The following is a 57157-nucleotide window of genomic DNA, read 5'->3' as shown; positions in this document are numbered from 1 at the left end:
GTGCGAGGTCCGCGCCGAGGTACGGCGCGAGCGTGGTGGCGAAGGTCGCGGTCAGGTGGGTCGGGTCACGGTGGACGAGCACGCCCCCGACCACGGCCGGGCAGCTCGTCGCGGTGCAGTACCAGTCGGTCAGGTCGACGAAGCGCGCGCGGTCGCCGAGTTCCCGGACCGCCTGCTCGGAACCGTCGAAGGAGGCCAGTGCCTCGCTGCGCGGGACGTCGCACGTCGTCGTCGTCGGGCCGGACATCCGACCGAGGCAGGTCATCACGTCGTCGCGGGCGACCGGGTTGTCCCGGATCGCGATCACCGGCACACCGACGTCGGTGGCCGACCGCCAGGCGCCGACGAGTCCGTCGACGGTGGCCTGCTCGGTGGTCGTCCCGGCCGGCGCGACGACCGGGGACTTCGTCGTCGCGTGGGTGACGACGACGGCGTCCAGGTCCGGGTGCGCCGCGATCCACGTCGTCGCCGAGTGCTTCCACGCGTTGCAGGAGTCGGTGTACGCCTGCGACGGGGCCTCCTGCACGGCGGTCGTCAGGTAGCAGCCGATGTGCCCGGCGACGTCGATGCGCCAGTTCCGTTGCTCCGCGATCGCCGCGTAGGCGCTCAGCAGTGCGTTGTTGTGCGAGTCGCCGATCGCCGCGATGTGCTTCTTCCACCCGGTCCGCGGTCCGACCGTGCAGACGTTGAAGGCGGCGGTCGTGTTCGACCAGCACGCGTCCCGGTTGACGTCGTCCTCCGCCGCGGCGGCCGGTGTCGGCACCCGGACGTCGGCGAGCCGCGGATCCGTGCACGGGTCTGCCGAGCCGATGCGTGCGGCCGCTCCGAAGCAGGGGACGTCGCCGCGCTCGAGCGAGCGCTGGAACGCCGCGGCCTGCGTCTGCTGGACCTGCAGCGCCCCGAGTGTCGACCCGCCGAGGGCGACGACCAGGAGGGTGCTCACCGCGCCCCACACGGCGACCCTGCGGGGCCGGAGGGACCGGAAGCGGGCGGAGAAGCGGAGCGGTTCCTCGACCAGCAGTGTCGTGACCGTCGCGAGGACGGCGGTGCCGAGCAGGACGAGCAGCTTGTCGCGCGTGCCCAGGGTGTGCCCGGTCGCGATCGGCAGCAGGACGACCCCCGGCCAGTGCCAGAGGTAGACGGCGTAGGAGATCCGCCCGACGAAGGCCACCGGGGCGAGCCGACCGACGGCCTGCAGTCCGCTCCGGGCGCCGAGCAGCACGACGAGGGCCGCCCCCGCGACCGGCAGCAGCGCCGCGGTGCCGGGGAACGGGGTCGCCGGGGTGATGACGACGAGCGAGGCGACCAGCAGGGCGGCACCCAGCCACGCGCCTCCCGTCCGGATCCACCGGGCCGCGGGACGGACGCGGGACGACAGGACGACCGTCGACGCCAGCCCGCCCAGGGCGAACTCCCACGCTCGCGTGGCCGTGGAGAAGTAGGCGATGCCGGGGGCCGAGCGTGTCTCGACGACGCTCCAGACGAGCGAGACGACGACCACCGCGCCGAGCAGCACCCGAGCGGTCCGCACCGGCGTCCACCACCGAGCGCGCCGGAGCAGGACCGCCAGGGCGACGAGCAGCACGGGGAGCGCGATGTAGAACTGCTCCTCGACCGAGAGCGACCAGAAGTGCTGGAACGGCGACGGTTGGTTGTCCGACGCCAGGTAGTCGACCGAGTCCGACGCCAGCTGCCAGTTCTGCACGTACAGCGTCGAGGCGATGAGCTCGCGACCGTACTGCCCCCAGAGGGTGCTCGGGACGAGCACGAGGACCGCGGCACCGGTCGCGAGCAGGGTGAGCGAGGCACCGGGCAGCAGCCGCTTCGCGCGTCGTGCCCAGAACCGCCCGAGCGCGATCCGCCCGTTCGTCGCCTGCTCGCGCAGCAGGTGCCCGGTGATGAGGAAGCCGGAGATGACGAAGAACACGTCCACCCCGACGAACCCGCCCGGCAGGCGGTTCGGCCACAGGTGGTAGACGACGACAGCCAGGACGGCGAAGGCGCGGAGCCCCTGCACGTCCCACCGGGTGGCGTCGGACCGGCGCGGGCGCGTGGGCTGCTCGGACATCGCGACGAGTCTACGTATCGCGGATCGTGCGTCCCGCCCGTCGACGGTCGCCCGGGTGCCGTCGCGGCCCGCACGGGGCGGTCGGTGCGGGCCGGTACGCTCGGCCCATGTTCCTCGGCATCACGAACACCCCGCGCGACTACGCCTGGGGATCGGTCTCCGCGATCCCCGAACTCCTCGGCCGCACCGTCACCGGAGCGCCGCAGGCCGAGCTCTGGCTCGGCGCGCACGCGGGCAGCCCGAGCGTCGTCGTCAACCCGGCGATGGTGGGCGGCGCCGACACCCTGCGCGACTGGATCGACGCCGAGCCCGAGGCCGCCCTCGGCCCGGACCGCACCGGCCTGCCGTTCCTGCTGAAGCTCCTCGCAGCGGCGGCACCCCTGTCGCTCCAGGCCCACCCCACGCCGGAGCAGGCCCGCGAGGGCTTCGCGCGCGAGGAGGCGGCGGGCATCCCGCTCGACGACCCCGCGCGCAACTACAAGGACCCCTTCCCGAAGCCCGAGCTCGTCGTCGCGCTCAGCGATCGCTTCGAGGCGCTCAGCGGCTTCCGCCCGGTCGCCGACACCGTGGCCGAGGTCGAGGCGCTCGACGCAGGGAGCGGCCGGCTCGGCCCCCTCCTGGCACACCTGTCGCAGGGGCTCGAGGACACCGTGCGCTGGCTCGAGACCGCCGACGCGTCGGTGCTCGCCGTGGTGCAGGCGGCGTCCGACCTCGCCGCGGCGCTGCCCGAGGACGACCGCAGCCCGAACGTGCAGACCGTGGTCGACCTGGCGGACGCGTACCCGGGCGACCCCGGCGTGGTCGTGTCGCTGCTCATGCACCGCGTCACGCTCCGGACCGGCGAGGCGATGTACCTGCCCGCGGGCAACGTGCACGCCTACCTCGACGGGCTCGGCATCGAGCTGATGGCCCCCTCGGACAACGTGCTCCGGGGCGGCCTGACCGCGAAGCACGTCGACGTCCCCGAACTGCTGCGGGTGCTCGACTTCACCGCGTACCCGGCACCGGTCCTGACGCCGGAGCACCTCGACCAGGGCGTCGACCGCTTCGCGCCCGAGGGCGTCGGCTTCGCCCTCGTCCGCGTGACGGGGGACGGCCGCCCGGTCGGTCTGGGCACCGGCGGTGTCGCACCGCTGCACGGTCCGAGCATCGCGGTCTGCACCACCGGGGCCGTGACCCTCGTCGGCGCGCACTCGGCGACCCTGCTCCGGCAGGGGGAGTCCTGCTACGTCACGCCGGACGAGGGTGACGTGACGGTCGAGGCCGACGCCGCGGCCGGGCTGACGTCGACGGTCTTCATCGCGACGGGTGCGTGAACACGCAGCACCCTGCGCCCCGACGGGACGGCACGGTCCGCTAGCGTGACGAGCATGAGTTGGCTGGTCACCGGCGGTGCCGGGTACATCGGGTCCCACGTCGTCCGCGCCCTGCGCGCTGCAGGGATCGACACCGTCGCGTTCGACGACCTGTCGAGCGGGTTCCGGGGGTTCGTGCCCGAGGACGTGCCGTTCGTCGAGGGCACGATCCTCGACGGCGAGCTGCTCGCGACCACCCTGCGCGAGCACGCCGTGACCGGTGTCGTGCACGTGGCCGGCTTCAAGTACGCGGGGGTCTCGGTCGAGCGCCCGCTGCACACCTACGAGCAGAACGTCACCGGCACCGCGACCCTGCTCCGGGCGATGGCGGAGAACGGCGTCACCAAGGCCGTGTTCTCGTCGAGCGCGGCGGTGTACGGCACGCCGGACGTCGACGTCGTGGTCGAGGACACCCCGAAGGCGCCGGAGTCGCCGTACGGCGAGTCGAAGCTCATCGGCGAGTGGCTGCTGCGCGACATGGAGGTCGCCGCCGGGTTCGCCACGACCTCGCTCCGCTACTTCAACGTCGTCGGGTCGGGGGAGCCGGACCTGTACGACGCGAGCCCGCACAACCTGTTCCCGCTCGTGTTCGACGCGCTGCTCGCCGGTCGGGTGCCGCGGATCAACGGCGACGACTACGACACCCCGGACGGCACCTGCGTCCGCGACTACATCCACGTCGCCGACCTCGCGCACTCGCACGCCGTCGCGGCGCGGAAGCTCGAGGCGGGCGAGCAGCTCGAGCGTGCCTACAACCTCGGCAGCGGTGACGGCGTCAGCGTCCGGCAGATCATGGACGCCATGGCGTCGGGCACCGGCATCGCGTTCGAGCCCGAGGTCGCCCCGCGCCGCCCGGGCGACCCGGCCCGCATCGTCGCGACCGGCGAGGCCGCGGCGCGCGACCTCGAGTGGGCGATGCGGCACTCGCTCGACGAGATGGTCACCAGCGCCTGGGAGGCCCGTCGCCGGGTCGGCTGAGGCCCGTGCTCGGCGATCGGGGAGCGCTCGCGTGTCCCCCGATCGCTGGACAGACGGCCTGCGACACGCCCGTACGGGGGACATGACACGCCGCGGCGCTCGGTACCTCCTATGATCCGCGACTTGACGGAACGGAATCACACCGCTGTAATTACAGGCAGCGGCTTCGGTCGTTGCAGGCCGTCGTCGACATGTCAGGGGTGATCAGGGTGAACGGTTCCGACTTCCACGCCGGCGTGCCGGAGGACTGGCACGTCGATCCGGTCTCGCTCGGCGTCCCCGGCGTCCGCCGGCCCGAGGGCGACGAGGAGAACCCCCTCTCGTGGCAGGTCGACTCGCTCTGCGCGCAGACCGACCCCGAGGCCTTCTTCCCCGAGAAGGGCGGGTCCACCCGCGAGGCGAAGAAGATCTGCGGCTCGTGCGAGGTCCGGTCGCAGTGCCTCGAGTACGCGCTCGAGAACGACGAGCGCTTCGGCATCTGGGGCGGGCTCTCCGAGCGCGAGCGGCGGAAGCTCCGCCGCCGCGCCTGACGCGCTCGGTCGCGCGCAGCGCGACCGGTGTCGACCGGCCTGGAGGCGCGTCCCGCCTCCGCCACCCACCGTCCGTTGATGGTGCGCACAGGTTGACGGCGCGCCGTTCCGGCGGGCCGGTCCCGCGCCTCCAGACCGTAGAGTGACGCGCGTCATGCAGCCCAGTCCCGCGCAGCCCCGGTCCGCCCAGCCCCGCGTCACCGCGGTCCTCGTGACCGCGAACGGCGGCGAGCACCTCGACCGGACACTGGACGCCCTCGTCGCCCAGACCCGGCACCCCGACAACCTGGTCGTCGTCGACGTCGGTTCCACCGACGGGTCGACCGCAGAGCTCGCCCTCGGTGGCTCCGCCGGACTCGTGCGCCTGCCCGCCGGCCGTCCCTTCGGCGAGGCCGTCGCGGCAGCGGAGCGCGAGGCGCCGACCGCGGATGCCGGACCGGACGACGAGACGGCACCCGACGAGTGGCTCTGGCTGCTCGGACACGACAACGCGCCCGCGCCGACCGCGCTCGCCGACATGCTCTCCGCGGTGGAGATCGCGCCCTCCGTCGTGGTCGCCGGACCGAAGCTCGTCGACGCCGACGACCCGTCGTACATCCGCGCCTTCGGCGAGAGCACGACACGCGGCGGACGCTCGCTCGCGCTCGTGCAGGACGAGCTCGACCAGGGCCAGCACGACCGGCACACCGACGTGATGGGCGTCTCCGCGGCCGGCATGCTCGTGCGCCGCTCGGTCTGGCGGGAGCTGCGCGGCTTCGACCCCGCGCTGCCGGACGTCGACGCCGCCCTCGACCTCTGCATCCGCGCACGCCTCGCGGGGCACCGCGTCGCCGTGGTGCCGGAGGCCCGCGTGACGAGCGCGGGGCCGATCGAGGAGTTCGGCCGCAAGCGCGTCTCCGAGGGGCGACGCGTGCGCCTGCACCGCCAGGCCGAGCTGCACCGGCGGTTGACGTACGCGCCCGCCGGGCTGCTCTGGCTGCACTGGCTGCTGCTCGTCCCGACGGCCGTCGTGCGCGCCGTCGGGCACCTCGTCGCGAAGCACCCCGCCGCGGTGTCCGGCGAGCTCGCCGCCGCCCTCGCGGTGGCGTTCGGGGGTGGTGTCCGTCGAGCGCGGGCGAACGCAGCGCGGACCCGTCGGGTCGGCTGGGCCGCGGTCGAACCGCTGCGGGTCAGCTGGCGCCGGGTGCACGAGCACCGGACCACCTCGCGTGACGTCGAGCTCGCACGGGTCGAGGACGCCCCGATCGCGCGGGCGTCGTTCCTGGGCGACGGCGGCGTGTGGGTCGTGCTCGCCGCTGCCGTGCTCAGCGTCGTCACGCTGTACCCGCTGCTCGGCAGCCCCGCCGTCACCGGTGGCGGCCTCCTGCCGCTGAGCACCTCGGTCGGGCGGCTCTGGCAGAACGTCGGGTACGGCTGGCACTCGATCGGCACCGGCTCCACCGGCCCGAGCGACCCCTTCGCAGCCGTCCTCGCCGTGCTCGGGTCGATCACCGCCTGGTCGCCGTCGACCTCGGTCGTGGTCGTGCTCCTGCTCGCGTTCCCGCTGTCGGCCCTCGGGGCGTGGTTCGCGGTGCGCAAGGTGACCACCCGCACCTGGGTGCCCGTCGTCGGTGCCGCGCTCTACACGATCGCGCCAGCGCTCGTCGGCGCCGTCACGACCGGTCACCTCGGCGCCGTGATCGCCCACGTGCTGCTCCCGTGGCTCCTGCTCGCCGTGCTCGAGGCACACCGCTCCTGGGCGTGGGCGTCCGGCGCGTCGCTGCTCTTCGCGGTCGTCGCGGCATCGGCGCCGTCGCTGCTCCCGGCGCTCCTGGTCGGCTGGGTCGTTTCCCTCGTCGTCGGCTGGCGGCGCGCGCACCGTCGGGTCTTCATCCCGGTGCCCGCCGCCGTGCTCTTCCTGCCGCTCGTCCTGGCGCAGGTCGCGCGCGGCAACCCGCTCGCCGTGTTCGCGGACCCGGGCGTCCCGTCGGCCACGCGCGCCCCCTCGGCGCTGCAGCTCGCGATCGGGCAGCCGCTGCCGGACTGGAGCGGGTGGCTCCCCGCGACGTCGCCCCTCGGGCTCGCCGCGTCGGTCCTGCCCGTCGCCATGGCCGTCCTCGCGCTGCCGGTCGTCCTGCTCGCGGTCGGGGCACTCCTCGGGCACCGCTGGGCCGTCGCCGGTGCGGCGCTCCTGCTCGCGCTCCTCGGCTACGCGACCGCCTTCGGGGCGACGCACCTCACCGTCACCGGGGTCGGGTCGACCACGACGATCGTCTGGCCCGGGAGCGCACTGTCCGTGATGGCCCTCGGCATCGTCGTCGCCGCCTCGATCGGCATCGACGTCCTGCCGCGCACCGCTCCGGTCGCCGGACTCGTCACAGCGGTCCTCGCCGGGGTCGCGGTCGCGCCCGCCTTCGCCGCGTCCACCCTCGGCGACACGCTCCTGCGGCCGACGACGGGACGGGTCCTGAGCGCCTACGTGAACGCGGAGGCCCAGGCGAACCCGGACGTCGGCACGCTCGTGGTCGAACCGCAGACCGACGGCTCGCTCGCGGTGTCGCTCGAGCGTGGCCAGGGGTCGACGCTCGACGACCAGACGACCCTCGACTCGACCGCGCTCCGTCTCAGCCGGTCGGGCGCCCAGCTGGCGACCCTGGCCGGGAACCTCGCGAGCCGCAGTGGCTACGACCCCGAACCGGCACTGCGCCAGCTCGGCATCTCGTTCGTGCTGCTCGACGACGGCCCGGACGCCGACGGCGCGCAGGAGGTGCACGACCGGGCAGCCGGCGCGATCGGTCAGGACGCCCGCTTCACGAGCATCGGCGAGACCGCCTCCGGGAGGCTCTTCCACTACGAGGGCGACGTCGACCGGGTGTCCACCGGCTCCGCCGCGACGCAGGCGACGCACGTGCTGTACCTCGTCGTGCTCGGCGTCGTGTTCGGCGCCGCGGCCCTGCTCGCCGTCCCCACCGCGCCGCGCCGACGCCGTGCCACCTCGAACGTCATCGAGGCCGAGGAACCCGCCACCACCTTCGACGAGGAGCGCGACGAATGAGCACCGAGCACCGGTCCGTCCGACGGTGGGTCGTCCGTGGCACCGCGACCGCGGTGGCCGTGGTCGTCGCCGCCGGGGCCGTGACGGCCGCCCACGCGATCGGCACCGAGAGCCCCGCCGTGCGCCCGGCCGGCCGGCTCGTCACACCCGTGCCCGCCGACGCCGAGCGCGTGTGCGCCGGCAGTGCGCTGCGTCTGTCCGACGAGTCCGGGAACGACGCGACGACGGCCAGCACCGTCGGGTCGTCGGAGGTCGCGACCGGCACCACCGGCAGCACCGTCGACCGCTCGACGCTCCGCGCGTCCACCACCGGCGGCAGCGACCCGCAGCTCCTCACCGCACCCGCCGGCGACCGCACGCCACAGGTGGCGGGCAGCACCTCGCAGAGCGTGTCCTCCGGCGACCTGGTCGGCTTCGGCGCGGCGTCGTGCGACGACCCGACCCAGTCGACCTGGCTGGTGGGCGGTTCGACCGAGACCGGGCGGACCAGCCTGATCACGCTGTCCAACCCGACCGACGTCAACGCCACGGTGGACCTCGACGTGTACGACGCCTCCGGCACCGTGCAGGCGCCCGGGACGACCGGCATCGTCGTCGCACCGAACACGCAGAAGGTCGTGCCGCTGTCGGGCTTCGTGTCCGACCAGGGGTCCACGGTCGTGCACGTGACCTCGTCCGGCGGGCAGATCGTCGCGCACATGCAGGAGAGCATCGTGCGGACCCTCACCCCGGGTGGCTACGACGTCGTCTCCGGCGGGGCCGCGCCGTCCCGGACGCAGGTGATCCCCGCCGTCGTGCTGCAGGGCGCCGAGGAGGCACAGCGCGGCGACGACTCCGAGGACGCCGCTCCGGTGCTCCGCCTGTTCGTCCCCGGTGACCGTGCCGCGCGGGTGACCGTCGGGATCACGACCGCGGACGGCGGCGGCTCGACCGTCAACGCGACCGCCGAGGCCGGGGTCGTCACCGACGTCGCCCTCGACGACTTCCCGGACGGGCGCTACTCGTTCACGGTGACGTCGACCGAGCCGCTCGTGGCCGGTGCCCGCACCACGAAGCCGACCGACGACGGCAGCAGCGACCTCGGCTGGTTCGCGTCGGCGGAACCCCTCGGCGACCGCGTCGTGACGGCCGTGGCGCCGGGCGGCGGTGCGCGGATGAACCTCGTCAACCCGACGCGCTCGGACGCGACGGTCACGATCACGTCCGGGGACCGCGAGCAGGAGGTCGACGTGGCGTCGGGCAGCACGGCGACCGTGCAGGTGCCGGTGTCGACGCAGCTCGTCCTGACGGGCGCCGAGGGGCTCGTCGCGGGCGTGAGCTACGACGCGGACGACGGCATCGGCGGGTTCCCGGTGCGTCCGGCGACCGAGGTCTCGACCCCGGTGCGCGTCTACCCCTGACGCCCTTCCGTCACCAGTGACGGTAGCGGTCCGGCGCCAGGTCCCACGGATCCTTGTCGATCAGCTCGCCGACCGCGCGGAACACCGCCGTCTCGACGATCACCCGGCGGTCGGTGTCGTCCTTCTCGGGACTCCGCGTGACCCGCTCGACGGGGACACGGAACAGTGTCACCCGACGCCCGTCACGGTCGACCCGCCACCGGGGGAGCCGGTCCGGCAGTGCCTGGTCCGTCGGCATGTCGGCCACCTGGAACACCACGCCCGCGAGCTCGTCCGGCCACAGTCCGACCAGGTAGTGCGCGGTGTCCCCGACGATCCGGTCGAAGGTCTCGGCGCGGGTGATCACGGGCGCCAGGTCCGGTCCGGTCACGCTCGAGCGGCCACCGCGTCCGTGCCGGGAACGACCGCGGGCACGGTCGACGGGGGTGACGGTGGGGTGCTTCCGACGCATCCCGCCATCGTACGCGTCGGGTGCGCGGCGGACCGTGCCGTGGCCGGCAGGTGGTCCCGGTGCTCCGACCGGTAGGGTCGGTGCCGGTATGGAGGACGTACGGATCTGCAGCAAGGTCGCCTGTGGCGCGAGTGCGTCGGCGACCCTGACGTACGACTACGGCGACTCCATGGTCGTCGTCGGGCCGCTGTCCACGCGCGTCGAGCCGCACGGGTACGACCTCTGCGCCCGGCACGCTGCCGGCCTGCGCGTCCCGCGCGGCTGGGACGTCGTCCGGCGTGAGCCGATCCGGCGGGACGCGGCGCCCGCCGACTGAGGCGGCCCGCGGCGGTCCCGGTGGGGCGCGACGCCGCCCACCCGACGTGAGCCGGCCCGTCCACGGTCTCCCGGTGCGGTCTGGAGGCCCACCCCGCGTCCGTGACGTCGTCTGACGATCCGCGCCTCCCGGCGTGCCAGACTGACGCCATGTCGACCGAGACCAGCACCGTCGCCCCGTTCCGCGTCGCCGACCTGACCCTCGCCGAGGCGGGTCGCCACCAGATCCGCCTGGCCGAGAACGAGATGCCGGGGCTGATGGCCCTGCGCGAGGAGTTCGGCGCGTCGCAGCCGCTCGCCGGCGCGCGCATCGCCGGCTCCCTGCACATGACGGTGCAGACCGCGGTCCTGATCGAGACCCTCGTCGCCCTCGGTGCGCAGGTCCGGTGGGCGAGCTGCAACATCTTCTCCACCCAGGACGAGGCGGCCGCCGCGGTCGCGGTCGGCCCGACGGGGACCCCGACGTCGCCCGCGGGCGTGCCGGTCTTCGCGTGGAAGGGCGAGACGCTCGACGAGTACTGGTGGTGCACCGACCGCGTCTTCGACTGGAGCGCCGAGGCCGCTGCCGCGGGGGAGTCGTGGACCGGGCCGAACCTGATCCTGGACGACGGTGGGGACGCGACGATGCTGCTGCACACCGGTGCGGACGCCGAGGCAGCGGGCCACGCCCCGGAGCCCGGGGCCGACGCGAGTGCCGAGTGGCGGATCGTGCTCGCGACCGTCGCCGCGTCGCTCGAGCGGTCCCCCGACCGGTGGACCCGCATCGCGGCCGAGGTGCAGGGCGTCACCGAGGAGACGACCACGGGGGTGCACCGGCTGTACGAGCTCGCGCGGAAGGGCGAGCTGCGCTTCCCGGCGATCAACGTCAACGACTCGGTGACGAAGTCGAAGTTCGACAACAAGTACGGCATCCGCCACTCGCTGCCCGACGGGTTGAACCGTGCGACCGACGTGCTCATCGGTGGCAAGGTCGCGTTCGTCGTGGGCTACGGCGACGTCGGCAAGGGCGCGGCAGAGGCACTGCGGGGTCAGGGTGCCCGGGTGATCGTGTCCGAGGTCGACCCGATCTGCGCACTGCAGGCGGCGATGGACGGGTACCAGGTGGCGCGGCTCGCGGACGTCGCGGGCGAGGTCGACATCGTCGTGACGTGCACCGGCAACCTCGGCGTCGTCGGGGTCGAGGAGGTGCTCGCGCTGAAGCACCTGGCGGTGGTCGCGAACGTCGGGCACTTCGACAACGAGATCGACATGGCGGGGCTCGAGGGGCTCCCCGGGGTGGAGAAGGTCGAGATCAAGCCGCAGGTGCACGAGTGGCGGCTGCCGAACGGTCGCTCGGTCCTGGTGCTGAGCGAGGGGCGGTTGATGAACCTCGGCAACGCGACCGGGCACCCGTCCTTCGTGATGAGCAACTCGTTCACGAACCAGGTGCTCGCGCAGATCGAGCTGCACACGAAGCGCGAGGAGTACCCGACCGGGGTGTCCGTGCTGCCGAAGCACCTGGACGAGAAGGTCGCGCGCCTGCACCTCGACGCCCTCGGGGTGCGGCTGACCGAGCTCCGGCCGGAGCAGGCGGCGTACATCGGCGTGCCGGTCGAGGGCCCCTACAAGCCGGACCACTACCGGTACTGATTCGCGGACTGCGCTGCGGCGCGGACTGCGCTGCGGCGCGGGCCGCGCTGCGCGCGCGCCTCAGCGCGGGAAGCCGGGCGGCCGCGCCCCCGCGACTGCGGCGGCACCGTCGAGCAGCGCGGCCCGGGCGCGCAGCGCCCGCACGTCGCGCTCCCGCCGCACGGCGACCACGCCCGCCAGGAACACCTCGGGGTGGACGTCGGGCACCGGGGACGCGTACGCCGCGACCGCCGCAGCGAGCGTCCGCGCCGTCGTCTCGCGGGCCTCCGGCCGCAGGTCGGCGACGGAGCGGAAGAACGCGCCGAGTCGGTCCTCCAGCCGCTGCGGGAGCGCCGACACGTCCGCCACCGCGGCCCACGGCACGAGCTCCACCGGCAGCAGGACCTGCACGTCCCGCCGCCGTGCCCCGCGCTCGTGCTGCACGAAGGTCCCGGCGAGCAGGTCACCGAGGCGCCGGGGCCGCGAACCGAACAGCGCCACGACGAACGCCACCGATCCCAGGGTCGACCAGAGCTCGAGCAGCCCGACCAGTGCGCGGGTGAACGCGTGCCGGAAGCCGATCGCGCCGCCGTCCACCCGGACCACTCGGGTCCCGGCGGCGTACCGGCCGACGCTCTTGCCCCGTGTGACCGTCTCGACCCCGGCCGGGACGAGCACGAGCACGGTGACGGCGGAGACGATCACCACGGGCATGACCCACGCCGGGTCGGTGCCGTCCGGCCACACCCGCGCGAGCCCGAGGAGCAGCATGCCGAGCAGTGCCACGAGGCACACGCCGTCGAGCAGCGCCGCCGCCAGCCGCAGCGCGATGCCGGCCGGCTGGACGTCGAGCGCGACGGCCTCGCCGACGACGAGCTCGTCGGCGGTCTCGTCGAGCGTCCCGCCGAAGCGGGCGTCGGACAGGTCGCGTGGCACGCGCGTCTTCCCCATGGGATCATTCTGTCGTGAGCGCGTCCCGACGGGGGTGCGGGTGCACGATCGGGGGAGGCACGTGGACCTGGAGGCCTACAGCACGGTGCACGGCGACCGCTGGGACGAGGTCGACCGGCTGGCACGTGCCCGTCACGGATCCGGTGCCGACGCCGATCGGCTCGTCAGCGGCTACCAGGAGGTCGCGACCGACCTCGCGCGCATCCGCGGCGTCGCGCCGGGCTCGCCGACGGGGGACCGCCTGTCGCGCACGCTCTTCCGTGCTCGCCTCCGCTTCACCGGGACACCGGTGGACCCGGTGACCGCCGTCACGACGTTCTTCACGCGCCACCTCCAGGCGGCGCTGTACCGCATCCGCTGGGTGACGATCTGGGTGGCGGTGGCGACCGTCGCGATCAGCGCGATCGTCGGCGTCTGGATCGGCTCGACCCCCGGGGCGGTCGCCACGTTCGGGAGCCCCGAGGCCCTGCGGCAGTACGCGACCGAGGACTTCCAGGCGTACTACTCGGACCACGGCCTGGGGACGTTCACCGCACAGGTCTGGTCGAACAACGCCTTCATCGCCGCCCGGATGGTGGCCTTCGGCATCACCGGGCTGTACGTCCCGGTGTCGATCGTCCAGAACGCCGTGAGCCTCGGCGTCTCCGCCGCGATCATGCACTCGCAGGGGCGGCTGGGCGACTTCTTCCTCTGGATCGCTCCGCACGGCCAGCTCGAGCTGTACTCCGTGTTCCTCGCCGGCGCCGCCGGGCTGATGATCTGCTGGTCGTGGATCGCCCCCGGTGCGCGCACACGGGCGCAGGCCCTGGCGGAGGACGGCCGGGCGCTCCTCACCGTGGCGGTCGGCCTCGTGCTCACCCTGCTGCTCTCCGGCCTCGTCGAGGGCGTGGTGACCCGCCAGGACTGGCCGTGGCCGGTGAAGATCGGCATCGGCACGGTCGCACTGGCCGCGGTGCTCTGGTACCAGTGGGTGCTCGGCGGCCGTGCGTACCGCGCGGGAGAGCGCGGCGACGTCGAGGAATTCGAACGCGGCGCGACGGCGCTCACCGCCGGCTGAGCCGCGGCCGACTGCGGCTCAGAGCCGCCCGGTCGCCTTCGCACGGATGTACGCGTCCGCGACGTCCGGTGGCACTGCCGCGGGGCCGCCGCGCACGACCTCGGCGCCCGCGCGGCGTGCCACGTCCCCGACGCCGTCGGCGTCGAGCAGGCTGCGCGCCGCGGCCGCCCGTCGGTACACGTCGCGCTCGGCACCGGACCCGGCCAGGAGGCTCGACACCGGCCCGCCCCGCTCCTCCGGTACCCCGTACCCCGGCTCCGGGACGCCGCTCGCCATCCGCTCGACGGCCGGGTCCGCGATGCTGGTGACGACGACGGCGTGCCGCCGTGTCAGCCGGGGGAGCACCGCGAGCAGGTCGGCAGAGGCACCGACCGAGTCCAGGCTCGACAGGAGCACGACGAACGCGCGCGAGGTCGTCACCTGGTCGACGAGCGCCGGGAGGGCGGACCAGTCGGTCGCGGCGAGCCCGGGCTCGGCGAGCGCGAGCCGTTCGCCGAAGCGTCGGACGACGTCGGTCCGCGTCGCACCGTGCACCCGGTCGCGGACGGTGTCGTCGAGCACCACCAGGTCGACCCGGTCGCCGGCGGCCGTGGCGAGGGCGCCGAGCAGCAGCGCGGACTCGATGGAGGTGTCGAGCCGGGGTTCGTCGTCGACCCGTCCGGCACCGGCACGCCCCGCGTCGACGACGATGACGACGCGGCGGTCGCGCTCGGGGCGCCAGGTCCGGACGACCAGGTCCTGCCGCCGGGCGGTCGCCCGCCAGTCGACGGACCGGACGTCGTCGCCGCGGACGTAGTCGCGGAGCGAGTCGAACTCGGTGCCGTGCCCGCGGAGCTGCAGGGTGGTCTCACCGTCGAGCTCGCGGAGCCTGGCGAGCCGCGAGGGCAGGTGTCGACGCGACCGGAAGGGCGGCGTGACGACCAGTTCGCCGGGGACCGCCAGGACGGACTGCCGGGCGGCGAGGCCGAGCGGGCCGGCCGATCGGATCGCGACCCCCGCGCTGGCGCGGCGGCCACGGCGGAACGGTGTGAAGCGGACCCGGGCGGTCCGGCGCTCCCCGGCGGGGACGGTCGTCCGGATCCGGTGCGGCTCGTGGCCGGCGGAGGGCTCCCACATGTCGCGGACGGTGGCGCGCAGCGGCCGCTGCCCGTCGTTCGCCAGCACGAGTGTGCCGTCGGTGGTGCTGCCCCGGCGCGCCAGGTGCGGCATCCGGCGCTCGACGCGGACCGTGCGCGGATCGGCGGCGAGCAGCACGTCGAGTCCGGCGGCGAGCACCACGACGACGGCCCAGGCCACGCCGGCCCAGGCGCTGCCGAGCAGCACCGTGGGGACGATCGCGACCGCCAGGAGTGCGACGAACCGACCGGAGACCGCCACTAGAAGGGCACCCGGACCTGCTCGAGGACCTGCTGCAGCACGCCGTCCGCCCCGACGCCCTCGAGCTCGGCGTCCGCGGCCACGCGCAGTCGGTGCCGCCAGACGGGCAGGAGCATCGCCTGCACGTGGTCGGGCGTGATCGCGTCGTAGCCGGTGAGCCACGCCCACGCCTTCGCGGCGGCGAGGAGTGCCGTCGCGCCGCGGGGACTGACGCCGACGCGGACCGACGGAGCCTGCCGGGTGGCGCGGGCCAGGTCGACCACGTACGCCAGGACGTCGTCGCGCGCCCCGACCGAGCGGACGGCCCGCTGCGCCCGGAGGACCTCGTCGACGCCGAGCACCGGCCGGACCCCGGCGGACCGCACGTCCCGCGGGACGAACCCGTCCGCGTGCCGGCGGAGCACCTGCCACTCGACGTCCCGCGGCGGCACGTCGAGCGTCAGCTTCACGAGGAAGCGGTCGAGCTGCGCCTCCGGCAGCGTGTAGGTGCCCTCGAACTCGATCGGGTTCATCGTCGCGGCGACGAAGAACGGGTCGGGCAGCGGCCGTGCCGTACCGTCCACGCTGACCTGGCGTTCCTCCATGGCCTCGAGCAGGGCGGACTGCGTCTTCGGCGGCGTGCGGTTGACCTCGTCGGCGAGCAGCACGTTCGTGAAGACCGGGCCCTCGCGGAACGGGAACGTGCCGGTGGACGCGTCGTACACGAGCGAGCCGGTCACGTCGCCGGGCATCAGGTCGGGCGTGAACTGGATGCGCTTCGTGTCGAGCGACATCGCCGCGGCGAGGCTGCGCACCAGCAGCGTCTTCGCGACGCCGGGGACGCCCTCGAGCAGCACGTGGCCCTGTGCGAGGATGCCGACGATCATCCCGGACACGGCGCCCTCCTGACCGACGACGGCCTTGCCGACCTCGGCGCGGAGCCGGCCGAAGGCGTCCCGGAGTGCGTCGGTGCCGGCCGGGGACGGCACCGCGCCGGCCGGTCCGGAGGTGGCCGACGTCGTGCCGGTCGGGGTCGTGGCGCTCGGGGTCGTGCTCGTCGGGGTCGTGCCCGTCGGTTCCTGGGCGGGTGACGGATCGGTCACGGTCGTGCTCCTCGTCGGTTGCGGTGGGACGTGCGCGGGGTCGCGGAGTGCGGGGTGGTGGGGTGCGCGTCGGGGGCGCCGGTCGCCGTGCGGACGGCACGCTCCAGCTCGTCGAGTGCCGCAGCGCCGTGGACGAGCGCCCGGTCGTCGGCGGTCGGGCCCCCGACCAGGACGGCTCCGACGGCGGCGTCGGGGCGGCCGGTCACGCGGGCCGCGGCACGGACCACCTCGTCGACGTGGGTGTCGCGGGGGAGTCCGAGCCGCTGCCCGATCCGGCGCAGTGCCGCGAGCCGCAGGGTGTCGAGCGCGTGGGTGCGGTCGCGGGTCCTGGCGTACAGGCGCGCGCGCCCCTCGGTCGTCTCGGCCGCACGGACGACGACGGGCATCCGCTCGACGACGAGCGGCCCGAGCCGACGCCCCCGCCAGACACCGGCCGCGACCGCGACCAGGCCGAGCAGCAGCAGGGCGCCGGGCACCCACGGCGGAGCGAGCGAGCCGATCGTCGGCGCGGCGTCGGCCGAGGTCCGGGTCGGCGTGTACCAGACGAGCCGGTCGCCGGACCCGAGCAGCTCGAGCGCGAAGGCGGCGTTGCCCGCGGTCGTGATCGTGTCGTTCCGCAGCGCGCCGGTCGTGCCGACCAGGGTGACGTCCCCGCCGGGTGTGGCGGTCCGGACGATCCCGGCGACGCGGTCGTCCCCGCTGCCGGTCGTGACGCAGAGGTCGGTGCCGCGGCCCACCGGGCCGTCCGTCGGCGGACGGTAGCCCTGGCCGGTCACGGTGAGGCGTCCTGCGGCGGCCACGGCCGGGACGGCACAGCCGGACGTCGGGACGGTGCCGTCCCCGAGGACGGGCCCGGCCGCGACGACGTCGAGGCCCAGGGCGTCGAGCGCGGCCCGGTCGGTGGAGAGCAGGACGACGTGCTCGGCCGAGCGACCGAGGCGACGTGCGACCCCGGCGTCGAGGGCGTTGGCCGAGTCGTCGACGAGGACCGTCGCGCCGCCGAGTGCGGCCCGGTCGAGGCCGTCCACCCGGTCCACGACGTCCACCCTGGTGCCCCGCTGTTCGAGCACACGCACGAGTGCCCGCGCTCCGCTCGCCGTCGTCGACCCGGGGTCGAGCGGCTCACGGGTCCGGCCGGTGGTGGACTGCACCGCGGCCGTGAGTCCCGCGAGCAGCAGACCCACGAGGACGATGACGACCCAGAAGACCACGCGGCCGGTACGTCCGGGGGAGCGGACGACACCGGTCGCGGCCGGGGCGGCGCTCACGTCGGCACCGCCGGCGCGGTCGCGGGACGGGTGGTGCGGACGGACGCCTCGGTGTCGAGGACCGAGCGCGCGGCGGTCTCGTCGGCCTCGGCGCCGAGGTAGCGGACCGCGTCGAACGAGCCCGCCGCCAGGTCGATCCGGTCCGCGTGCTCCGGGAACCACGGCGCCGCACGCCCGGCGACGGCCCGGGCGGTCGCACCGGGGACCTCGCGGACGAGGTCGCGTTCGGCGAGCCCGCGGGCGAGGGCACGGTAGCCGTCCAGCACCGCGGCGGACCAGTCGCCCGTGCGCAGGGCGGACCGTGCGGTGTCGCCGAGCTCACGGGCGGACCGCAGGTCGTCGCCGTCGAAGACGCTCCCGTCGTCCGACCGTGTGGTACGGGCCCGGCGGTGCGGCAGTCCGCGCCCGACGACCACGACGACCACCACTGCCACGAGCACGACGACCGCGATCCAGAGCACGGTCGTCCCGAGCGCCGGGGAGTCCAGCCCGCCGCCCGGGCGGAAGGACCCGAGCCACTCGAGCAGGTGACGGGACGCCCGGTCCCACCACGTCGCGCGCGCACCGTCGTAGTCGGCACGGTCGAGCTCGCGTTCGAGCAGCCGACGCGCGTCGTCCGGGCTGATCGTCACGAGCCGCCCGGCCACTGCTGCTGCCCTGGCCACTGCTGTTGCTGCTGTCCGGGCCACTGCTGCTGCGCGGGCCACTGCTGCGTCGGCCAGGCCGACCCGGGGCCGGGCTGTCCCGGCCACGGGGCACGGGGGACCGCGGGTGCCGGTGCGAACGGGTCCGCCGGCGCTCCGGTCTCCAGGTGCCCCGCGATGCGCTGGTCGAGCGCCTCGGTCCGGATGCGGCGGTCGACGGCCAGGAGGGTCAGGACCGCGGCGCTCAGCACGTCGGTGACGCACTGCACGGCGATCGACGACAGCGCGCCGAGGACGATGGCCACGACGGCCCCGGCGCCGACGCCGGCTGCCGCGCCGGTCTGCCCGAGCGGGTCGAAGGCACCGATCGCCAGCGCCGTGCCGAAGGAGAGCGGGATCGAGGCGATCGACCCCGCGACCCCGAAGGCGACCTGCACCAGCAGGACGATGCCGAAGGTGCGCCAGAACGCCCCGCGGGTGAGCCGCCACGACTGCGCGGCGGCGGAGAACACGCCCCGGCCCTCGAGGGCGATGGTCGGGACGGTGAAGGCGAACCGCGTGCCCAGCCAGGCGATCACGACGAGGGCACCGATCGCGAACAGGAAGAACGCGCCGATGAAGCCGCCGATGCCGGCGCGGCCCGCGGTGAGGCTCACGGCCATCCCGACGGCGATGCCGCCGAAGACCGCCGCGAGGACGAGCCCCGCGGCGAGCTGCAGCAGGATCCACGCGACGACCGACCACCGCCGACCGGCGAGGAGTGCCCAGAGCCCGCCGAAGCTGGCGCGCCGCCCGAGGATCCGCTGTCCGGTGTCCGCCGCGACCGGGGCGACGAGGAACGCCCGGCCCAGGTAGGCCAGGAACGGCAGCCCGACCGAGAGCACGAGGAAGAGCGTCACGGTACCGGCGACGACGTCCCCGGCGCCGCTCCCGCCCGTCTCGACCGCCGACGACAACCGCGTCTGGAGCGACTGCTGGCCGAAGGTGCTCGCCAGGGTCGCGAGGAGTCCGAGCACACCGCTGAGGAGCAGGCTCCAGAGGAGCAGGACACGCGGGTTCCGCCGGAACACCGTGAAGGCCCCGGCGAGCACGTCCCCGAGCCCGAGCGGTCGGAGCGGCACGACCGGCCGCTGCGGTGCGGGAGCGGGACGCCCCTGACCGGACTGCTGCTGCCGCTGCTGCTGACCCGGCCACCCCTGCTGACCCGGCCACCCCTGCTGACCCGGCCACCCCTGCTGACCCGACCGCCCGTCGGCCGAGGGCTGCCCCGCAGGGTGGGACGGGCCTCCCGTCCGGTCGTCGCTCCCACCGGAACCCGGAACCTGCCAGTCGGCCATCGCCGCCCCCTCGATCATGCGCAGCCGCGCAGCGGAACGCGCGACCACCCCATCATGTCGCACGAACCCCGCTCGACGGGTGCTCGGCTATCGTGACCCGTGGGTGCCGGTCCGGTACCTCCCGCCCGTCACCCGGAGTCCACGCACATGACACCGCGCATCCTCGTCGTCGACGACGACCAGGCCCTCGCCGAGATGATCGGCATCGTCCTCCGCTCCGAGGGCTACGAGCCGGCGTTCAGCGCCGACGGCAACGACGCCGTCGAGACGTTCCACAGCACGAAGCCCGACCTCGTGCTGCTCGACGTCATGCTGCCGGGGATCGACGGCATCGAGGTCTGCAAGCGGATCCGCGCCGACAGCGGTACCCCGATCATCATGCTGACCGCGAAGGGCGACACCGCCGACGTCGTCGCCGGCCTCGAGAACGGCGCCGACGACTACGTCGTGAAGCCGTTCAACCCGAAGGAGCTCGTCGCGCGCATCAAGACGCGGCTGCGTCCGACGGCCGGCGACGCCTCGGTGCTGCACGCGGGCGACCTGACCGTCGACGTCGCCGCGCACGAGGTCCGTCGCGGCGAGACGGTGATCGCGCTCACGCCGCTGGAGTTCGACCTGCTCCGGGCGCTCGCCGAGAAGCCGAACCAGGTGTTCACGCGGGAGATGCTCCTCGACCAGGTCTGGGGCTACCACTACAAGGCGGACACCCGGCTCGTGAACGTCCACGTGCAGCGGCTCCGCGCGAAGATCGAGCACGACCCGGACAACCCGAAGATCGTCACGACCGTGCGCGGTGTCGGCTACCGGGCCGGAGGAGCCTGAGCACCGTGCCGTCGGCGTCGTCGGACACCAGCACCACCGGCCCGGGCGTCGGGGCCGGCCAGCCCGGCGATCCGTCCGACGGCCGTCCGTCGGTGCGACCTCCGTCCGGCCAGCGGTGGCCCGGGCGCCGCCCGTCCGGACGCGCCGCCCGGCTCCGGCGTCGGCTCCGCCGCTGGATCCGCCGCGGCTGGTACGCCGTCGCGTGGCTGTGGCGCCGCTCGCTCATGGTGCGCAGCGTCGCGATCACCGTCGCGACCACCGGCCTCGCGGTCGCGGTGATCGGCACCGCGGTCATGATCAGCATCTCGAACAACGTCTACGCGCAGCGCCGGGACCAGATCGAGTCCGAGTCGGCCCGAGCGACGATCGTCGCGCAGGGCATCTTCGACGCCGCCACCGCGGCCGAGGACAACAACCAGACCGAGCTCGAGACCCTGCAGAGCGAGGCGCAGCAGGCGATCCTGTCGAACACGACGAGCCCGGGCGGCACGAGCATCGCCATCGAGCGGACGCCGGGGCAGTCGACGCCGCAGACGCTGCAGAACCTGGCGAGCCAGGACTTCCCGGACGCCGTCATCACCGACGCGCTGCGACGCGAGGTCGCGAAGGACACCGGTCGGTTGAGCCTGCAGCCCGTGCAGCTCGACGACGGCGGCCGGCGCGAACCGGGCCTGGCGGTCGGGTCCGTCCTGCAGGTCCCCAGCGCCGGGCAGTACGAGCTCTACATCGTCTACGACCTGTCCGACGCGCAGCAGACCCTCGACTTCGTGTCGCAGACGCTCTCCGTCGGCGGCGTCGCGCTCATCGTCCTCATCGCACTCGTCACCTCGCTCGTGGTGCGCCTCGTCGTCGTGCCCATCCGCGGCGCTGCGGAGACCAGCCGCAAGATCGCCGCCGGACGACTCGACGAACGCATCCCGGTCCGCGGTCACGACGACATCGCGATCCTGGCGCGCAGCTTCAACGACATGGCGGACGCGGTCAGCCGGCAGATCACCCAGCTGGCCGAGCTCTCCCGCGTGCAGCAGCGCTTCGTGTCCGACGTCTCGCACGAGCTCCGCACGCCGCTGACCACCATCCGTCTCGCCGGCGACATGCTCTACGACTCCCGACACGCCTTCGAACCGTCGGTGGGTCGCTCCGCCGAGCTCCTGCACGCGCAGGTCGAGCGCTTCGAGCTGCTGCTCGCCGACCTGCTCGAGATCTCGCGCTACGACGCCCAAGCCGTGCAGCTCGACACCGAGCCGGTCGTACCCGCGGCGCTCGCCGCCGACATCGTCGAGGAGTTCCAGCCGCTCGCCGACCGCGCCGGCGTCGACCTGCAGCTCGTCACCCCCGGCGGCCACACCACGATGCAGCTCGACGCGAAGCGCATCCGCCGGATCCTGCGCAACCTCGTCGGCAACGCGATCGAGCACGGTGACGCGAAGCCGGTCCAGGTCGTCGTCGACAGCGACTCCCGCTCCGTCGCCATCGCCGTGCGCGACCAGGGCGTCGGCATGCCCCCGGAGGACGCCGCCCGGGTCTTCGACCGGTTCTGGCGGGCCGACCCGAGCCGCAAGCGCACCATCGGCGGCACGGGGCTCGGGCTCGCGATCTCGCTCGGCGACGCCAACCTGCACGGCGGTCGGATCGACGTCTGGTCGCGCCCGGGCGAGGGCTCGACGTTCGTGCTGACGCTGCCGCGCGGCGAGGCGCTCGGCACGGTGACGTCGGCGATCCCGCTGCCCGAGCTCGACGAGACCTACGACGGACCACGCGCCGTCCGGGAGGACCGCTGATGCGTGCACGACTCCGGACCCTGGTGGCGACGACGCTCGCGGCCCTGACGGTCGTCGCCCTGACGGCGTGCGCGGCGATCCCGACCGGCGGCGGCGTGCGCACCGGGCAGTCGGTGAAGGACGAGGCGATCTCCGGCTTCGAACTCCGCCCGGACCGACCGGTCGCCGGCGCGGACCAGACCGCGATCCTGCGCGGCTTCGTCGCAGCCGGCACCGGTGCGCAGGACGACTACGGCACCGCACGCGAGTTCCTCGCGAAGGGCTTCGCCGAGAAGTGGAACCCCCGCCGCGGCGTCACCGTCCTGCAGGGGAGCGGCGCGATCGAGCGCGTCGCCGACCGCGAGCTCACCTACACGCTGACCGCCAGCGCGACCGTCGACGCCGACGGCGAGTACACCCAGGCGGTCCGGCCGACGACGTCGACCCTGACCTTCCAGTTCGTCCGTGAGGACGGCGAGTGGCGCATCGCCTACGCCCCCGACGGCATCATCCTCACCCCGGTCAGCTTCGAGTCGCAGTTCCAGCAGCACGCGCTCTACTTCTTCGACCCGACGTACCGGTACCTGGTGCCGGACGAGCGGTGGTTCCTCGCCCGGTCGTCCACGAGCACGCGCATCGCGAGCGCGCTGCTCGCCGGACCGTCCGACTGGCTCAAGGGCGCGGTGGTCTCGGCCTTCCCCGAGGGCACGCAGCTCTCGCTCAACGCGGTGACGATCGAGAACGGCTCCGCCCTCGTCGACCTGTCGAGCGACGCCCTGCGTGCGAGCAACGACGACCGGGTGCGGATGCGCGAGCAGCTCACCCGGTCCCTCGCGTCGGTCGCCTCGGTGTCGTCGGTCTCGATCACGAACGAGGGGGCGCCGTTCGCCGTGCCGGAGCAGCAGGGCACGCAGGCGCGGCTCAACCCCGACGTCGACCCTCGCCCGCTCGTCGACCACGACGACGAGGTCGGGTACGCGACGACCAACGGTCGGGTCGCCGGACTCGGCGGCGACACGAGCACGACCATCGCCGCCCTCGACCCCCGGTCGTTCTCGCTCTCGGGCTCCGGCACGGTCGCCGCGGTCGGCAACGCCAGCGGTGTGGTCGTCGTGCGCGGCCGGGACGCGTTGCGCATCGACGCGACCGAGGGACTCGTCCCGCCCACCCTCGACGACCTCGGGTTCGTCTGGGTCGGCCAGGGCGGCGACACCGGCAGGGTGACCGCCTACGGACTCGGCGGGGACCCGCACCCGATCGCCACGACGCTGCCGCTGGGCAACCTCGTGTCCTTCCAGGTGTCCCGCGACTCCACCCGGGCCCTCGCGCTCATCGAGACGTCGGACGGGCCGGCCCTCTACGTGATGGCGATCGTCCGGAGCGGTGACCGCACGCCCACCGGGCTCGGGTCGCCCGTCCGCGTGCAGGCAGCCACCGGCGACGCCGTCGGTGCGGCGTGGGTGAACGACAGCGACGTGGTGTCGGTCGGCCAGACGGACACCGGACCCGAGGTCGTCCGGTCGACGGTCGGCGGCCAGTCGACGACGCTGCCGAAGCCGGACGGGACGGCCGTGTCCGTCACCGGCGGCAGCGGCGGCTCGGTGCTGCTCCGGATGTCGGACGGGACGGTCCTGCAGTCCACGGGTGGTCGCTGGGACACCACGGGCGTCACCGCGGACGTGCTCGGCACGCAGCGCTGACCGCAGCCGTCCCTGCACAGGCGGCACGGCCTGGAGGCGCGTCCACGGTCCGCCTCGTCGGCCCACCCGGTCCGACGACCCGTCCCCACGATGGACGCATGTCCTCGACGAACCCCCGACCCCGGCGCCACGGGGCCCCGGCCGACGCCTGGGCGGACGCCGTCCTCGCCCTGCTCGGACTCGTGCTCCCGGTGACGTGTCCCGGGTGCGGCGCTCCGGACCGCGCGGTGTGCCCGCCCTGCCGTGACGCCCTCGACGCGGAACCGCTGCGCCGACGCCTCGTCGCCGGCGTCCGGCTCGACGCGGCCTTCGCCTACCGCGACACGGTCCGGGCGCTCGTCCTCGAACTGAAGCTGCGTGGTCGGACCGACCTCGTGCCGGTGCTCGCGCCCCGCTTCGGCGCGCTCGTCGACCGCGCGCTGGCCGACGTCCCGGGCGCGCTGCTCGTCCGGGTGCCCCCGTCGCGGACCGGCGCCCGGCGTCGTGGGTTCGACCCGGTCGTCCTGCTGCTGCGCCGGGCACACGCGGCACGACAGCGCTCCTGCCGTGCGCCGCGGGGTGCGCTCCGACGGGACCGCCGGCCGGGACGGCGGACGGGAGGCCCGTACTCGTCCGGCACCCCGGCCGCCCACGGGCAGAAGGGACGGACCGCACTCGAACGGGTCGAGGCCACGGTGGGGACCCTCCGCGCCGCGCGCGTGGCGGGCCGCGATGTGGTGGTGGTCGACGACGTCGTGACGACGGGCGTCACCATGGCCGAGGCGGTGCGCGCGGTCCGGGCGGGCGGGGGACGGGTGGTGCGGTGCGTGGCGCTCGCCGAGGTCGAGGAGTGACCGCCCGCCGCGGCCCGCGGCCTGCCGCCGGGTCGCCGTGTGGACGCCGGGTGTCCGGACGGTGACGGCTGAGCATCCGGTGGGTGTCCGGCGGGATCCGCCGGTCGGCCGTGACGCCACCTCGTCGCGGGGTCTAGCCTCGCGGCAAGGCGTTCGGGATCGCCGGATGGAGGCGACGCGCCGAAGTACGGATGGGAGCCGCCACATGGACGTGACGATCACGGGCCGGAACGTCGGGGTCACCGATCGATTCCGCACCTACGTGGAACAGAAGTCCGAGAAGATCGACGTGCTCGCCGACCGCGCCCTCGCCTTCGAGGTGCGCCTCAGCCGCCACAACGAGAAGTCCGGGGGCTCCGGGGGTGAGGACCGCGTCGAGCTCACCCTGATCGGTCCCGGGCCGCTGGTGCGGGCCGAGTCCGCCGCGTCGGACAAGTACGCGGCGTTCGACCTCGCGTTCGCCCGCATCACCGAGCGCCTGCGCCGAGCGCGCGACCGCCGCAAGGTGCACCGGGGACGCCACCGCCCGACGTCGGTGGCCGAGGCCGCCGGGACCGGGTTCGAGCACATGGGCGTGACACCGGCCGACGGACGGCTCATCGAGACCGTCGCGACCGGCGCCGTCCCCGTGGTGGAGGAGTCGCACGACGACGACGCCGAGGTCTACTCGCCGGTGGTGATCCGCCACAAGGTGTTCGCCGAGGCCCCGATGACCGTCGACGACGCGCTCTACCGCATGGAGCTCGTCGGGCACGACTTCTACCTGTTCGTCGACGCCGAGACCCGACGCCCGAGCGTCGTGTACCGCCGCAAGGGTTGGGACTACGGCGTGATCGGCATCGACCAGGACGGCGCGACCGGCACCGACGCCGGAGCCGCGACCGCCGACGACGAGCGGAGCCGCTCGGTCGCCGTCGCGTGACCGACCCCTCGGTGTGACACGGGCGTGCGTGGTCTGCGGACCGCGCACGCCCGTCCGTCTCCCAGCGCACGGCTCTGCCGGGTTGCTAGCATGACTGGCTGTTCGGATCGCGCAGGTCGCGCGCGACGACCCCGTAAGGAGCTCACGTGGCAAACGTGCTGGAGAAGGTCCTCCGCATCGGCGAAGGACGCACCCTCCGACGGCTGAAGGCGTACGCCTCGGCCATCAACGACCTCGAGGACGACTTCGCGAGCCTCACCGACGAGGAGCTCCAGGACGAGACGAAGGAACTCCGCGAGCGGTACGCCAACGGGGAGTCCCTCGACGACCTCCTGCCCGAGGCGTTCGCCGCGGTCCGCGAAGCGGCCAAGCGCACCCTCGGCATGCGGCACTTCGACGTGCAGCTCATGGGTGGCGCGGCCCTGCACCTGGGCAACATCGCGGAGATGAAGACCGGTGAGGGCAAGACCCTCGTCGCGACCACCGCCGCGTACCTGAACGCGATCCCGTCGCGCGGCGTGCACGTCATCACCGTCAACGACTTCCTCGCGTCGTACCAGTCCGAGATCATGGGCCGCGTCTTCCGTGCGCTCGGCATGACCACGGGCTGCATCATCGCGAACCAGTCGCCGGCCGAGCGCCGCGAGCAGTACGCGGCGGACATCACCTACGGCACGAACAACGAGTTCGGCTTCGACTACCTGCGCGACAACATGGCGTGGCAGGCGTCGGACATGGTGCAGCGCGGCCACTACTTCGCGATCGTGGACGAGGTCGACTCGATCCTCATCGACGAGGCCCGCACGCCGCTCATCATCTCCGGTCCGTCCTCCGGCGAGGCGAACCGCTGGTTCACCGAGTTCGCGTCGATCGCCACCCGCCTGATCCCGGGCGAGGACTACGAGGTCGACGAGAAGAAGCGCACCGTCGGTGTCCTCGAGCCCGGCATCGAGAAGGTCGAGGACTACCTCGGCATCGACAACCTGTACGAGTCGGCGAACACCCCGCTGATCTCCTTCCTGAACAACTCGATCAAGGCCGTCGCCCTGTTCAAGAAGGACAAGGACTACGTCGTGATGAACGGCGAGGTGCTCATCGTCGACGAGCACACCGGCCGCATCCTGATGGGGCGTCGCTACAACGAGGGCATCCACCAGGCGATCGAGGCGAAGGAGGGCGTCGAGGTCAAGGCCGAGAACCAGACCCTTGCGACCGTCACCCTGCAGAACTACTTCCGCCTCTACCAGAAGCTCTCCGGCATGACCGGTACCGCCGAGACCGAGGCGGCCGAGTTCATGTCGACGTACAAGCTCGGCGTCGTCCCGATCCCGACGAACAAGCCGATGCAGCGCATCGACCAGACCGACCTCGTCTACAAGAACGAGAAGGCGAAGTTCGAACAGGTCGCCGTCGACATCGCCGAGCGCCACGAGAAGGGCCAGCCCGTCCTCGTCGGCACCACGAGCGTCGAGAAGTCGGAGTACCTGTCGAAGCTCCTCGCGAAGAAGGGCGTCAAGCACGAGGTCCTCAACGCGAAGAACCACGCACGCGAGGCCGCGATCGTCGCCCAGGCCGGTCGACTCGGTGCGGTGACGGTCGCCACGAACATGGCCGGCCGCGGTACCGACATCATGCTCGGCGGCAACTCCGAGTTCCTCGCCGTGCAGGAGATGCACGACAAGGGCCTGTCCCCGACGGAGACGCCGGAGGAGTACGAGGCCGCGTGGGACGACGTCTTCGCCGCGGTCAAGAAGACCGTCGAGGAAGAGGGCGACAAGGTCCGCGAGGCCGGTGGCCTCTACGTGCTCGGCACGGAGCGGCACGAGTCCCGCCGCATCGACAACCAGCTGCGCGGCCGTTCCGGCCGCCAGGGTGACCCCGGTGAGAGCCGCTTCTACCTGTCGCTGACCGACGACCTGATGCGCCTGTTCAACTCCGGTGCCGCCGAGAGCCTGATGGGCCGCTCGAACGTGCCGGACGACATGGCGATCGAGAACAAGCTCGTCAGCCGCGCGATCCGGTCCGCCCAGGCGCAGGTCGAGGGCCGCAACGCCGAGATCCGCAAGAACGTCCTGAAGTACGACGACGTCCTCAACCGGCAGCGCGAGGCGATCTACAGCGACCGCCGCCACATCCTCGAGGGCGACGACATCAACGACCGCGCCCAGTCGTTCCTCAAGGCCGTGATCGACGACGTGATCGACACGCACACCGGCGAGGGCTCCCCGGACGACTGGGACCTCGACGCCATGTGGACGGAGCTCGGTACCCTGTACCCGATCTCGATCTCCATCGACGAGGTCATCACCGAGGCCGGCTCGAAGGGCAAGGCGACGCGCGAGTTCCTGGCGCGCGAGATCCTGTCCGACGCCAAGCTCGCCTACCAGCAGCGCGAAGAGGTCCTCGGCGACGAGGCCATGCGCGAGCTCGAGCGCCGCGTCGTCCTCTCGGTGATCGACCGTCGCTGGCGGGACCACCTGTACGAGATGGACTACCTCAAGGACGGCATCGGTCTCCGTGCGATGGCGCAGCGCGACCCGCTGGTCGAGTACCAGCGCGAGGGCTACGCGCTCTTCCAGAGCATGATGGGCCAGATCCGCGAGGAGTCGGTCGGCTACCTGTTCAACCTCGAGGTCCAGGTGCAGTCGGACGGCGACAACGCGGTCATCGAGGCGAAGGGGCTCGGGGAGTCCGAGGCGACCGGTCTCGAGTACTCGGCACCGTCGATCGACGGCGAGGTCGAGGTGCGCGACGAGCGCGGCCGCCTCGAGCAGGCCGCGACCGCACGGGCGCAGCGCGCGCAGGCCGAGGCCGAGGCCGAGGCCGCTGGTCCGGAGCAGGGCTCCGCGTTCGGCAACGCGGCGACCGCGTCCGGCCAGGCCGCTGCAGCGGGGAACCGGGCCGAGCGTCGTCAGGCCGCCAAGAAGGGCTGACCCACCCGCACGACGGGAGGCGCGGTGCCGGCTGGCACCGCGCCTCCCGTCTGTCTGCCCCGCCTGCCGTCGCCCGCTGGCCGGTCAGAGCACGCCGATCGCGGTCGCGCGCCAGCGCCCCTGCCGGAGCTCCAGCCGCAGCGCGACCGCGCGGGCGTGGCTGCGGGTGTGCACCACCACCGCCGCCTCGGCGACGCCGGGCGCCGGTTCGCACACCCGGACACTGCCGACCTGCAGGAGCGGACGGGCCCGGGAGCGTCGTCCGACCGACCGCGCGCGAGCCGCCACCGCAGCGCGTTGCAGGAGGTGCCGCTGCACGTCCTCGGTGATCCACCGTGCGGTGCTGTCGACCTCGCGCCCGCCGGTCAGGACCTCGACCACACACAGCCCGAGCGCACGTGCGGTGTCGGCGACGTCCGGTGTCGGCGGCGCGGCGGGGTCGTCCGTGACCGCTCCCACCAGCGCGGGTTCGTCGGTCGGTGCGACGCCCGTCACGGGGACGAGCGTCCTCGTGACCGGTCCCTCCTGCTCGTCGTCCGTGATCGGACGTGCTTCTCCTGCCGCCATGTCCCCTCCGAACCCGAGCGTACGGACGAATGGAACATCTGAAATGTTCATGACTCGCGGTTGTGGAGGAGCGTGGTTCTCCACAGATCGGCGCACCTAGACTGGCCGGGTGTCGACCCTCAGTGACCTCGTCCTCGCGCAAGGCCGATCCTCGGAAGCGGACGTGGAGTGGCTCCACCTGCTCGTGGGGGACTGGCAGCTGCTCGCCGACCTCTCCTTCGCGGACATGGTCCTCTGGGTGCCGACGGCCGAGGACGGCTCGTTCGTCGCCGTCGCCCACGCACGGCCCAGCTCGGCGGCGACCCTGTTCTACCGCGACATCGTCGGGCAGGAGATGCGCGAGGAGTGGCGCGACCAGGTGACCCAGTGCTTCGCGAGCGCCACCGTCGTCGACTCGGCCGAGCCGGACTGGTACGAGGACACCCCGACCCGCGTCCGTGCGATCCCGGTGCTCCGTCGACTGAACACGAACAGCACGGAGACGACCGACCGACCGATCGCCGTCGTCACCCGGCACTCGAACCAGGACGAGATGCGGACGCCGAGCCGCCAGGAGCTCAACTTCACCGCGAGTGCGAACGACCTGTTCGGCATGATCGCCACCGGGGACTTCCCGGACCTCGGGGCGCCGGCCGGCCCGCGGCGTGGGGCACCCCGTGCGAGCGACGGGCTGCTGCGCCTCGACACCAACGGCATCGTGACCTTCGCCAGCCCGAACGGCCTCAGCGCGTTCAACCGGATGGGCTTCGAGGGGGAGCTCGAGCGGAAGTCCCTCGCCGAGGTCACCACCGAGCTCATCGGCTCCAAGCTCGACGTCGACGAGTCACTCCCGCTCGTCGTGACCGGTCGTGCGCCGTGGCGCGCGGACGTCGAGTCGAAGGGCGTGACCGTGTCGCTCCGGTCGATCCCGCTGCGCGACCACGGTGAGCGCATCGGCGCGATCGTGCTCTGCCGCGACGTGACCGAGCTGCGCCACCAGGAGCGCGAGCTCATCACCAAGGACGCGACGATCCGCGAGATCCACCACCGCGTGAAGAACAACCTGCAGACGGTCGCGTCGCTGCTCCGGATCCAGGCGCGACGGACCCACTCCGACGAGGCCCGCACCTCGCTGCAGAACGCCATGCGCCGTGTCGCCGCGATCGCCGTCGTGCACGACACCCTGTCGACCGGTCTCAGCCAGAACGTCGACTTCGACGAGGTGTTCGACTCGGTGCTCAAGCTCGTCACCGAGGTCGCCGCGTCGCACAACACGACCGTCCGCCCGAAGAAGACCGGCGAGTTCGGCGTGCTGCCCTCGGAGGCTGCGACGCCCCTCGCCCTCGGGCTCACCGAGCTCGTCACGAACGCCGTCGAGCACGGTCTCGACGGCCGTGACGGCGAGGTCGAGATCGTCGCGAACCGTGCTGACGACCACCTCGACATCGAGGTCCGCGACAACGGCGTCGGCCTGCCGGAGGGCAAGGTCGGATCGGGTCTCGGCACCCAGATCGTCCGGACGCTGATCCAGGGCGAGCTCGGCGGGACGATCGACTGGCACACCCTCACCGGCAGCGGGACCGAGGTCACGATCACGATCCCGTTCCGCTGGCTGACCGCCGCCGGCGCCGCCTAGCCCGACCCGGCGCGGGCAGCAGCCGAGGCGTTCGTGTGGTGTCCGGTGCCCGTGCACAACGGGAAGCACCTCGCGCCACGGAGATCCGTGGCGCGAGGTGCTTCCCGTTGTGCGGCGGCCCGCCGGCGACCGCGGGCGACGACGGGCTCTCGCGCCCGCCGCGCACACAACGACGCCCGTCGCTCCGCAGGGGAGCGACGGGCGTCGTGGTGTCAGGTGCGCTGGGTCAGGAGGCGCGGCGGGCGCGGGCGGCGCGACGCTTCAGCGCACGGCGCTCGTCCTCGCTGAGACCGCCCCAGACGCCCGAGTCCTGGTTGTTCTCGAGGGCGTACTGCAGGCACATCTCGGTGACGGTGCAGCGCGCGCACACCGACTTCGCCTTCTCGATCTGGTCGACGGCCGGTCCGGTGTTCCCAACGGGGAAGAAGAGCTCGGGGTCCGCGGTGAGGCAGGCTGCCTGGTCACGCCAGTCCATGTGTGGTGCTCCTTGATGTCGATGCTCGAACGGCAGGCCGGGGCCGCGGCTCGGGGATCGGAACGCTGGCATGCACAGGGCACGAGGGGAACCTGTGGGGGAGGCTTCCGCTGGGAGCGAGTCTGACGCCCGCTGGACGCTCGGGGGAGAAGCGTCGAACCGCGGGAGACGCACACCACATCGTGCCGTCCAAACGACCTCGAATATCGTTCCATACTGGGATGACCAAATCAAGGGTCCCGATGCTGGAGGCTTGCTGTGCCCGACACCACCCCGACCGCTCCGGACCACGTCCCGGGTCGCCCGCCGGCCGTCACGACCCTGCTCGTCGTGGTGGGGCTCGAGGCGCTCGCGCTCGTCGTCACGACCGTCGTCCTGCTCGTGGAGTCGATCGTCGCCCCGTCGTCGAGCATCGCGTCGGCGATCGCGCTCACGCTGCTCTGCGCCGTCGCCGCGCTCTGGCTGGTCTCGCTCGTCGTCGGCCTCCGCAACCGCCACGCCTGGGTGCGCGCCGGCATCCTCGTCTGGCAGGTGATGCAGGGCGCCCTGGCGATCGGCGCGTTCCAGGGCGTCTTCCGCGTCGCCTGGGTCGGCTGGGTCCTCCTGGTCCCCGCGCTGCTGGGGCTCACCCTGGTGCTCTCCCGCGCCGTGACCGGGTGGCTCGTCCCACGCGACGCACGCGACGAGTAGTCGGGACCGTGTGACGGACGGGAGGGACGCTGCCAGCTGGCAGCGTCCCTCCCGTCCGTCGTGGGGCCGGGTCTCAGACCAGGCCGAGCTTCTTCCGCAGGCTCGCGACGTGCCCGGTCGCCTTGACGTTGTAGAGCGGCAGCTGCACGATGCCGTCCTCGTCGACGACGATGGTCGACCGGATCGTGCCGGTGACGATCTTCCCGTAGTTGTTCTTCTCGCCCCAGGAGGCGTACGCCTGGTGCACGGTCAGGTCGGGGTCGCTGAGCAGCGGGAAGGTCAGCGCCTGCTCGTGCTGGAAGGTCTTGAGCTTCGCGGGCTCGTCCTTCGAGACGCCGAGGACCTCGTACCCGGCCGCCTGGAGCGACGACATGTTGTCGCGGAAGTCGCAGGCCTCGGTCGTGCAGCCCGGGGTCGACGCTGCGGGGTAGAAGTACACGATCACCTTGCGGCCGCGCAGGTCGGCGAGGCGGTGCTGCACGCCGTCCTGGTCCGGCAGGGTGAAGTCGGGGGCGGTGTCGCCGGCGGTGAGACGGTCCGTCATGGGGCTCCTGTTCGGTCGCGGTGCCCGGGTGGTCGTGAGCACGCGAAAGTCATGCTAATGTTGTTTCCCGTTGCAGCACGGAAGTGCGGGAGCGACAGACAACTGAACACCATGCGCCTCTAGCTCAATTGGCAGAGCAACTGACTCTTAATCAGTGGGTTCTCGGTTCAAGTCCGAGGGGGCGCACCAGCAAGGCCCGGTCGGATCACTCCGACCGGGCCTTCGTCGTTCCCCCAGACCTGCCGATCGGCGCCGCTCGCGGGCGACACGCGCGGGGTGCCTTCGGGATGCAGATCCGTGCGACCGATCTCGGAGCCCGACCCGGCCCCCTGTCGGACCCGTGCCCGGCCGCGATCGACCGGGGCGCCGTCAGTGGGTCGGCACGTCGACCACGCGCGTCCCGCCGACGACGGGCGTCAACCCGCCTCCCGACGCCGCTGCGAGGTCGGCCTGCAGGAGGTCGACGGCGTCCTGGGGGACCCAGAGCGTGAAGTCGACCGCGCTGCCGTACGTCGGGTCGTCGAAGGTGGCTCCGTGCTGCTGCACCCACTGCCGCAGCACGTTGTCGATCCGGCCGGCGTCGGCGTGCGGCGCCGTGACCGCGACGCGGGTCAGTTCGACGCGGTGCACGAGGGCGACGCGGTCGAGGGTCTCGGACACCGAGGTCGAGTACGCGCGGACCAGTCCGCCCGCCCCCAGCTTGACACCACCGAAGTACCGGGTCACCACGGCGACCACGTCGGTCAGGTCACGACGGCGGAGGACCTCGAGCATCGGGACACCGGCAGTGCCGGACGGCTCCCCGTCGTCGGAGGACCGCGCCTGGTCGCCGAGGACCCCGGTGACCATGGCAGAGCAGTTGTGCCGCGCGTCCCAGTACCGACGCCGGACGCCGGCGATGACGCGGTCCGCGTCCTCGACCCCGGTCACGGGCACGATCGTGGTGAGGAACCGCGACCTGGTGACGACGATCTCGTGCTCGACGGTGCCGGCGACGGTCGACGGGAAGTGGCGGGGCACGTCGTCGAGGGTAGCCGCGTGTCGTCGGCGCCCCGCGCTACCATGGCCTGCACAGCCGGCGACTGGGGAGGAGTCCGATCGACATGACGACCGCGGATCCCAAGGGCGGGGCGCTCGACGCAGCCGAGCTCGCCCGTCGGCTCAACCTGCTGCTCGACTTCGAGGAGTCGCAGCGCGGCGCTCCCGTGCCCTTCGCGGCGATCGAGGAGTACGTCGCGGCACAGGGTGGTTCGCTCTCCCGTGCGAAGTGGACGTACATGCTGTCCGGCGACGGCCGACGCAACCGGGACACCGACCTCCTGCGCCTGCTCGCCGGGTTCTTCGAGGTCGACGAGCGCTTCCTGCTCGAGGACAGCGCCGTCCCCGAGCGCATCGGCGCGCAGATCGAGCTCGTGCGCGCACTGAGGTCGGCCCGGGTGAGCGGGTTCGCCGCCCGCACGTTCCCGGGGGAGCTCTCACCCGATGCCCTGCGGCGCATCGCCCGGGTGCTCGAGGAGGAATCGGCACGAGGGGGTGCGGCGTGACGGACGCCTGGGTCGAGGCCTTCTGGGCCCGTGGGGCGGCCGAGGGCTGGTCGGACATCGACCAGGCCGTCGCCGCTGCTGCCGACCACGTCGGCAAGCCGGTCGTCGTGCGCGAGGAGTCGTTCCTCAGCGCGGAGCCGGTCTGCGGCTTCGTGGCGACGCTCGAGCACCAGCACCTCGTGATGATCTCGCCGACGACCTCGGCGACGTTCCGCTCGTTCGTCATCGGGCACGAGCTCGGGCACGTGCTGCACCGGCACTCGGAGCGCGCGGCGCAGTCGGCGTACGTGCGCGACGTGATCCCGGACGTCCCCGAGTACAAGGTGGAGCGTGCCCTCGCCCGCGGGCTGTTCTCGAACACCTACGAGCACGAGGCAGAGCTCTTCGCCGACCGCCTCGCCGCCCTGATCCGGTCGAACCGGGGCCGTCCGAGCGCGTTCCGCGGGGTCTTCGGGTGATCGTCTCCGTCGCGATGGCGGTGGTCCTCGTCGTCGGGACGGTGGTGCTCTTCCGCCTGCAGCGCGGCCAGGACCGCACGCTCGCCGTGACGTTCCTGCTCTTCACCGCGACGATCGTCGCGAACGTCGACCCGCTGTACCGCTGGCTCGACCCGTTCGTCGGCGGCCGCAACGTCGTCACGGTCGTCAGCGACTGCCTGATGGTCGCCGGGACGAGCACGCTCCTGTGGGGGGTCGCGAAGGCCGTCGGCGCCGCGTGGCGATGGTTGCGGACGGCGATCATCGTCGCGTTCGTGGTCGTCGTGGTGGTGGTCGTGGCGGCGTTCCTCGCGCTCGACCGGCCGCCGACCACGACGACCTTCATGCTCGTCGCGGGACACCAACCTGCGGCGGCCGTGTACTCGATCGCGCAGACCACGTACCTGGGCACCGCGGTCGGTGCCACGGGCGTGATCTGCCTGATGCGTCTGCGCGAGGCCCGGACCGCCGCGGACCTCGTCGGCTTGTGGGTGATCGTGCTCGGCGGGGTCCTCGGTGTCGTGCGGATGGTGGTCGTCGCCGTCATGGACGTCGCGCACGTCGTGGGGCGCCTCGACGTCACGCGTGCGCTCACACCGCCCTACGACGTCACCACGCCCGGTGCGGTGCTCTGCATGGCGTCGGGGATGCTGTTGCTCGTCGTCGGTCACCAGCTCGCCCGTCGGCGTCGTGCTCGCCGCCTCGACGCAGCCCTGGCCGCGCTCGAGCCGTTGCACGACCGCATCGGTACCGACAACGCGTACCCGGCGACCGAGGACACCGCGACGCGGCTCAGCCGGACCATCGTCGAGATCAACGACGGCGCCCGACGCTCGCGCCAACCCCTGGAAGCCGACGAACGGGTCGTCCTCGCCGAGGCGGAGTCCGCACTCGACGAGGTGCTCGACGCTCCCCGCGACACCGTCTGAGCCAGCTCGTCTGCATCGGTCCGGTCACGTTCCCGAGCAGCGCTCGACGGTTCGGCGCGCGGCCGTGTAGGGTCTGTAGCACGTGCTACACGACGGGGCTCCTCGTCGTCCGGCACACCGGGGAGGTCTCGGCCGCGTTGGGGGCGGCCGAGCACCCCCGGGCTCTCGCTCCGGCACCGCTCGGGACAGGGAGTGGTCCGTCCTCGCTGGCTAGGATCGTCGCGTGACCGTCTTCGCCGCCATCGTCCTGTTCGTCGCCGCCGTGTTCAACGTCGTGACCTGGCCGCGCTTCTTCCAGCGGGTCGCGAAGGACAGCCGTGCGCGCGACGCAGCCGGAAAGCCGACGACGTTCTACACCGTGCACCTGGTGCTGCTGCTCATCGCCTTCGCGATCGCCCTCGCAGCCGTGGTGGCGGGTGTCCTGCTGCTGCTCTGACGCAGTCCTCGTGACCACCGGACGGACGGGAGGCGCGGTGCCGGCTGGTACCGCGCCTCCCGTCCGTCCGTGGTCGCCCCGCGGTCGACCGGCGTGCCGACGAGACGCCGGTGTGTGTGCAGGACGCCGCCGTGTCGGCGAGGCGCCGCCGTGTCGGCGAGGCGCCGCCGTGTCGGCGAGACGCCGCCGTGTCGGCGAGACGCCGCCCGTCGGTGAGACGCCGGTGTGCGTGCAGGACGCCGGCCTGCCGGCGAGACGCCGCTGGATCTGGCGGCGTCTCACGCCCGACGCGGCGTCTCGCGCCGACGCCGGCGTCTCGCGGCGGACGCCCGCGCCTGCGCCGACGTCGCAGACGCCGAGCACCGACCCCGACTCAGGATGCCGGCGGCAGCGGCGCCCCGAGCGCCCGCTCGAGTCCGAGTCGAGCCACCCGCTCGTCACCGGTGTCGAGCAGCACGCGGAAGGTCTCGTCCGCGCACACGAACTCCACGCACACGGCGTCGAAGTCGCACGGTTCGATGCGCCAGCCGGTGACCCGTTCGGTCGGGACCTGGGTCAGCCCGTCGCGCTCGAAGCTCGTCTCCGCGCGCACGGTGTCGTCGTAGACCCGGATCCGGCCGAACGTCCCACGCCAGGTCAGCTGGAGATCGAGCGTGGGGGAGACAGAAGGGTCCGGCACGCGCCGATCGTACCGGCGCGCACCGGACCCTGTCCGGAAGGCGCGATCAGCCGCGGGTGCTGCCCTCGCCCGTGCCGTCGTGTCCGTCGCGGCGGACCTGGGCCGCCGGGTCGCGGACGCCGATCGGGAACGGTCCGGTGACGCCCTCGCGGAGCGCCGCGATGCGGAGGATGCGGTCGCGCTGCAGGAACCAGCCGACGACCAGCAGCGGGATGATGACCACGAGCGACGCGATCGTGTAGGTGCCGACGGGGTAGTCGATCGCCATGAGCACGATCACCGACGCCAGGAACGCGAGCGTCAGCCACGAGGTCACCGGGGCACCCGGGAGCTTGAACGACGGCTCCTTCGCAAGTCCCTGCTTCGCCCACTGCCGCAGCTTCATCTGGCAGAGGATGATCGTGCCCCACGCGGTGATGATGCCGAGGCTCGCGACGTTCAGCGCGATCTCGAACGCCTGCGCCGGCACGAAGTAGTTCAGCGCGACGCCCGCGACGGTGAAGGCCGCGGTGAGCAGGATGCCGGCGTACGGCACGCCGCCCTTCGACATCTTCGTCGTCCACTTCGGTGCGGAGCCGTTCATGCCCATCGAGTGCAGCGCGCGACCGGTCGAGTACAGGCCCGCGTTCAACGACGAGAGCGCCGCGGTCAGCACGACGAAGTTCATGATCGACCCGGCAATGACGCCGACCTGCGGGTTGCCGAGCGACGAGAAGAAGGTCACGAACGGGCTCTGTCCGTCCTTGTACGACGTGTACGGCAGGAGCAGGGAGAGCAGGACGACCGACCCGACGTAGAAGACCGCGATGCGGAAGACGACGGAGTTGATGGCGCGGGGGATGACCTTCTCGGTGTCCTGGGTCTCGCCGGACGCGGTGCCGACGAGTTCGATGGCCGCGTAGGCGAACACGACGCCCTGGACCACGAGGACCGCGGGCAGCACACCGTTCGGGATGAGCCCGCCGTTGTCGGCCCAGATCGAGAAGCCCGTGCGGACCGCCTCACCACCGGTCTCCACCGGGAAGGCGAAGACCAACCAGACGAGCGCGATCACGAGGAACGCGACGAGCGCGGCGACCTTGATGAGTGCGAACCAGAACTCGAGCTCGCCGAACACCTTGACGGCGACCATGTTGGCGGCGAGCACGACGACCAGGGCGATGAGCGCGAGGAGCCACTGCGGTGCCGCGGTGAACGCACTCCAGTAGTGGAGGTACAGCGCGACGGCGGTCGTGTCGACGATCGAGGTCATCGCCCAGTTCAGGAAGTACATCCAGCCGGCGGCGTAGGCGAACTTCTCACCGTAGAACTCGCGGGCGTACGAGATGAACGACCCGGAGGACGGGCGGTGCAGCACGAGCTCGCCGAGGGCGCGGAGGATGAAGAACGCGAAGACGCCGGCGATCAGGTAGGTGACCGCGAGTGCCGGGCCGGCGGTGTTGAGGCGTCCACCCGCGCCGAGGAAGAGCCCGGTGCCGATGGCCCCGCCGATCGCGATCATCTGCAGTTGCCGGGGCTTCAGACCGTGCTGGTAGCCCTCCTGCTCGTGCGAGAAGTCGTTCGCGGGCTTCGCAACACCCGTGTCGTTCTGCGCTGTCATGCGCGCCAACCTACATGCGTGAACGGCCCGGGGTGGAACGGAACCGCTCCCTGAGCGACACCACAGGTGTGTCGACGCTGAACGCGCAGCGGGACCGGTCCGACAGCATGGGCGGATGGACACCCTCCTCCGACTCCTCGTCGCGATCGGGATCGCCCTGCTCGTGACCGCCGCGGCCGCACTCGTCCTGCACCTGGTGCTCCGGACGATCGCGCGCCGGGAACGCTGGGCCGCGGTGCTGTCCCGACGGACGAAGCACCCGGCGCGCTCGATCCTGCTCATCGCCCTGCTCTGGACGGCGTTCACGTCGAGCATCCCGCGCGACCCGGACGCGTACCCGTGGCGTGACGAGGTCTCGCACGCGTTCCTCATCGTCACGATCGCCGTCGGCTGCTGGCTCGCCTGCCAGATCGCGATCTTCCTCGAGGACCTCGGCCTGCACCGCTACCGCGTCGACGTCCCGGACAACCGGGTCGCCCGACGCATCCGCACCCAGGTCCTGATCATCCGCCGGCTCACGGTGGCCGTCCTCGTCATCATCGCGGTCGGGGCCATCCTGCTCACCTTCCCCGGGGTCGAGGCCGCCGGGGCGAGCGTCCTGGCGTCCGCCGGGCTCATCTCCGTGGTCGCCGGCCTCGCCGCGCAGTCCACGCTCGGCAACGTCTTCGCGGGGATGCAGCTCGCGTTCTCCGGGTCGATCCGCGTCGACGACGTCGTCGTGGTCGAGCAGCAGTGGGGGCGCATCGAGGAGATCACCCTGACCTACGTCGTCGTGCACCTCTGGGACGACCGCCGGTTCGTGCTCCCGTCGACCTACTTCACGTCGACGCCGTTCGAGAACTGGACCCGCACCGGCAGCGAGCTCCTCGGAGCCGTCGAGTTCGACCTCGACTGGCGGATCAGCCCGACCGAGATGCGCGAGGAGCTCGACCGCATCCTGGCCACGTCGACGATCTGGGACGGCCGCACCAAGGTCCTCCAGGTCACCGACGCCGTGAGCGGACTCGTGCGGGTCCGCATCCTGGTCTCCGCGCCGGACGCCGGTGGTCTGTTCGACCTGCGCTGCTACGTCCGCGAGGAGATGGTCGAGTGGGTGCAGCGCGAGCACCCGGACGCGCTGCCCCGTCAGCGGGTGCAGGTCACGCAGGGCACCGAGCAGGTCGGCGAGCGCCGCCCCCGCACGGAGGAGCAGGACGCGGCGCTCTTCCGCGAGGGCGACGAACGCACCGCGCTCTTCACCGGCCCGATCCAGACGTCGGGCATCCGCCCGGAGGACGTCCCGCCGGAACGCTGACGGGTCGCGACACCACCACACGACGCCACCACACGACGGACGGGAGGCGCGGTACCAGCCGGTACCGCGCCTCCCGTCCGTCTCCCGGTCGCGTCCGCGACCGGGACGTGCGTCCTAGCGCTGGCGTGCCTTCACCGCGCGGTCGTCCTCGACGACCGTGCCGAGCGCGACGATCGTCGTGGCGAGCCACGCGATCCACGTGAGGGCCAGTCGCCAGTCGCGCGGCCCCTGCCTGGTGGTCTGCACGACGCTGTAGCCGCTGATGATCGAACTCCACACCGCACCGCTGAACATGAACTTCCGCACGGGTTCCTCCTCCTGGTCGTCCCCGCCACGCTACCGGCCGCTACATTGGAGCGCCGCCGGTCGCCCTGCCGGTGCACAGAGCGAGGAGACACCGTGCGTCAGGCCGTCATCGGGGGAGTCCTGCTCGTCGTCGGCGCCGTGTGCGTCGCGCTCGGCCTGCTGCCCCTGTCGGACCTCGGCGTGCTGGCCGACCGGGTCGTCCCGGTGCTCGCGTTCGTGCTCGGACTGACCATCGTGTCGGAGCTCGCGGCCGACGCCGGCGTCTTCGACCGGCTCGCCGACCTGGCAGCGCGGGTCGGCGGCGGGCGCACGATCGGGCTCTGGGCCGCGGTGGTGGTGCTGGCCGTGGTCTGCACGGTGTTCCTGAGCATCGACACGACGGCGGTGCTCCTCACCCCGATCGTCATCACGCTCGCCCGTCGGGTCGGGCTCCCGCCGATGCCCTTCGCGCTCACGACCGTCTGGCTCGCGAACACGGCGTCGCTCCTGCTCCCGGTGTCGAACCTGACGAACCTGCTCGCCGTCGACGGGATCGGCCTCGACGGTCCGATCCCCTTCGCGGGCCTCATGGTGTGGGCGGCGCTCGCCGGGGTCGTCGTGCCGTGCGCGGTGCTCCTCGTGGTGTTCCGCGGGAAGCTCTTCGGCCGGTACACGCCGGTCGACGTCCGGCGGCCGCGCGACCCGCTGTTCTTCTGGGCCGCGTCGGTCGTGCTCGTCCTGCTCGTGGTCGCGCTGACCGCCGGCGTGACGGTGTGGGTCGCGGCGCTCGTCGCGGCGGCGCTGCTCGTCCTGGTCGCCGCCTTCCGCGCGCCGTCCGAGCTCCGGCCGTCCCGCGTGCCGTGGTCGACGCTGGTCTTCGCGGCCGGGCTGTTCGTCGTCGTCGAGACCCTGCACGCCACGGGCCTGACCGACCCGATCGTGCAGGCGGTCTCCGGTGGGACCGACACCGGGTCGCTCCTGCTGCTCGGCGGCGCCGGCGGGGTCGCGGCGAACGCGATCGACAACCTGCCCGCCTACCTGGTGCTCGAGCCGGCCGCCGGGCACGAGGCCCTGCGCTACGCCGCGCTCCTGGTCGGCGTGAACGCGGGCTGCCTGATCACGCCGTGGGCGTCGCTCGCGACGCTGCTGTGGCACGCGCGACTGTCGGCCGAGGGCGTGCACCTGTCGTGGGGTCGCTACATGGCGCTCGGGTGCGTCGTCGCGCCGCTCACCGTCGTCGCGGGCGTGCTGGCCCTGCAGCTCTGACGCGGAGCGGGCGCTCGCCCGCTACAGCCAGTCCTTGCTCTTGAACACGCGGTAGAGCACGAGCGACGTCGCGACGATGAGCGACACCGACGCGGCGAGTCCGCTCCAGTGCCCCTCGCCCGGGAACGTCACGTTCTGCCCGAAGAAGCCCGTGATGGCGGTCGGGATCGCGATGATCGCCGCCCAGCTCGTCACCTTCTTCATCACGGTGTTCTGCCGGTTGGACGCCAGGTTCAGGTTCGTGTCGAGGACGCTCGACACCGAGTCGCGGAGCTGCTCGACCGAGTCCGCGATCGTCACCAGGTGGTCCTCGACGTCCCGGAAGTACGGACGGATGCCGTCGACGATCGTCTCGGCGTCACCGTGCAGCAGGGCCCCGACGCTGTCCCGCGTCGGCACGACCTGACGGCGCAGCACCCCGAGGGCCTTCCGGAGCCGGAAGGACCGGCGCTGGATCTGCTGCTCGCGCGGGTTGCCGTGCTCGAAGAGGTCGTCCTCGAGGTCGTCGATGCGCGCCTCGATGTCCTCGACCGCCGACGTGGCGTGGTCGACCACCGCGTCGAGGAGCCCCCACACGAGCCACGGCACCCCGCGGTCGGACAGGTCGGCGTTCGCGTCGAGGCGCCGCTCGACGGAGCCGAGGTCGACGTCGGGACCGTGGATCGTGACGAGGGCGCGCTGCGTGACGAAGGCCTTCACCTCGTGGGTGACGAGGTCGCCCTCCGTGTCGAGGCCGTCGACGTCGTAGACCACCAGGAACAGGCTGTCGCGGTAGCGGTCGAGCTTGGGCCGCTGCCCCCGCTCGAGGGCGTCCTCGACCGCGAGCGCGTGCACGCCCAGCTCGTCCTCGACCTGGCCGAGCTCGGCGGGCGTCGGGTCCACGTGGTCGACCCAGACGAAGGTGCCGTCGTCGCGGTCGAGCAGGTCGGACACCCGCTCGACGGGGAAGTCCCGCTCCACCGCGGCGCCGTCCCGCCACGCCCGTGTCATGACCATGCCGACGAGCCTAGTGACGACGGACCGAGAGTCCGGTGCCCCTCCGCTGGTACCGTCGGCGTCGATCCCGGCGCACCAGCCGGGGGGAACGGAGACACCACCACCCCATGGCAGCAGACACCGACCCGGACCGCTACGCCTTCGTCGTCGCCTCGAACCGCCTCCCCGTGGACCGCGTCGTCGACGAGGACGGCAACGAGGGCTGGCGGCACTCGCCCGGCGGGCTGGTGACGGCGCTCGAGCCGGTCATGCGCGCCAACGACGGCGCCTGGGTGGGCTGGGTCGGCCAGCCGGACGTCGAGGTGGCTCCGTTCGACAACGAGGGCATCCACATCGTCCCGGTGCCGCTCAGCAGCGAGGACGTCGAGGAGTACTACGAGGGCTTCAGCAACGACACGCTGTGGCCGCTGTACCACGACGTCATCGAGCACCCGAGCTACCACCGCGACTGGTGGAACGCGTACAAGCGCGTCAACGCCCGCTTCGCCGACCAGATCGCCGAGATCGTCGAGCAGGACGGCATCGTGTGGGTGCAGGACTACCAGCTGCAGCTGCTGCCCGCGATGCTCCGCGAACGCCGCCCCGACCTGACCATCGGGTTCTTCAACCACATCCCGTTCCCGCCCGTCGGCATCTACGCACAGCTGCCGTGGCGCGCGCAGATCCTCGACGGGCTGCTCGGCGCCGACGTCATCGGCTTCCAGCGGCAGGACGACGCGAGCGACTTCCTCCGTGCCGTCCGGCACATCAAGGGCTACACGACCAAGGGCTCGACGATCGACGTCCCGGTGGACGACCCGGCCGCCCCGCGGAGCCGCAAGGGCATCACCGTGCGGCACGTCGAGGCGCGGCACTTCCCGATCTCCATCGACGCCGAGAGCTTCGAGGCGATCGCGCACCGGCCCGAGGTGCAGGAACGTGCGCGGGAGATCCGGGAGAGCCTCGGCAACCCGACGACCGTGCTGCTCGGCGTCGACCGACTGGACTACACGAAGGGCATCCGGCATCGAATCAAGGCGTTCGGCGAGCTCGTCGAGGACGGCCGGGTGAAGGTCGAGGACGCCACGCTCGTGCAGGTCGCGAGCCCGAGCCGCGAGCGGGTCGACACCTACGCGGCGCTCCGCGACGAGATCGAGCTGACCGTCGGCCGGATCAACGGCGACCTCGGCGTGATCGGACACCAGCCGATCGCGTACCTGCACCACGGGTACCCGCGCGAGGAGATGGTGGCGCTCTACCTCGCCGCCGACATCATGCTCGTCACCGCGCTCCGCGACGGCATGAACCTCGTCGCGAAGGAGTACGTCGCGGCCCGGTTCGACAACGACGGCGTGCTGATCCTGTCCGAGTTCGCCGGAGCCGCCGACGAGCTGAAGCAGGCCGTGATCGTCAACCCGCACGACATCGGCGCGCTGAAGGACTCGATCCAGCGAGCGATCGAGATGCCGCGCCGGGAGCGCTCGACGCGCATGCGTGCGCTCCGGAAGCGGGTCCGCGACAACGACGTGGCGCGCTGGTCGCGCTCGTTCCTCGAGGCGCTCGACCGGCACGCCCCGCGGGGGTCGAGGATCGACCCGTCCGAGGACGGCGCCGAGCGGCACCGCGAGGCGGAGGACGACGGGATGTCGATCTTCGACCAGGACGCGCAGAAGGCGCGCGCGGCCGAGGACACCCGGGAGGCGCGCGGTGCCTGAGACGTCCACCGACCGGTCCGCCCTGGCATCGGCCCTCGAGACGCTCGCGGCTGCGCCGCGACTGCTCGTCGCGCTCGACTTCGACGGCACGCTCGCACCCTTCGCCGACGACCCGGCGCAGGTCGGGGCGCTGCCCGGCTCGTGGGCTGCGGTGCTCACCCTGCAGCGCGCCCGCGACACCGAGGTGGTCCTCGTGTCCGGCCGTCCGCTCGACGGGCTCGCCCGGGTGTCGCAGGCGCCCGAGGGCATGGCGCTCGTCGGGTCGCACGGTGTCGAGTGGCGCGTCGACGGCCACGACGAGGCCGCGCTGAGCGACGACGAACGCGCCCGGGTCGACCGGGTCGGCGCAGCGCTCGACGAGGTCGGTGCCCGCTTCCCCGGCGTCGTGGTGGAGCACAAGCCCGCCGGGCACGGCATCCACACGCGCCGGGTGGGCGCCGAGGTCGCGGCGGAGGCGAACGCCGCCGCGAGCGAGGCCGCGCACGAGGCCGACCCCGAGGTGCTCGAACGCGGCGGCAAGGACATCGTCGAGTTCGCCGTCCGGCACGTCACGAAGGGCGACGCGATCGACCGGTTGCGCGAGCTCCGGGGCGCGGACGCGGTGTTCTTCGCCGGCGACGACGTGACCGACGAGGACGCCTTCCGGGTGCTCCGCGACGGCGACGTCGGCGTGAAGGTGGGGGAGGGCGACACGCTCGCCGGCCACCGCGCGGCCGACCCGGCGGCGCTCACCGACGTCCTGAAGCAGCTCGCGCGTCTGCGCGCCACGCGCTGACGACCCGGCCCCGCGCCTCCCGTCCGAGCGGGAGCGCGCATAGCGCGGGGTGTGCACGGGTGGTATCCCAACTGGTCCTAGACTGCCTCCATGCCTGACATCGACGTGAAGCCGCGCAGCCGGGTCGTCACCGACGGGATCGAAGCGACCACCTCGCGTGGCATGCTCCGGGCCGTCGGGATGGGCGACGCAGACTGGGACAAGCCGCAGATCGGGATCGCCTCGTCCTGGAACGAGATCACCCCGTGCAACCTCTCGCTCGACCGCCTCGCGCAGGGCGCGAAGGAGGGCGTGCACTCAGGCGGCGGGTACCCGCTGCAGTTCGGCACCATCTCCGTCTCCGACGGCATCTCGATGGGCCACGAGGGCATGCACTTCTCGCTCGTCTCGCGTGAGGTCATCGCCGACAGCGTGGAGACCGTCGTGAACGCCGAGCGCCTCGACGGCACCGTGTTGCTGGCGGGCTGCGACAAGTCGCTCCCCGGCATGCTCATGGCCGCGGCGCGCCTCGACCTCGCGAGCGTCTTCCTCTACGCGGGCTCGGTCATGCCGGGCTACGTGAAGCAGGCCGACGGCTCCTTCAAGGAGGTCACGATCATCGACTCCTTCGAGGGCGTCGGTGCGTGCAAGGCCGGCACCATGAGCGAGGCCGAGCTCAAGGAGATCGAGTGCGCGATCGTCCCGGGCGAGGGTGCCTGCGGCGGGATGTACACGGCGAACACGATGGCGAGCGTCGCCGAGGCCCTCGGCATGTCGCTGCCGGGGTCCGCCGCGCCGCCGAGCGCCGACCGCCGCCGTGACTACTACGCCCGCCGCTCCGGCGAGGCCGTGGTGAACATGCTGCGCCACGGGCTCACCGCTCGCCAGATCCTGACGAAGGAGGCGTTCGAGAACGCCATCGCCGTCGCCATGGCCCTCGGAGGTTCGACCAACGTCGTCCTGCACCTGCTCGCGATCGCGCACGAGGCCGAGGTCGAGCTGACCCTCGACGACTTCAACCGCATCGGCTCGAAGGTCCCGCACCTGGCCGACATGAAGCCGTTCGGCAAGTACGTCATGGTCGACGTGGACCGCAACGGCGGCATCCCGGTGATCATGAAGGCGCTGCTCGAGGCCGGTCTGCTGCACGGCGACGTGATGACCGTCACGGGCAGGACCCTCGCCGAGAACCTGGCCGAGATCGACCCGCCGGAGCTCGACGGCCAGGTCTTCCGGAAGCTCGACAACCCGATCCACGAGACCGGTGGTCTGACGATCCTCAAGGGCTCGTTCGCGCCCGAGGGTGCCGTCGTGAAGACCGCCGGGTTCGACGCCGCCGTCTTCGAGGGCCCCGCTCGCGTGTTCGACCGTGAGCGCGCCGCCATGGACGCCCTGACCGAGGGTCGGATCCAGAAGGGCGACGTGGTGGTCATCCGCTACGAGGGCCCGAAGGGTGGACCGGGCATGCGCGAGATGCTCGCCATCACCGCGGCCATCAAGGGCGCTGGGCTGGGCAAGGATGTACTACTGTTGACGGACGGACGATTCTCAGGCGGCACAACCGGCCTGTGCATCGGCCACATCGCACCGGAAGCCGTGGACGCAGGTCCAGTGGCATTCGTGCGCGATGGCGACCGCATCCGTGTCGACATCGCGGCTCGCTCGCTCGACCTACTGGTCGACGACGCCGAGCTGGAGGCCCGCCGAGAAGGCTGGGCCCCGCTGCCCCCGCGCTACACCCGCGGAGTCCTCGCGAAGTTCGCGAAGCTCGTCCAGTCCGCCGCCAAGGGCGCGGTCACGGGCTAGCGTCGACACGTTCGAACCGCCATCCCTCCAGGCAAGGACCACCTCATGCCCACGGAAGCCACTCCGCTGTCCGCCGCAGCCGGTGCACGCCGGTCGCCGGAGATCCTGACCGGCTCGGGAGCCGTCCTCCGGACGCTCGAGCACCTCGGGATCACCGACGTCTTCGGCCTGCCCGGCGGCGCCATCATCCCCTTCTACGACGAGCTCATGGCGTCGACGACGATCCGGCACATCCTCGTCCGGCACGAGCAGGGCGCCGGCCACGCCGCCGAGGGCTACGCCTCGGCGTCGGGCAAGGTCGGTGTCGCCATCGCGACGTCCGGCCCGGGCGCGACGAACCTCGTCACCGCCATCGCCGATGCCTACATGGACTCGGTACCGTTCATCGCGATCACCGGCCAGGTGTTCTCGACGCTGATGGGGACGGACGCCTTCCAGGAGGCGGACATCGTCGGCATCACGATGCCGATCACGAAGCACTCGTTCCTCGTCACCGACCCGGCCGACATCCCCGCGACCCTGGCGGCGGCGCACCAGATCGCCACCACGGGGCGGCCGGGTCCGGTGCTCGTCGACATCACGAAGGACGCCCAGCAGAAGTCGGCGCCCTACGTGTGGCCGCCGAAGATCGACCTGCCCGGCTACCGCCCGGTGACGAAGGCCCACGGCAAGCAGATCACCGCGGCCGCGCAGCTGCTCGCCGAGGCCGAGCGCCCGGTGCTGTACGTCGGCGGCGGTGTCGTCCGCTCCGGTGCGTCCGCCGAGCTCCTGCGCTTCGCCGAGGCCACGGGCGCGCCGGTCGTCACGACCCTCATGGCCCGCGGCGCCTTCCCGGACTCGCACCAGCAGCACCTGGGCATGCCGGGCATGCACGGCACGGTGCCCGCGGTGCTCGGCCTGCAGGAGAGCGACCTCATCGTCGCCCTCGGCGCCCGGTTCGACGACCGCGTGACGGGCAAGGCCGACGAGTTCGCGCCGCTCGCCAAGGTCGTGCACGTCGACATCGACCCCGCCGAGATCTCGAAGATCCGCTACGCCGACGTGCCGATCGTCGGCGACGCCCGCGAGGTCCTCGTCGACCTGCTCGACGCGTGGGGCGACGTGGCCGCCGACCGCGCCGACACCAGCGCGTGGTGGGCGAAGCTCGACCAGCTCCGACGGGACTTCCCGCTCGGGTACACGGAGCCGACCGACGGGCTGCTCGCACCGCAGGCGATCATCAAGCGCATCGGCGAGCTCACCGGTCCGGAGGGCGTGTTCGCGTCCGGGGTCGGCCAGCACCAGATGTGGTCCGCTCAGTTCATCCAGTACGAGCGGCCGAACGCCTGGCTGAACTCCGGCGGCGCCGGGACCATGGGCTACTCGGTCCCCGCGGCGATGGGCGCGAAGGTCGCCGAGCCGGACCGCGTGGTCTGGGCGATCGACGGCGACGGCTGCTTCCAGATGACGAACCAGGAGCTCGCGACCTGCGTCATCAACGACATCCCGATCAAGGTCGCGATCATCAACAACTCCTCGCTCGGCATGGTGCGGCAGTGGCAGACGCTGTTCTACGACGGGCGACACTCCTTCACCGACCTGCAGACGGGGCACGGCACGCGCCGCGTCCCGGACTTCGTGAAGCTCGCCGACGCCTACGGCGCCCTCGGCATCCGTGTCGAGCGTGCCGACCAGGTGGACGACGCCATCAGGCTCGCGCTCGAGACGAACGACCGCCCGGTCGTCATCGACTTCGTGGTCAGCCGCGACTCGATGGTGTGGCCGATGGTCCCGCAGGGAGTCAGCAACTCGTCCATCGAGTACGCCCAGGCCCTCGCCCCGACCTGGGACGACGAGGACGCCGACATGACGGGGGAAACCGCATGAGCCACGTCCTCTCGCTCCTCGTCGAGGACAAGCCGGGTCTGCTGACCCGCGTCGCCGGCCTCTTCGCCCGCCGGGGCTTCAACATCGAGTCGCTCGCCGTGGGCGGCACCGAGGTCGAGGGCCTGTCCCGGATCACGGTCGTCGTCGACGTCGAGGACCTGCCGCTGGAACAGGTGACGAAGCAGCTCAACAAGCTCGTCAACGTCATCAAGATCGTCGAGCTCGACTTCGCCCAGTCGGTGCAGCGCGAGCACATGCTCGTGAAGGTCCGCGTCGACAACCAGACCCGGTCCGCCGTGCTCGAGGCCGTGACGCTCTTCCGCGCGCAGGTCGTCGACGTGGCGACCGACTCGCTGATCGTCGAGGTGACCGGCGACCCGGGCAAGATCCAGGCGATCCTGCGGGTGCTCGAGCCCTACGGCGTCAAGGAGCTCGCCCGCGCCGGCCTGCTCGGCATGGGCCGCGGGCCGAAGAGCATCACCGACCGCGTGCGCTGAGCGCACCCGTCTTCCGGACAGGAGGCTCGTGGCGGCCCCGCCACGCGCCTCCCGTCCGCACACCACAAGCCACCAGAACCAAGGAGACAGACCCTCGTGACTGACATCGTGTACGACGCCGACGCCGACCTGACGCTCATCCAGGGCAAGAAGGTCGCCGTGATCGGCTACGGCTCGCAGGGCCACGCCCACGCGCTCAACCTCCGTGACTCCGGCGTCGAGGTCGTCATCGGCCTCAAGGAGGGCTCGAAGAGCCGCGAGAAGGCGACCGAGGCGGGCTTCGAGGTCCTCACCCCGGCCGAGGCCACGAAGAACGCCGACGTCGTCGTGATCCTCGCGCCGGACCAGGTGCAGCGCATCGTCTACAAGGACGACATCGAGCCGAACCTCAAGCAGGGTGCGACGCTCGTCTTCGGCCACGGCTTCAACATCCGCTACGGCTACATCCAGGCGCCCGAGGGCGTCGACGTGTCGCTCGTCGCGCCGAAGGGCCCCGGTCACACCGTCCGCCGCGAGTACGAGGCCGGCCGTGGCGTCCCCGTGATCGTCGCCGTCGAGGTCGACGCCTCGGGCAGCGCCTGGGACCTCGCCTGGTCGTACGCCAAGGCCATCGGCGGCCTCCGCTCCGGCGGCATCAAGACCACGTTCACCGAGGAGACCGAGACCGACCTGTTCGGCGAGCAGGCCGTCCTGTGCGGTGGTACCTCGCAGCTCATCCAGTACGGCTTCGAGACCCTCGTCGAGGCGGGCTACCAGCCCCAGATCGCCTACTTCGAGGTCCTGCACGAGCTCAAGCTCATCGTCGACCTGATCTGGGAGGGCGGCCTCACCAAGCAGCGCTGGTCGATCTCCGACACCGCCGAGTTCGGTGACTACGTCTCCGGCCCCCGCGTGATCTCGCCCGAGGTCAAGGAGAACATGAAGGCCGTGCTCTCCGACATCCAGGACGGCACGTTCGCCAAGCGCTTCATCGAGGACCAGGACGCCGGCGCACCGGAGTTCAAGGAGCTCCGCGCGAAGGGCGAGGGCCACCCGATCGAGGCCACCGGTCGCGAGCTCCGCGCGCTGTTCGCGTGGAAGTCGAACGACGCCGACTACGTCGACGGCTCGGCCGCGCGGTAGTCTGCGCAGCGACCACTCGATGACGAGGCGGCGGTGCGGACGCACCGCCGCCTCGCGACGTGACCCGGACCACATGCACCCGTACTCCTCCAGCTCCAGCGCCAGCACCCGGCGTCCCCGTGGCGTCCCTGTACCCGGGCGCTCCGCTCCCGCGACCCGTTCCGCAGTGCTGCTCCGCGGCGTCGCGAGGAGTGGTCACGACCGGGTCCTCCGACGTGGGAGGATCGTCGGATGGCGGTGACGAAGCGAGCGGTCCACATCGGCGCCGGCAAGATCGGGCGCGGGTTCGTGGGTCAGTTCCTGGTCGCGAGCGGGTACGAGCTCACCTTCGTCGACGTCGACGACCGTGTGGTCTCGGCTCTCAACGACGCCGGCCGCTTCGTGGTGCACGAGGTCGGCGAGCAGCCCGTCGAGCACCTGGTGTACGGGTTCCGCGCCCTCAGCAGCAAGACCGACCGCGAGCGCGTCGTCCGGGCGATCGCCGAGGCCGACGTCGTCACGACCGCGGTCGGAGCACGCACCCTGCCGCTCGTCGCCCCGGTGATCGCCGAGGGACTCGCGGCACGCGCACCCGAACGCGGCGACGTCACCGTGGTGGCGTGCGAGAACGCCTTCAACGCGACGGACTCGCTGCACGCCAGCATCCGACGTGCCCCGATCCTCGAGGACCGCCACGTCGCGGCCGTCTTCGCGAACTGCGCGATCGACCGCATCGTGCCGGACCAGTCCGGGGTGCTCGGCCAGTCCGGTGGACTCGACGTCGTGCTCGAGCCCTTCTACGAGTGGGTCATCGAGCGCACCCCCTTCGCCGACTCGCAGGCCGAACCGCCGCAGATCGACGGCGTGACATGGGTCGACGACCTGCAGCCGTTCGTCGAGCGGAAGCTCTACACGGTGAACACCGCCCACGCGACCGCGGCGTACCACGGCTTCGTCCGCGGGATCCGGCTCATCCGCGAGGCCCTCGAGGACCGCGAGGTCCGCGCCGAGGTCGACGGGGTCCTCGCCGAGACGACCGCACTGCTCGTCGCCAAGCACGGCTTCGACCCGGCCGACCACGCCCGCTACGTCGCCGCGAACCTCACGCGCATCGCGAACCCGTTGCTGCCCGACACCACGGCCCGCGTCGGGCGCAACCCGCTGCGGAAGCTGGGGCGGCGCGAGCGCTTCATCGGCCCGGCATCGCAGCTCGCCGAGCGCGGGATGCCCGTCGAGCACCTGCTCGGCGCCGTCCGCGTCGCCCTGGCGTTCGACGACGAGAACGACCCGGAGTCGATCGAGCTGCACGCGCTGCTCCGTTCCGGTGCGACGGCGCACGCCCTGACCGAGATCCTGACCGGGCTCGTCGAGAGCCACCCGCTGTTCCCGGCGGTACGCGGGGTCGTCGCCGAGGTGCTCGAGACCCAGCCGGCCGACGTCTGAGCGACGCCGCCTGGTGTCGGCGGTGGCGGGTCCCTCGTAGAATCGTCCCCATGACCACGGCAGCATCCCCGCCCGACGGCTCGGTCGACCACGACGACGACGCCCTCAGCTGGGGCGACGCCGACGACGCGACCCACGTCGACGCGGCCCACAACCCGATCACCGTGACGAGCCGTGGGGGCCGCGACCCGGAGCGCCCGGAGACCTCCGGCGCCCTGGTCGGGTTCGGTGTCTTCGGCGGGCTCTACCTGCTGTACACGGTGGCGTGGCTGCTCACCGCGTCGACGTCGTACGTCGCGAACGTCGACACCGTGCTCACCGTCTTCGTCGAGGTGTTGCGCTTCCTGTCGATCGTCGCGCCGGCCCTCTGGTTCACCGTGGTGCTCTGGGCGGGCCGCGGTCGCCGCACCCGCACGCGCCTCCTGTGGATGCTGCTCGGCGCCGCCGTGCTCTTCCCCTGGCCGTTCCTCATGACCAGGAGCTTCGGGTGACCGCCACGACACCGGCGGCCCGCCGGACTCCGTCCCCGCTCGTCGGCCGTGTCGTCGTCTGGGTGGTCTTCGGCGCGCTGTTCGCGTACATGACCGTGCAGAGCGTCGGGAACCTGGTGACCGTCTCGCAGTCGGTGCGCGCCTTCAACACGTTCCTCGAGACGACCTCGGGCGGCTCGTCGCTGCAGCGCAGCACGCCGTGGGGCTGGCTCGTGCTCGACATCGCGATCGCCCCCGTCGCGTTCGCGGTCGCCCTCTGGGCGACGCGCCGCTCGCGGCTGTCGGTGACGATCGGCGTCTTCCTCGTCGCGTTCGCCGCGGCGGGCGCGCTCTGGCTCGACCTGCAACTGTTCGTGCCGCGCCTGCTCGACTTCTGACGTTCGTCGCGACCGTCCCTCGGACGGGAGGCGCGGTGCCCGCCGGTTCCGCGCCTCCAGACCGGTGTGTGGTTCCGTCGGGGACCGATGGTGCGGTCGTAACCGGGTCCCGGCGTCGATACGATGGTGGGATACCGCCCGTCTCGTGTGAGGAACTGCAGCTGTGCCGAAGCCGGTCGTCCTGATCGCCGAAGAACTCTCGCCCGCCACCGTCGACGCCCTCGGGCCCGACTTCGAGATCCGGAACGTGGACGGTACCGACCGCGCCGCGCTCCTGTCGTCCCTCGCCGACGCGCACGCCGTACTGGTGCGGTCCGCCACGAAGATCGACGCCGAGGCCATCGCCGCGGCGCCGCAGCTGAAGGTCGTCGCCCGCGCGGGCGTCGGCCTCGACAACGTCGACATCAAGGCTGCGACCACCGCCGGCGTGATGGTCGTCAACGCGCCGACGTCGAACATCATCTCGGCCGCCGAGCTCACGGTCGGCCACATCCTGTCGCTCGCGCGGCACATCCCCGCGGCGCACGCGTCCCTGGCGGCCGGCGCCTGGAAGCGCTCGTCGTACACCGGCGTGGAGCTCTACGAGAAGACCGTGGGCATCATCGGCCTCGGCCGCATCGGCGCGCTCATCACGCAGCGCCTGCAGGCCTTCGGTGTCTCGGTCATCGCGTACGACCCGTACGTCACGACGGCCAGGGCCCAGCAGCTCGGCGTCGAGCTGGTCTCGCTCGACGACCTCCTCCGCCGTGCGGACTTCACGACGATCCACATGCCGAAGACCCCGGAGACGGTGGGCATGATCTCCGACGAGCAGTTCGCGCTCATGAAGCCGACCGCGTTCGTCGTGAACGTGGCGCGCGGCGGTCTCATCGACGAGGACGCCCTGCACCGCGCCCTCACGTCCGGCGCGATCGCCGGTGCCGGCCTCGACGTCTTCGTCTCCGAGCCGCCGAAGGACTCGCCGCTCCTCGCGCTGCCGAACGTCGTCGTCACACCGCACCTCGGGGCGTCGACGGACGAGGCCCAGGAGAAGGCGGGCGTCTCCGTCGCCAAGTCCGTGCGACTCGCCCTCGGCGGCGAGCTCGTGCCCGACGCGGTGAACGTCGCCGGTGGTGTCATCGACCCCTACGTCCGCCCGGGGATCCCGCTCGTGGAGAAGCTCGGCCAGGTCTTCACCGGCCTGGCGACCTCGCCGGTGACGAGCATCGACGTCGAGGTGCACGGCGAGCTCGCGCAGTACGACGTCAGCGTGCTGAAGCTCGCGGCGCTCAAGGGTGTCTTCACCGACGTCGTCAGCGACCAGGTCTCGTACGTCAACGCCCCGCTCATCGCGGAGCAGCGCGGGGTGAGCGTCCGGCTCATCACGGACGCCGACAGCCCCGAGTACCGCAACGTGCTCACGATCCGTGGCGCCCAGTCCGACGGCCCCGCGATCAGCGTCTCGGGCACGCTCACCGGTGCCAAGCAGGTCGAGAAGCTCGTCGAGATCAACGGCCACGACGTCGAGGTCGCCCTCGACGCGCACCACGTCGTGATGGTCTACACCGACCGCCCCGGCATCGTGGCGGTCTACGGCAAGGAGTTCGGCGACGCCGGCATCAACATCGCGGCCATGCAGATCTCCCGGCAGGAGGCCGGTGGCCAGGCGCTCAGCGTCCTGACGGTGGACTCGCCGGTGCCCGCGGAGATCCTCGAGCACGTGCGCTCCACCATCGACGCGACCTCGCTCCGCGAGATCGACATCACGCTGTAGGGAACGACATGGCACAGACGGTCAAGCTCGCGGTCGTCCGCGGTGACGGCATCGGGCCCGAGGTGGTCGACGAGGCGCTGAAGGTCCTGCACGCCGTGCTGCCGGACGACCTCGTCGTGCAGGAGACCGCCTTCTCGCTCGGTGCCGCGCGGTACCTCGAGACGGGCGACGTCCTGAGCGACGCCGACATGTCCGCCCTGGCCGAGCACGACGCGATCCTGCTCGGCGCCGTCGGCGGTGACCCGCGCGACCCGCGTCTCGCCGGCGGGATCATCGAGCGCGGACTCCTGCTGAAGCTGCGCTTCGCCTTCGACCACTACGTCAACCTCCGGCCCACGACCGTGTACTCCTCGGTCGCGAGTCCGCTCGCCGACCCGGGCCAGGTCGACTTCGTGGTTGTGCGCGAGGGCACCGAGGGACCGTACGTGGGCAACGGCGGCGCGATCCGCGTCGGCACGCCGCACGAGATCGCCACCGAGGTCTCCCTCAACACCGCGCACGGCGTCGAGCGGGTCGTCCGGTACGCGTTCGACCTCGCCTCCCGCCGCCCGCGGAAGCACCTGACGCTCGTGCACAAGAGCAACGTGCTCGTGCACGCGGGGTTGCTCTGGCAACGGACGGTCGCGGCGGTCGCCGAGGAGCACCCGGACGTGACGGTCGACTACCAGCACGTCGACGCGGTGACGATCCACATGGTCCGCGAGCCCGGTCGGTTCGACGTCATCGTCACCGACAACCTGTTCGGGGACATCATCACCGACCTGGCCGGCGCGATCAGCGGCGGCATCGGTCTGGCGGCCTCGGGGAACATCAACCCGGACGGCACCTTCCCCAGCATGTTCGAGCCGGTCCACGGTTCCGCGCCCGACATCGCAGGCCAGCAGGTCGCCGACCCGACCGCCGCCGTCCTGTCCGTCGCCCTGCTGCTCGACCACCTCGGCCGGGCGGACCTGGCGGCGGCCGTGACGCAGGCGGTCGAGGCCGACCTCGCGAGCCGGGGCACCACGCCGCGCAGCACGGCCGAGGTCGGCGACGCCATCGCCGCCGCGGTCGCCGCACGCACCACCACCGCCTGACAGGAGTCACCCCGATGCACAACGACAGCGCGAGCACCGACACCGACACCGACACCGACACCGATTTCGCCCTCGAGTTCGCGAGCACGCCGTCGCCCGAGCGCCGGGCCGCGGCCGAACGCGAGGAGATCCTCGCCGACCCCGGCTTCGGCAAGCACTTCACCGACCACATGGCCACCGTCGAGTGGTCGCTCGACGGCGGTTGGCACAGCGCCTCGATCCACCCGTACGGGCCGCTCACCCTCGACCCCAGCGCCAGCGTGTTCCACTACGCGCAGGAGATCTTCGAGGGCATGAAGGCCTACCGCCACGCGGACGGCTCGGTGTGGTCCTTCCGACCGGACGCGAACGCGCGCCGCTTCCAGCGCTCGGCCCGTCGACTCGCGCTCCCGGAGCTGCCGGTCGAGGTCTTCGTCGAGTCGGTGCGGCAGCTCGTCCGTGCCGACGTCGACTGGGTCCCGTCGGCACCGGAGACCAGCCTGTACCTGCGTCCGTTCATGATCGCGACCGAGTCGTTCCTCGGGGTCCGGGCCGCACAGGAGGTCGCGTACCACTGCATCGCGAGCCCGGCCGGCGCGTACTTCACGTCCGGCCCGAAGCCGGTGAGCATCTGGCTGTCGACGAAGTACGCGCGTGCCGCCCGGGGTGGCACCGGTGCCGCGAAGACCGGTGGCAACTACGCGGCGTCCCTGCTCCCGCAGCAGGAGGCCTACGAGCAGGGTTGCCAGCAGGTGATGTTCCTCGACTCCGAGGAAGGCAAGTACCTCGAGGAGCTCGGCGGCATGAACGTCGTGCTCGTCAAGGCGGACGGCACCCTCGTCACCCCGGACTCGGAGTCGATCCTCGAGGGCATCACGCGCGACTCGATCCTGCAGCTCGCCGAGGACCGCGGGCTCCGGGTGGAGCGACGCCGGGTCACGCTCGACGAGTGGCGCGACGGTGTCGCCGACGGTTCGATCACCGAGGCGTTCGCCTGTGGGACCGCCGCCGTCGTGACGCCCATCGCGGAACTCCGCGGCGAGGGCTTCACGATCGGTTCGCCGACCGTCGGTGCCGGCGAGCTGACGATGTCGCTCCGCCAGGAGCTGACCGACATCCAGTACGGCCGTCGTCCCGACCCGCACGGGTGGATGACGCGCCTGACGGACCCAGCCTGAGCCGCGGATCGGTAGGGTCGAACGGTGAAGATCGCACGGTTCAGCAGCACGGGTGAAGACCCGCGGTACGGCATCCTCGACGAGCGCCACCTGGTCGTCCTCGCGGGGGACCCGATGTACCAGGGGTTCGAGACGACGGGGGAGCGGGTGCCGCTCGCCGACGCCAAGCTCCTCGCGCCGGTGATCCCGCGGTCGAAGGTGATCGGCGTCGGGCTGAACTACGCCGAGCACGCGTCGGAGATGGACGAGCGGTCGGGCGACGACCCCGTGGTGTTCCTCAAGCCGAACACCGCGGTGATCGGTCCGGACGACCCGATCCGTCTGCCGGCGGAGGTCGGTCGGGTCGACCACGAGGGCGAACTCGCCATCGTGATCGGGTCGCTCGCGAAGAACGTCCGGCGCGAGGACTTCGCCAGCGTGGTGCTCGGCTACACGATCGCGAACGACGTGACCGCGCGCGACCTGCAGGCCCGCGACGGACAGTGGACGCGTGCGAAGGGCTTCGACACCTTCTGCCCGCTCGGCCCGGTCATCGAGACGGAGATCGACCCGTCGGACATCCGGCTCGAGACCCGCGTGGACGGCGAACTGCGCCAGGCGGCGTCGACCAGCGAGATGGTGCACGACATCCCGTCCCTGGTCGAGTTCGTCTCGTCCATCTGGACCCTCCTGCCCGGAGACGTCATCCTGACCGGGACCCCGGCCGGCGTCGGCGCTATCCGCGACGGCGAGGTCGTCGAGGTCCTCATCGAGGGGATCGGGTCGCTCAAGAACCCGGTCATCGCTCGGCACTGAGCGCACGCGACGCTCGGCACTGAGAGCACGCGACGGCCGAACGGCCCGTTCCTGCAGGGGAGCGGGCCGTTCGCCGTTCCGCGAGTCCTCGGGGAGGTCGGGGGACGACACGCCCGGGATGTGGGTGGTGTTGGCGGTGTGGCTCGGGCGAACGTAGAGTAATCACTCGTTGCCGCTGAGGCGGAGAACGGAACGGCCGAGACGGTCACCGGGTTCACCTGGGGATCTTGTCCGCCACGGTTCTTCCCCGGCAACGAACTTCCAGCCCCTCTGATGAGGTACCACTTGGGTGGTGCTGAGTGGGGGGTGCGTCTGGTCCTTGAGAACTCAACAGCGTGCACATTGTCAATGCCAATTTATTGACCCCGTGCGATTGCAGCTTTGGTTGTGGTCGTCGGAGACAATTCCTTTTGGATTGAAGATTGTCAGTAGACAGTCAACAGTCAGAATCAACTCGGTTCGGCGCTTTCGGGTGTCGGATCTGTATTTTTTTACGGAGAGTTTGATCCTGGCTCAGGACGAACGC

Annotated in this window: 51 protein-coding genes and 1 tRNA gene (1 of these 52 cut by a window edge); 36 read left to right on the top strand and 16 right to left on the bottom strand. The window is 72.2% G+C overall.

Features of this window, described 5'->3' with window-relative positions; genetic code table 11:
- On the bottom strand, window positions 1–2068 hold the 5' portion of the coding sequence (locus ACIPEQ_RS08535) for an acyltransferase family protein (protein ID WP_402714846.1). 26 nt of this gene lie to the left of the window's left edge; only the first 2068 of its 2094 coding nucleotides appear in the window; the start codon lies at window positions 2066–2068; its stop codon lies off the left edge, out of view.
- A 107-nt stretch (window positions 2069–2175) separates the two neighbouring features.
- On the opposite strand from ACIPEQ_RS08535, the gene manA reads away from it, so the two are divergent.
- The 5 genes from manA to ACIPEQ_RS08510 all read left to right on the top strand — a co-directional run bounded on the left by manA (window position 2176) and on the right by ACIPEQ_RS08510 (window position 9365).
- Entirely contained in the window at window positions 2176–3384 is a 1209-nt protein-coding gene (gene manA / locus ACIPEQ_RS08530) for a mannose-6-phosphate isomerase, class I (protein ID WP_402714845.1), read from the top strand.
- Window positions 3385–3438: 54 nt separating this feature from the next.
- Window positions 3439–4401, top strand: coding sequence for a UDP-glucose 4-epimerase GalE (gene galE / locus ACIPEQ_RS08525; RefSeq protein WP_250368454.1), 963 nt, complete (start codon window positions 3439–3441; stop codon window positions 4399–4401).
- A 191-nt stretch (window positions 4402–4592) separates the two neighbouring features.
- Entirely contained in the window at window positions 4593–4931 is a 339-nt protein-coding gene (locus tag ACIPEQ_RS08520) for a WhiB family transcriptional regulator (protein WP_394586528.1), read from the top strand.
- Between the two features lie 154 nt (window positions 4932–5085).
- Window positions 5086–7965: a glycosyltransferase gene (locus ACIPEQ_RS08515; RefSeq protein WP_402714844.1), complete on the top strand. Its 2880-nt coding sequence runs from the start codon at window positions 5086–5088 to the stop codon at window positions 7963–7965.
- A complete protein-coding gene (locus ACIPEQ_RS08510) occupies window positions 7962–9365 on the top strand; it encodes a DUF5719 family protein (protein WP_402714843.1) in 1404 nt (467 codons plus the stop codon). Before ACIPEQ_RS08515 ends, ACIPEQ_RS08510 begins: the two co-directional genes overlap by 4 nt.
- Window positions 9366–9375: 10 nt before the next feature.
- Here the strand turns inward: ACIPEQ_RS08510 and ACIPEQ_RS08505 are convergent, their stop codons facing one another.
- Window positions 9376–9816: a metallopeptidase family protein gene (locus tag ACIPEQ_RS08505; RefSeq protein WP_126892631.1), complete on the bottom strand. Its 441-nt coding sequence runs from the start codon at window positions 9814–9816 to the stop codon at window positions 9376–9378.
- 88 nt (window positions 9817–9904) lie between these two features.
- On the opposite strand from ACIPEQ_RS08505, the gene ACIPEQ_RS08500 reads away from it, so the two are divergent.
- Window positions 9905–10132, top strand: a complete 228-nt coding sequence (locus ACIPEQ_RS08500; protein ID WP_126892632.1) for a DUF3499 family protein — start codon at window positions 9905–9907, stop codon at window positions 10130–10132.
- Between the two features lie 149 nt (window positions 10133–10281).
- Complete coding sequence (gene ahcY / locus ACIPEQ_RS08495; protein ID WP_402714842.1) at window positions 10282–11760, top strand: adenosylhomocysteinase; 1479 nt, start codon at window positions 10282–10284, stop codon at window positions 11758–11760.
- A 60-nt stretch (window positions 11761–11820) separates the two neighbouring features.
- On the opposite strand, the gene ACIPEQ_RS08490 is transcribed toward ahcY, so the two are convergent.
- Complete coding sequence (locus ACIPEQ_RS08490; RefSeq protein ID WP_402714841.1) at window positions 11821–12690, bottom strand: RDD family protein; 870 nt, start codon at window positions 12688–12690, stop codon at window positions 11821–11823.
- A 61-nt stretch (window positions 12691–12751) separates the two neighbouring features.
- Here ACIPEQ_RS08490 and ACIPEQ_RS08485 point away from each other — a divergent pair, with 61 nt between their 5' ends.
- A complete protein-coding gene (locus ACIPEQ_RS08485) occupies window positions 12752–13747 on the top strand; it encodes a stage II sporulation protein M (RefSeq protein WP_402714840.1) in 996 nt (331 codons plus the stop codon).
- Window positions 13748–13765: 18 nt separating this feature from the next.
- Here ACIPEQ_RS08485 and ACIPEQ_RS08480 read toward each other — a convergent pair whose 3' ends face one another.
- The 5 genes from ACIPEQ_RS08480 to ACIPEQ_RS08460 all read right to left on the bottom strand — a co-directional run bounded on the left by ACIPEQ_RS08480 (window position 13766) and on the right by ACIPEQ_RS08460 (window position 19455).
- Entirely contained in the window at window positions 13766–15124 is a 1359-nt protein-coding gene (locus ACIPEQ_RS08480) for a DUF58 domain-containing protein (protein WP_402714839.1), read from the bottom strand.
- Window positions 15124–16092: an AAA family ATPase gene (locus ACIPEQ_RS08475; RefSeq protein WP_402715241.1), complete on the bottom strand. Its 969-nt coding sequence runs from the start codon at window positions 16090–16092 to the stop codon at window positions 15124–15126. Before ACIPEQ_RS08475 ends, ACIPEQ_RS08480 begins: the two co-directional genes overlap by 1 nt.
- A gap of 110 nt (window positions 16093–16202) precedes the next feature.
- Window positions 16203–17474: a DUF4350 domain-containing protein gene (locus ACIPEQ_RS08470; RefSeq protein WP_402714838.1), complete on the bottom strand. Its 1272-nt coding sequence runs from the start codon at window positions 17472–17474 to the stop codon at window positions 16203–16205.
- On the bottom strand, window positions 17471–18139 hold the full coding sequence (locus ACIPEQ_RS08465) for a DUF4129 domain-containing protein (protein WP_402714837.1): 669 nt from the start codon (window positions 18137–18139) through the stop codon (window positions 17471–17473). Before ACIPEQ_RS08465 ends, ACIPEQ_RS08470 begins: the two co-directional genes overlap by 4 nt.
- Window positions 18103–19455 carry a glycerophosphoryl diester phosphodiesterase membrane domain-containing protein gene (locus ACIPEQ_RS08460; protein ID WP_402714836.1) on the bottom strand — a complete coding sequence of 451 codons (1353 nt, stop codon included), beginning with the start codon at window positions 19453–19455 and terminating at the stop codon, window positions 18103–18105. The genes ACIPEQ_RS08465 and ACIPEQ_RS08460 overlap by 37 nt, the downstream gene beginning before the upstream one ends.
- Before the next feature lie 147 nt (window positions 19456–19602).
- Here ACIPEQ_RS08460 and mtrA point away from each other — a divergent pair, with 147 nt between their 5' ends.
- From mtrA to secA, 6 genes are all read left to right on the top strand, one after another.
- Window positions 19603–20277, top strand: a complete 675-nt coding sequence (gene mtrA / locus ACIPEQ_RS08455; protein WP_126892696.1) for an MtrAB system response regulator MtrA — start codon at window positions 19603–19605, stop codon at window positions 20275–20277.
- Between the two features lie 92 nt (window positions 20278–20369).
- Complete coding sequence (gene mtrB, locus ACIPEQ_RS08450) at window positions 20370–22058, top strand: MtrAB system histidine kinase MtrB (protein WP_402714835.1); 1689 nt, start codon at window positions 20370–20372, stop codon at window positions 22056–22058.
- Window positions 22058–23737 (top strand): GerMN domain-containing protein, encoded by a 1680-nt coding sequence (locus ACIPEQ_RS08445; protein ID WP_402714834.1) that lies wholly within the window; start codon window positions 22058–22060, stop codon window positions 23735–23737. The genes mtrB and ACIPEQ_RS08445 overlap by 1 nt, the downstream gene beginning before the upstream one ends.
- Window positions 23738–23835: 98 nt before the next feature.
- Window positions 23836–24570 (top strand): ComF family protein, encoded by a 735-nt coding sequence (locus ACIPEQ_RS08440; protein WP_402714833.1) that lies wholly within the window; start codon window positions 23836–23838, stop codon window positions 24568–24570.
- A 205-nt stretch (window positions 24571–24775) separates the two neighbouring features.
- Window positions 24776–25492 carry a ribosome hibernation-promoting factor, HPF/YfiA family gene (hpf, locus tag ACIPEQ_RS08435; protein ID WP_402714832.1) on the top strand — a complete coding sequence of 239 codons (717 nt, stop codon included), beginning with the start codon at window positions 24776–24778 and terminating at the stop codon, window positions 25490–25492.
- A 146-nt stretch (window positions 25493–25638) separates the two neighbouring features.
- The gene (secA, locus tag ACIPEQ_RS08430; protein ID WP_402714831.1) at window positions 25639–28425 is read left to right on the top strand and encodes a preprotein translocase subunit SecA; all 2787 of its coding nucleotides are present in this window, start codon (window positions 25639–25641) and stop codon (window positions 28423–28425) included.
- A gap of 84 nt (window positions 28426–28509) precedes the next feature.
- Here secA and ACIPEQ_RS08425 read toward each other — a convergent pair whose 3' ends face one another.
- Window positions 28510–28992, bottom strand: a complete 483-nt coding sequence (locus ACIPEQ_RS08425) for an Rv3235 family protein (RefSeq protein ID WP_402714830.1) — start codon at window positions 28990–28992, stop codon at window positions 28510–28512.
- A gap of 109 nt (window positions 28993–29101) precedes the next feature.
- Here ACIPEQ_RS08425 and ACIPEQ_RS08420 point away from each other — a divergent pair, with 109 nt between their 5' ends.
- Complete coding sequence (locus ACIPEQ_RS08420; RefSeq protein ID WP_250368440.1) at window positions 29102–30607, top strand: PAS domain-containing sensor histidine kinase; 1506 nt, start codon at window positions 29102–29104, stop codon at window positions 30605–30607.
- A gap of 226 nt (window positions 30608–30833) precedes the next feature.
- Here ACIPEQ_RS08420 and ACIPEQ_RS08415 read toward each other — a convergent pair whose 3' ends face one another.
- On the bottom strand, window positions 30834–31082 hold the full coding sequence (locus tag ACIPEQ_RS08415) for a WhiB family transcriptional regulator (protein ID WP_022904217.1): 249 nt from the start codon (window positions 31080–31082) through the stop codon (window positions 30834–30836).
- A gap of 258 nt (window positions 31083–31340) precedes the next feature.
- Between ACIPEQ_RS08415 and ACIPEQ_RS08410 the strand changes: the two genes are divergently transcribed.
- Window positions 31341–31772: a hypothetical protein gene (locus ACIPEQ_RS08410; RefSeq protein ID WP_402714829.1), complete on the top strand. Its 432-nt coding sequence runs from the start codon at window positions 31341–31343 to the stop codon at window positions 31770–31772.
- 73 nt (window positions 31773–31845) lie between these two features.
- Here the strand turns inward: ACIPEQ_RS08410 and bcp are convergent, their stop codons facing one another.
- A complete protein-coding gene (bcp, locus tag ACIPEQ_RS08405; protein WP_402714828.1) occupies window positions 31846–32316 on the bottom strand; it encodes a thioredoxin-dependent thiol peroxidase in 471 nt (156 codons plus the stop codon).
- Window positions 32317–32429: 113 nt separating this feature from the next.
- Between bcp and ACIPEQ_RS08400 the strand changes: the two genes are divergently transcribed.
- A tRNA-Lys gene (locus ACIPEQ_RS08400) sits at window positions 32430–32505 on the top strand.
- Window positions 32506–32685: 180 nt separating this feature from the next.
- On the opposite strand, the gene ACIPEQ_RS08395 is transcribed toward ACIPEQ_RS08400, so the two are convergent.
- Window positions 32686–33336: an IMPACT family protein gene (locus ACIPEQ_RS08395; protein ID WP_402714827.1), complete on the bottom strand. Its 651-nt coding sequence runs from the start codon at window positions 33334–33336 to the stop codon at window positions 32686–32688.
- Between the two features lie 83 nt (window positions 33337–33419).
- Between ACIPEQ_RS08395 and ACIPEQ_RS08390 the strand changes: the two genes are divergently transcribed.
- The 4 genes from ACIPEQ_RS08390 (at window position 33420) to ACIPEQ_RS08375 (ending at window position 35701) form a co-directional block, all read left to right on the top strand.
- Complete coding sequence (locus ACIPEQ_RS08390) at window positions 33420–33860, top strand: hypothetical protein (RefSeq protein WP_402714826.1); 441 nt, start codon at window positions 33420–33422, stop codon at window positions 33858–33860.
- Window positions 33857–34318, top strand: a complete 462-nt coding sequence (locus ACIPEQ_RS08385) for an ImmA/IrrE family metallo-endopeptidase (RefSeq protein WP_402714825.1) — start codon at window positions 33857–33859, stop codon at window positions 34316–34318. Before ACIPEQ_RS08390 ends, ACIPEQ_RS08385 begins: the two co-directional genes overlap by 4 nt.
- Window positions 34315–35265: a hypothetical protein gene (locus ACIPEQ_RS08380; RefSeq protein WP_402714824.1), complete on the top strand. Its 951-nt coding sequence runs from the start codon at window positions 34315–34317 to the stop codon at window positions 35263–35265. The genes ACIPEQ_RS08385 and ACIPEQ_RS08380 overlap by 4 nt, the downstream gene beginning before the upstream one ends.
- A gap of 223 nt (window positions 35266–35488) precedes the next feature.
- Window positions 35489–35701, top strand: a complete 213-nt coding sequence (locus ACIPEQ_RS08375; RefSeq protein ID WP_209824092.1) for an SCO4848 family membrane protein — start codon at window positions 35489–35491, stop codon at window positions 35699–35701.
- Between the two features lie 373 nt (window positions 35702–36074).
- Here ACIPEQ_RS08375 and ACIPEQ_RS08370 read toward each other — a convergent pair whose 3' ends face one another.
- Together ACIPEQ_RS08370 and ACIPEQ_RS08365 are read right to left on the bottom strand one after the other, a co-directional pair.
- Complete coding sequence (locus tag ACIPEQ_RS08370) at window positions 36075–36380, bottom strand: hypothetical protein (RefSeq protein ID WP_126891690.1); 306 nt, start codon at window positions 36378–36380, stop codon at window positions 36075–36077.
- Between the two features lie 46 nt (window positions 36381–36426).
- Window positions 36427–37980 carry an amino acid permease gene (locus ACIPEQ_RS08365; protein ID WP_402714823.1) on the bottom strand — a complete coding sequence of 518 codons (1554 nt, stop codon included), beginning with the start codon at window positions 37978–37980 and terminating at the stop codon, window positions 36427–36429.
- A gap of 115 nt (window positions 37981–38095) precedes the next feature.
- Between ACIPEQ_RS08365 and ACIPEQ_RS08360 the strand changes: the two genes are divergently transcribed.
- The gene (locus ACIPEQ_RS08360; RefSeq protein ID WP_402714822.1) at window positions 38096–39274 is read left to right on the top strand and encodes a mechanosensitive ion channel family protein; all 1179 of its coding nucleotides are present in this window, start codon (window positions 38096–38098) and stop codon (window positions 39272–39274) included.
- Between the two features lie 114 nt (window positions 39275–39388).
- Here ACIPEQ_RS08360 and ACIPEQ_RS08355 read toward each other — a convergent pair whose 3' ends face one another.
- On the bottom strand, window positions 39389–39580 hold the full coding sequence (locus ACIPEQ_RS08355; protein ID WP_058728987.1) for a hypothetical protein: 192 nt from the start codon (window positions 39578–39580) through the stop codon (window positions 39389–39391).
- Between the two features lie 93 nt (window positions 39581–39673).
- On the opposite strand from ACIPEQ_RS08355, the gene ACIPEQ_RS08350 reads away from it, so the two are divergent.
- Complete coding sequence (locus ACIPEQ_RS08350; protein ID WP_126891693.1) at window positions 39674–40825, top strand: SLC13 family permease; 1152 nt, start codon at window positions 39674–39676, stop codon at window positions 40823–40825.
- 21 nt (window positions 40826–40846) lie between these two features.
- Here the strand turns inward: ACIPEQ_RS08350 and ACIPEQ_RS08345 are convergent, their stop codons facing one another.
- Window positions 40847–41821, bottom strand: coding sequence for a magnesium transporter CorA family protein (locus ACIPEQ_RS08345; protein ID WP_402714821.1), 975 nt, complete (start codon window positions 41819–41821; stop codon window positions 40847–40849).
- A gap of 107 nt (window positions 41822–41928) precedes the next feature.
- Between ACIPEQ_RS08345 and otsA the strand changes: the two genes are divergently transcribed.
- From otsA to ACIPEQ_RS08280, 13 genes are all read left to right on the top strand, one after another.
- On the top strand, window positions 41929–43515 hold the full coding sequence (gene otsA / locus ACIPEQ_RS08340) for an alpha,alpha-trehalose-phosphate synthase (UDP-forming) (protein WP_402714820.1): 1587 nt from the start codon (window positions 41929–41931) through the stop codon (window positions 43513–43515).
- The gene (gene otsB, locus ACIPEQ_RS08335; RefSeq protein ID WP_402714819.1) at window positions 43508–44290 is read left to right on the top strand and encodes a trehalose-phosphatase; all 783 of its coding nucleotides are present in this window, start codon (window positions 43508–43510) and stop codon (window positions 44288–44290) included. Before otsA ends, otsB begins: the two co-directional genes overlap by 8 nt.
- Before the next feature lie 90 nt (window positions 44291–44380).
- The gene (ilvD, locus tag ACIPEQ_RS08330; RefSeq protein WP_402714818.1) at window positions 44381–46075 is read left to right on the top strand and encodes a dihydroxy-acid dehydratase; all 1695 of its coding nucleotides are present in this window, start codon (window positions 44381–44383) and stop codon (window positions 46073–46075) included.
- Between the two features lie 45 nt (window positions 46076–46120).
- Complete coding sequence (locus ACIPEQ_RS08325; protein ID WP_126891698.1) at window positions 46121–47941, top strand: acetolactate synthase large subunit; 1821 nt, start codon at window positions 46121–46123, stop codon at window positions 47939–47941.
- Entirely contained in the window at window positions 47938–48438 is a 501-nt protein-coding gene (gene ilvN, locus ACIPEQ_RS08320; protein ID WP_209824090.1) for an acetolactate synthase small subunit, read from the top strand. The genes ACIPEQ_RS08325 and ilvN overlap by 4 nt, the downstream gene beginning before the upstream one ends.
- Before the next feature lie 96 nt (window positions 48439–48534).
- Complete coding sequence (gene ilvC / locus ACIPEQ_RS08315) at window positions 48535–49560, top strand: ketol-acid reductoisomerase (RefSeq protein WP_209678219.1); 1026 nt, start codon at window positions 48535–48537, stop codon at window positions 49558–49560.
- A gap of 231 nt (window positions 49561–49791) precedes the next feature.
- Complete coding sequence (locus tag ACIPEQ_RS08310) at window positions 49792–50982, top strand: mannitol-1-phosphate 5-dehydrogenase (protein WP_126891701.1); 1191 nt, start codon at window positions 49792–49794, stop codon at window positions 50980–50982.
- Between the two features lie 50 nt (window positions 50983–51032).
- Complete coding sequence (locus tag ACIPEQ_RS08305; RefSeq protein ID WP_402714817.1) at window positions 51033–51473, top strand: hypothetical protein; 441 nt, start codon at window positions 51033–51035, stop codon at window positions 51471–51473.
- On the top strand, window positions 51470–51850 hold the full coding sequence (locus tag ACIPEQ_RS08300) for a hypothetical protein (RefSeq protein ID WP_126891703.1): 381 nt from the start codon (window positions 51470–51472) through the stop codon (window positions 51848–51850). Before ACIPEQ_RS08305 ends, ACIPEQ_RS08300 begins: the two co-directional genes overlap by 4 nt.
- A 163-nt stretch (window positions 51851–52013) precedes the next feature.
- Window positions 52014–53603, top strand: a complete 1590-nt coding sequence (gene serA, locus ACIPEQ_RS08295) for a phosphoglycerate dehydrogenase (protein ID WP_126891704.1) — start codon at window positions 52014–52016, stop codon at window positions 53601–53603.
- An 8-nt stretch (window positions 53604–53611) separates the two neighbouring features.
- On the top strand, window positions 53612–54679 hold the full coding sequence (locus ACIPEQ_RS08290) for a 3-isopropylmalate dehydrogenase (RefSeq protein ID WP_402714816.1): 1068 nt from the start codon (window positions 53612–53614) through the stop codon (window positions 54677–54679).
- Window positions 54680–54693: 14 nt separating this feature from the next.
- Window positions 54694–55836, top strand: a complete 1143-nt coding sequence (locus tag ACIPEQ_RS08285; RefSeq protein WP_402714815.1) for a branched-chain amino acid aminotransferase — start codon at window positions 54694–54696, stop codon at window positions 55834–55836.
- Window positions 55837–55860: 24 nt separating this feature from the next.
- Window positions 55861–56631 carry a fumarylacetoacetate hydrolase family protein gene (locus ACIPEQ_RS08280; protein ID WP_402714814.1) on the top strand — a complete coding sequence of 257 codons (771 nt, stop codon included), beginning with the start codon at window positions 55861–55863 and terminating at the stop codon, window positions 56629–56631.
- Window positions 56632–57157: the final 526 nt, after the last annotated feature.

Origin of the sequence: Curtobacterium sp. NPDC087080, assembly GCF_044745105.1 — a bacterium.
Taxonomy (GTDB): Bacteria; Actinomycetota; Actinomycetes; order Actinomycetales; family Microbacteriaceae; genus Curtobacterium.
This window is presented reverse-complemented; position numbering and strand designations above follow the sequence as displayed.

What these genes read in the sequence shown, in the direction of transcription:
- manA (WP_402714845.1), top strand. Translation starts at nt 2,176, where the DNA reads ATGTTCCTCGGCATCACGAACACCCCGCGCGACTACGCCTGGGGATCG.
- galE (WP_250368454.1), top strand. Translation starts at nt 3,439, where the DNA reads ATGAGTTGGCTGGTCACCGGCGGTGCCGGGTACATCGGGTCCCACGTC.
- ACIPEQ_RS08520 (WP_394586528.1), top strand. Translation starts at nt 4,593, where the DNA reads ATGTCAGGGGTGATCAGGGTGAACGGTTCCGACTTCCACGCCGGCGTG.
- ACIPEQ_RS08515 (WP_402714844.1), top strand. Translation starts at nt 5,086, where the DNA reads ATGCAGCCCAGTCCCGCGCAGCCCCGGTCCGCCCAGCCCCGCGTCACC.
- ACIPEQ_RS08510 (WP_402714843.1), top strand. Translation starts at nt 7,962, where the DNA reads ATGAGCACCGAGCACCGGTCCGTCCGACGGTGGGTCGTCCGTGGCACC.
- ACIPEQ_RS08505 (WP_126892631.1), bottom strand. Translation starts at nt 9,816, where the DNA reads ATGCGTCGGAAGCACCCCACCGTCACCCCCGTCGACCGTGCCCGCGGT.
- ACIPEQ_RS08500 (WP_126892632.1), top strand. Translation starts at nt 9,905, where the DNA reads ATGGAGGACGTACGGATCTGCAGCAAGGTCGCCTGTGGCGCGAGTGCG.
- ahcY (WP_402714842.1), top strand. Translation starts at nt 10,282, where the DNA reads ATGTCGACCGAGACCAGCACCGTCGCCCCGTTCCGCGTCGCCGACCTG.
- ACIPEQ_RS08490 (WP_402714841.1), bottom strand. Translation starts at nt 12,690, where the DNA reads ATGGGGAAGACGCGCGTGCCACGCGACCTGTCCGACGCCCGCTTCGGC.
- ACIPEQ_RS08460 (WP_402714836.1), bottom strand. Translation starts at nt 19,455, where the DNA reads ATGGCCGACTGGCAGGTTCCGGGTTCCGGTGGGAGCGACGACCGGACG.
- mtrA (WP_126892696.1), top strand. Translation starts at nt 19,603, where the DNA reads ATGACACCGCGCATCCTCGTCGTCGACGACGACCAGGCCCTCGCCGAG.
- ACIPEQ_RS08445 (WP_402714834.1), top strand. Translation starts at nt 22,058, where the DNA reads ATGCGTGCACGACTCCGGACCCTGGTGGCGACGACGCTCGCGGCCCTG.
- ACIPEQ_RS08440 (WP_402714833.1), top strand. Translation starts at nt 23,836, where the DNA reads ATGTCCTCGACGAACCCCCGACCCCGGCGCCACGGGGCCCCGGCCGAC.
- hpf (WP_402714832.1), top strand. Translation starts at nt 24,776, where the DNA reads ATGGACGTGACGATCACGGGCCGGAACGTCGGGGTCACCGATCGATTC.
- ACIPEQ_RS08425 (WP_402714830.1), bottom strand. Translation starts at nt 28,992, where the DNA reads ATGGCGGCAGGAGAAGCACGTCCGATCACGGACGACGAGCAGGAGGGA.
- ACIPEQ_RS08415 (WP_022904217.1), bottom strand. Translation starts at nt 31,082, where the DNA reads ATGGACTGGCGTGACCAGGCAGCCTGCCTCACCGCGGACCCCGAGCTC.
- bcp (WP_402714828.1), bottom strand. Translation starts at nt 32,316, where the DNA reads ATGACGGACCGTCTCACCGCCGGCGACACCGCCCCCGACTTCACCCTG.
- ACIPEQ_RS08390 (WP_402714826.1), top strand. Translation starts at nt 33,420, where the DNA reads ATGACGACCGCGGATCCCAAGGGCGGGGCGCTCGACGCAGCCGAGCTC.
- ACIPEQ_RS08365 (WP_402714823.1), bottom strand. Translation starts at nt 37,980, where the DNA reads ATGACAGCGCAGAACGACACGGGTGTTGCGAAGCCCGCGAACGACTTC.
- ACIPEQ_RS08360 (WP_402714822.1), top strand. Translation starts at nt 38,096, where the DNA reads ATGGACACCCTCCTCCGACTCCTCGTCGCGATCGGGATCGCCCTGCTC.
- ACIPEQ_RS08345 (WP_402714821.1), bottom strand. Translation starts at nt 41,821, where the DNA reads ATGGTCATGACACGGGCGTGGCGGGACGGCGCCGCGGTGGAGCGGGAC.
- otsA (WP_402714820.1), top strand. Translation starts at nt 41,929, where the DNA reads ATGGCAGCAGACACCGACCCGGACCGCTACGCCTTCGTCGTCGCCTCG.
- ilvD (WP_402714818.1), top strand. Translation starts at nt 44,381, where the DNA reads ATGCCTGACATCGACGTGAAGCCGCGCAGCCGGGTCGTCACCGACGGG.
- ACIPEQ_RS08325 (WP_126891698.1), top strand. Translation starts at nt 46,121, where the DNA reads ATGCCCACGGAAGCCACTCCGCTGTCCGCCGCAGCCGGTGCACGCCGG.
- ilvN (WP_209824090.1), top strand. Translation starts at nt 47,938, where the DNA reads ATGAGCCACGTCCTCTCGCTCCTCGTCGAGGACAAGCCGGGTCTGCTG.
- ACIPEQ_RS08310 (WP_126891701.1), top strand. Translation starts at nt 49,792, where the DNA reads ATGGCGGTGACGAAGCGAGCGGTCCACATCGGCGCCGGCAAGATCGGG.
- ACIPEQ_RS08305 (WP_402714817.1), top strand. Translation starts at nt 51,033, where the DNA reads ATGACCACGGCAGCATCCCCGCCCGACGGCTCGGTCGACCACGACGAC.
- ACIPEQ_RS08290 (WP_402714816.1), top strand. Translation starts at nt 53,612, where the DNA reads ATGGCACAGACGGTCAAGCTCGCGGTCGTCCGCGGTGACGGCATCGGG.
- ACIPEQ_RS08285 (WP_402714815.1), top strand. Translation starts at nt 54,694, where the DNA reads ATGCACAACGACAGCGCGAGCACCGACACCGACACCGACACCGACACC.